This is a genomic window from Bradyrhizobium sp. UFLA05-153 (assembly GCF_054185185.1).
The window spans coordinates 1-57,671 of record NZ_JBBIAM010000010.1; the positions used below are offsets into that span (position 1 = coordinate 1).

Below are 57,671 nucleotides of genomic sequence, written 5' to 3' on the forward strand. Positions count from 1 at the left end.
CCTTCAGTGCCGCGTCGATCTTGCGTCTCGTCTTCTTCGTCATTGCTCACTCCGTCTATCAGACGGAGCGGCCTTTTTCCAACTAAGCCTCCGGTCCCAAAATCGGGGTCCATTTCAAGCATCACCGAGCCAAATGCCACTACGGGCCACGTAAGCCGATTTCGTAAACACAGTAGGCAGGCGAATCCAAGCTGAATGATCAAGAATGCAACCGGCGCTCTGCTCAAGGTTTCCATCCGCCCCAACAGTATAGTCAGCAGCAATAGGAGGGAGGCGAGCAAAAGTGTTTTCGATCTGGACGTCCAACTCTCTAGGATTCCCCAAATGAGAAAAAAAGGAGCGATTGAAGTTAGCACTAGCCGATAAACATAGGTGTTGCTGCCCCCAAAAAGGAGGCGGTACTCGTCCTTTGCTGAAGCAAAATTTGGAGCGCTCAAAAACCCTAAAATAACTCCAAAATGATCCTCACGAAGCGAGATTAGAGCCATGTAGGCAAAAAGCGATAAGTTAGTTGCGACGAGCAGCATCGCGAAATTACTGTTTTTGCTAAGGGGTCGGTGCTCCCAATGTTTCAGTGCGCCGTCGAGTTCATATTGCTTTCCTGACAAGAATTTATCGGCGAGTTCGATTCCACCGATGCATCCCAAAAACATGATCGCAATTGAAAGATTGAGAGAAATGACTCCGTCGGCAAAATAGGGGGAATTGGCCAATTGGCGGTAAACTAAAGAGCTTTCATTGTAATATAGCATGAAAATCAAGTACGCAGGGCCATACAAGGCTAGCAAGAAACCCATCAGCATTGATGTCGTGGAAATATACCCGCGCGTCTTCAGAGTAAAATAAGCTGTGGCGCCCACCATCGATGCGGAGGCTATGAGATAGCTTTCGACCAACATCGTTACAATGCCAATTGGCGCAGAAGGGCCGTTGGAACCTTCGTGTTGATCTCAACCGTCAGCTGTTGTCGCCGCGAGTCAGCGATGGCCCCAAGAAGCAGCCCTAGAAAGAAAACGAAAGGGTATGAATACGCTAAGGCACCAGAAAACATTTCCATAAGAACGAACATCAGGAAACACGAATTGGCTAACCAAGCGTCTTTAGTCTTTGTCGCGTTCATCCCAACAATCATCGGCTTAGCCAAACTGACCGCATATAAAGTCGCTCCGACAACACCCAATTCGTAGAGCGCCTCTAAAATTGAATTGTGAGGGTAAAGCGAAGCTGACGGCGACGCCAACAACCAGTCTGGCGGTCTGTAGCCATAGTCGATGGGAAACATTCCAAATCCCCTACCAAAAATAAAGGATGCAGGGTCCATCCAGATTGCCTTTAGAGCAAACGAGTAGATTGCAATTCGTGTATTCGGGGGAGGATCAGCCTTTGACAATTCATTGATAGTTCGTACCCAGATCGGAAGATGCTCGAGATCGTCCGCGAACACAAAGAGCAGAAGCCCGGCCAAAACCGAGATTATGATTGTCCAACCAAGAATATTTCGGGAATACCACCGAGAACGGATTGAAAGTGCAAAGATCAGTCCGGCCGCAGCACCCCTCGCTTGAACTAAAATTGTCAAAGCGACGGCAGTACATAGTGAGAGACTGATAAGCGCTTTCTTAATGACACTACTCAAATCGGCGCAAAGATAGGCCGCTGAAAGCGCTCCAAGCGCCAGATATATTCCAACGTTCTGATAGAGTTGCGAGGTATCCGCGCCCGATAGAAGTACCATTCGTCCCAAACCGAAAACGTCAGCGAAATAGCCGTCTTGATACACGTCGCCCTGCGTCAGAATAAAAGCCGATAGGAAAAACACGTAGATCGCCGACGCTGATAGCAAAATCCATGCGAGCAGCTTCATTCGCAGTGCCGTGACGAAACCAAGGGCCAAAAACATGGGAAGAAACGTAACGGTCCCTACCAAATACGTACTAGGAACGTCGTCGCCGGATACCACCAAGAAATTAGCAACAACGAGAGCATAGAAAGCGGTTATAAGAAGTAGCTCCGTCTTAACTTCCCAGGCTCGCGTGACGTGCAATCTAGAATTCATTGCCACACTGGCAATGCACAGGAGCAAAGATGCCACAAAGATTTCAGTAGAACCAAAGAACTGAAACGGAACGAAGCTTTTTGCAAACGTCGCAACTGTCGCGGTCGCAACCGTCGCGGAAGCCGCAGAGCTTTCAATGTTGGCAGTATCCGCCGCCCAATTTCCGCTTGTTTGAACGCTCACGTCGGCAGCCTGGTTCGCCTAATCATAATGACAATCAGGTACGCTGCCGCCAACGACGCGATAATTGCTGCGATGACCAAGAACAATCGCCGTGGTCCGATATTTATTGGAATTGTCGACGGTTCAAGCAAGACGCTTGGATCGCAGACGAACAAAAGTTCTTGCTCGCTAGCTGCTTTCAACTTGAGCTGACCCTCTCTGGCCTGCTGCAAGTCGGAAATCTCGCGATTTAGGCGACCCCGCTCCTCGTCGATTCGCCTCTGATCAACCTCGCGGTTCATAACCGCGTCTCTCGCTTCTCTAATGTCTGTTTCTCTGGCAAAAAGAGCTTGCATATCTTTGGAATAGCCAACCGCTTTCAACGCTTCGTCGATTTGCGAACGGGAGGCACTCACCAATTCCTGAAGAGCCTTGGATCTATGATCCAATTCCTTGAGTTCGCGTATCGCGCGGTCGATCCGCTGCGTCAGATTTTCAACAATCCGAATAGCGCTCTGAACGGTTAGGTGTATCGTCGCCCTCGCGTTTTCGGAAAAGCCGACTTGATCGAGAACGATTTGATCCAGAATCAACGTTTTAAACTTTTTGAATCTGTCCTCATCGCCGGCACTCACGATGTTCTGCAAACTGATAGACTGTCCGATAGAGCCAACCTTCAGATCTTGAAACTGCCTCAAACTAGCATCTGATGCGCCTTGGGACGCAAGATTTACCAGGACTTTTGAAAGATACAAATCCGACGTGAGTTTGGAAATCTGATCTATCGGTATCAATGCTTCCCACCGATTCGAACTTAGCGCAGTCGCAACCCTAATCGAAGATTTTACAGCCACTCTGGTTGGATAGATGGAAATAGCGGCCACCGAGGCGATGCTAATTGCCGCTGCTGTAACCAGAAAGATTTTAAGGTTTTCCCTGATGGGTTCGAAAATTCTTCCGGTCATTGGTAGCGCTATTCCCTTAAAAGTGAAGGACTATCTAAGTTTTCTAGGTTGCGTCAGCAATGCAGTCTTTGCACATCGTCGTCACAGCAGCTCAAGAGTTGCGAGGGATCGAGAACTAGAACCCCACTTCCGCTCTTTGGGCTTTTACGTGACGAGGGGGCCATGCAGGAATGCCAATTTGGCGAACGAAGGCGTTTTGAGCAATCGCCGTGGCTGACATCAAGTTTCGCTGCATCGGTCTCAACAAACTGCTGCTTCAATACGCCGATGAAGCTCTCGGCAACCGAGCGTCGCGACGAGCGAGCATCCGGTCTTAGGGGATTGCAGCCAAACTAGTCTTGTTATCATGCGCCAACATATTGGGACTTTGGGCCACACGCGCCCCTTGCGGCCCTAAAGAGCAATCGAAGTATAGTACAGCAACATCTGATCTTGATCAGGCTGCGAAATCAGCGAAACACTCGTGAGAAGAAGAAACGGGTCGGGGACCTCAGTTGGACAACGAAGGCGCAGGGCGAATCCATTGGGACTTCCAGGACCATTCTGGTGATGGTCCCGATACTCAAAAATGCCAGTCATGGCCCAGTTACACCGCGGAAGTAGTTCGCGTATCCGACTCTAAAGAATTAGAATACCGCGTAAAAAGTCAGACTGCATATCTTGCCTTCCACGACATTATTCGATCGGACGGCGAAGATAGAGTTGATGGCTCAATTCGCTCTACTCGCCAAGATTACCGCAACGCGCTTACGTTTTTGCCAGGTGGATGCTCGGCTGAGGGTTGGATAAAGTTTAAAAGACGGCAGTCTTTAGTAGTCGCGGTTCATCTGAGTCCCACTGCTGAAGAGGCAAACGATTTTCGTTTGACTGAACTTCCCCCTGCTTTGTATTTTGAAAATGAGCCATTGAAAGCCACGCTCCTAAAAATTCAAGCTGTCGTAGATCGATCTTCGATTGAAGAATCTTCTTACGCAGAAGCCCTCGGCATGGTCTTATTGCATGAATTGAGAGAAGCGATGGGGGTCTGAGCTATATTGCCTCGGACGCGAGGCGGACCCAAAAGCCATGCATCGTGTTAACGAATATATCGATGCGAATTATTCCCGAAATATTTCTTTGTCCGAGCTGTCAGTTCTCGCTAGGACAGCGCCAGACATAGTGCGAGGAAGACGCCGCCCGGCACCAGCGCCGCGTGAAAAATGTCCTGTGTGTTGACCACGCGGTCGCTGCGGCCGGTGGCTGTCACCGCCATGGTGTGGGCCGACAGCATGGCATCGCTGAGCAAGATTAGCACCAGCGACGGCGGCACCAGCACGCCAAGCGTCGCCGCGACAGCGATCACGGCATGACGTGCCGGCGCCGCGATCCCCTCAGCGGCCAGACGCGGCGAGACCACGCGAGAGAGCGCTAGCACGCTGGCGCCCACCGAGCCGTTCATCGGACCGAGCAACGCGCCGAGCAGCATACCCGAGACCAGCGGCGCCGCGGGACTGCGCGGCAGCACCGCGTTGCCGGCACGATAGAGCGCATCGGCGACCGGAAGGCGGTCGAGCAACAGGCCCATGGTCACGTAGAGCGGCAGCGCCTGGAGCAGGTCGTTTTCGAGCAGGTTGATCAGTCGGACCGGCAGCGCACCCAGCGTCGCCAGATCGAATGCGCCGGACACCACGCCGAGCACAGCGCCACAGCCGGCCATGGCGATCAGGACGACGGCTGCGGGCAGGCCGGTGCAAACGATCGCGACGCCGACCAGCACCAAGAGCGCGAGCCCCAGCCACGCCATCAGTCGCCCGCCTCGCGCGGGCGGAAGATGTCGACGAGCGCCTGGCCGAGCACGAGCGCCGCCATCAGCCAGAGCGCGATCTTGACCAGGAAGTAGCCGGGATTGCCGGAGTCCTGGAACGCCTCGAGTTGCCAAATGCTGGAGGAGATGATCCTGTTGCCCGCGATCAGCACGAACAAGGCCCAGGGCAGCAGGCCGATAGCTGCGCCGAGCCGCGCCAAGATCGCCCGCGCTCGCGGGGAATAGTGCCGCGCAAGCAGGTCGGCCGAAAGATGCGTCCGCGCACGCGTCGCCGCGGTGACGCTCACCGCGACGAACAGCGCAAAGGCGATCTGCCCGAGATCATTGGCCTCGCGCGAATAGCGCTGAACGACGTCGCGCAGCGGCCATTGCAGGAAGAGCAGGACGATCAGCGGCAGCGCCAGCCATTTGGCTGCGGCCACGATCGAGCCGATCATGCGATCAAGGCTGCGGAGGAGGATCATCATGGCGCCACCCAATATCTCGACCAGAGTGGCCTGCCGCCTGAGGCGCGACAAGAGCCAAGGGATCGCCAAGGGGGTGACGGAGAGAGTGTTTGTTTCTTCCCCCTGGCGCAATCGCGGCCCACCGCGCTGGGGTCGTTCCGCTGCCGGTAAGACGGCCGCGGCGCACTGGCAAGGGGTTGGGAGCGCGCGCCGAGGCCCCACAGGCCGAAGGCAGTACCGTTCGATCCATCGGTGAAAGCACTCCTCTTGATCGAGGTAATCTTGATCTGGATCAACCGCGCGTGCGGTGGTCATAGGAACGTTCCGGGCCGCGCGGGAGCGAAAGATGAACTTCAACAAGCGTGCGTTCGGTTTTTCTCTTCTATGGTTTGCGATTTTGGTGGCGCTGATGGTCTGGCTGTACGGCGTAGTCCATCATTGACGCGCTGCCTGGCACGACGAGATCGCCCCGTGGAGCAGCCGTCCACAATAGCCCTGACGCGCCGCGTCACAAAGCTTTGACCACGGCAGTCACTGAGCGAGTTTGCAACGTTTACTTTGGGGCGGCGGCCCCGGTAGCCCCGCTAGCGCCGGTGGTTACGCCACGCCGCTCGTCACGTCGCTCCTGCCGTCCAGCACGACGATCCTCACGTCGGTTCTGGCGACCCTCGCGCCGCTCTTCTCGGCGCTCCATTCCGGCGGTCTGGGCTTCCGCATCGGAAAGCGCCAGGATCGGCATCGCGCCCAGTGCTCCGGCCATCAGCGAAAACACGTTCGGCGCGAAATCAGTCCCGATTGGATTTCTTTAGTCATGTCCAATCTCCGTGGATCTTTCCTGCCCGCAAGAGGGGCAAATGGTTGACCCGCGACGTGCTGACATTGACTTGGATCAAGGGTCCGGCGAACTGGAGGATGCGATGTGATCCGGGCGGCTGCCACAGAGGTACGCAGATGGGCATCTTGAGCCGGATCATACCTGGGCTTATCGCGGCCGCCGCCGATGCCAAGGGCTGCATTAAAGGCGCTATCGCTGGCGGCGTCGCAGGCCGCTATGCCGGTCACGGCGTGGTGGGTGCCGCCGCGGGCTGTGCCTTTTTGGGCCGCAGGCTGCTGCGACCGGTGAGATCATGTCGCCATTCATCATCTGAGAGATCTGGGTCCCGGTGCACGATTGAGTTTTACTCGTTATCTCGATTAAGGGGCGGTTCCGAACCGGTCTGCTCATCAGCGAGCCACGCATAGATGCGAGATGATGGGATCAGTTGCTTAGGCAAATGGGGATTGATCGTACCCGCGAATAATGACTGGCCCTCTCCAAGTTTTAATCGGGCGAAGGCTTTTGCTTCGGCTTCTGTCGCAAAGGTCCTTGTCTCGCGGGGGCTTCGCTGCTTAGGCAAGATGCCCCGTCTGGGAATTTCAAAGGTGACATACCACGTCGGCGTCATCGCATCACCAGCTCGTCACTCCAACTCCGAGAAGCGCCGAACTGTGGGCGCCTGTCTCGACCTAATTTTTGATCCAAGTCAATCACAGTGCGGTTCGAGCGAGAGGTCTAGAACTGCGCCGCTCTCTAGTTGCTTTGAACACAGCGAACGTTTGGGAACTGTTGGCAATCCTGCGGCTGTTCTATGCAGTTTGTGCCAGAAACCCGAAAAATGGCTGCGTCGGAGATGACCTTAATCCATTGATATGGATCAAATGATGTGTTCGCCATCGGGAAGTATCGGCAACAGATCGGCACTGATATCGGCACTGATCAAGAGGAGGCCTATCATGATGCGAACTGCAATGCAGATTTCATTCGTCGCGATCGCCCTGGCGTGCGGATTTGGTGAGATCAATTGGTTCGCGAGAGACGGCCTGTCACTCATTCAAAGCGCAGAAGCCAGAGTGGGACGACCGGCAACACCGATGAGCGTCGCTGGCGTTGCGCGCAGACAGACGCGGCGAGCAGTTGTAGGTGGCGCTGCGGTCGGTGCGGCAGCCGCCGGTACGGCATGTGTTCGCGTATTGGTGAATGGTTCATATGTGTGTCGCTGACGCACCTTCTGGACCGATACCGTGGGTGACGCGTATCGCTGAACGTGTGGTTGCCGCTTTTGGCAACAACGAATTCGTTCGAGAACGTCGCGGGCACGGAAGCGTGCCCGCGTGTCGTCCAGCGACACCGCGACGAGTGGTGTGATTGTAGCTTGAATAGGTCTTACCATCGCCGACTTCGGCGAGAGGTGTAGATCGGCGATTGCGCATGTTGCATCTCGTAGAGATAGCCTTGGCGGGAAACGGGATATGGTCGAAGCAACCACGGGCAACGCGAGGTTCTTTCGCCGAAGTGGGCCGTATTCTCTGGCGGCCGTTGCGGGAGTGGCACGTGGAATTGCTGACGAGCGCGATCTGCTGTTCGAAGGCGTGGCCCCCCTGCAAACAGCTGGCCCCAATGAAGTGAGCTTTCTGGATAACCGACGTTATGCATCGGCGCTCAATCAGACACTGGCCGGTGCTGTGATCGTGCATCCTGAAATGGCCGCGCGAGTGCCTACTGGAACGGTGGCGATCGTAACGGCCGAGCCTTACGCTGCTTGGGCGCGTGTCGCTGCGCTGTTCTATCCCGTACCGCCGGTTTCTCCTGGTATCCACCGTTCGGCAATCGTGGCGGAGGAGGCTCTCGTCGATCCGTCAGCGGAGGTCGGGCCATTGTCTGTGATTGAGGCCGGAGCAGAAATAGGACCTCGCTCTCTGATCGGTCCTTGCGCGGTTATCGGAAGCGGCGTGATCGTCGGGCGAGATTGTCGCATAGGCGCACATGTGAGCTTGAGTCACGCGATGTTGGGGGCGCGCGTCTACGTCTATTCCGGCGCCCGCATCGGGCAGGAAGGGTTTGGATTCGCCTGCACCAGAGACGGATTTCTTTCGGTCCCCCAGCTGGGCCGGGTAATTCTGGAAGACGATGTTGAGGTCGGTGCCAATACGACGATTGATCGAGGATCATCGCGCGACACGGTGATCGGCGCTGGATCTCGTCTCGATAACTTAGTGCAGATCGGCCACAACGTGGTCCTCGGCCGATGTTGTGTCATTGTCGCTCAGGTCGGCATTTCGGGTTCCACCGTGCTTGAGGATTTTGTCCGCGTCGGGGGACAAGCCGGTATGACTGGCCATGTTCGGATCGGTCAAGGTGCAGAGATTGGAGCGCAAGCAGGCGTAATGTCGGATGTGGCCCCAGGCGCGAAAGTGCTTGGAAGCCCTGCGCAGCCAAAGCGGGACTTCTTCCGACAACTTGCCACCCTCAAAAAGATCGCAAGAATAAAGGGATAGGAATGCTTGTACTGCACGCATGGCTTTAAACATGCAGGCGAATATCCCTTGCGACTTCCATAGTTAGTAACGCCGCAGTACCGGTGTGTCCGCGACGAACGGACCAGACTTAGACGCACCACCCAAGAGCCGTTTAAACGGATCGCCGTGCATCTGTTTCGCGGACACTACAGAATGGACTTGCGGGGACCACGGAGTCTACCACGTGCGTTTGTTGTCCAAACTGCTTCGACGCTTCATACGACAGGGCACTCTGCGGGTCCGTGACGCCGAGGGGACGGTCCATGTCTTCGGCGAATGCCTGCCCGGACCCGAGGTCGCCATCCGCCTTCACGATCGCAAGCTTTACTACAAGCTGTTCATCAACCCGGAACTATACGCCGCCGAAGCCTATATGGACGGCAAACTGACGCTGGAGGACGGTAACGAAATCCAAGATTTTCTGCTTCTCTTCTCGGTCAACCGCGCCGGGCTTTATTCGTACGGCTCACAGAAGCTGATGCGACGGGTGTGGCGTGGTCTACGCCGCTGGCATCAGGCCAATCCGATCGGGCTTGCGGCCATCCACGCCCGCCACCACTACGACATCTCGACCGAACTTTATCGCCTGTTCCTCGACGATCAGATGCAATATTCCTGCGCTTATTTTCGAGACCCCGAGCATGAGACGCTCGAACAGGCGCAGCGCAACAAGTTGATTCACGCCACCAGCAAACTCCGATTGAAGCCCGGAATGACTGTCGCTGAGATCGGCTCCGGCTGGGGCGGCTTCGCCATCCATCTGGCGCGAGAGACCGGCGCCCATGTCACGGCGGTCAATGTTTCACCCGAGCAGATCAAGGCAGCACGTGTTTATGCCGAGGCTGCCGGCGTGTCCGACCGAGTCGTGTTTCGCGAATTGGACTATCGTCAACTAAACGGCCAATTTGACCGGGTGGTGTCTGTCGGCATGATGGAGCATGTCGGCATCGGACATTTTGACGAGTATTTCCTCAAAATCCGCGAACTCCTGGCCCCTGATGGCTATGCCTTTGTCCATTGCATCGGCCGGATGTCGCAGCCCGGCACCACCGGTCCTTTCATCCGCAAATACATTTTTCCCGGCGCCTACGTGCCAGCACTATCCGAGACCTTCGCTGCCACGGAGCGCTGCGGTCTGTGGTGCGACGACATGGAAGTGCTTCGGCTGCATTATCGCTACACCGTCAAACACTGGCGCGAGCGCTTCGCCAAAAATAGAGTCCAAGCTGCTGCAATCTACGACGAACGGTTCTGCCGAATGTGGGAATTCTACCTAGCCGCTGTCGAACTCGAATTCCTGCATGGCTCTCACATGGTGTTTCAATTGCTGCTGTCGATCAAACGCGATGCGGTGCCGATCACGCGCGATTTTATAGCCGACACCGAGCGGGCGGCCTGGGCTAGAACGACTGGTTGAGCGCCGGCGACCCGACGTTTCGGCTGCAGAGGTCCGAGGATTGTTCGGGTGTCTGGCGTGTCCGCAGTCGCGTCGCTCGGCACAGCAGCGTTGGGCGGCACTACTTTAACGTATTTTTGCCACCGCTCGATCTTCCTTCTCAGAAGCGATAGTGTGGGCGCGTAGATTATTCGAGCGATTTGGCGCTGCGCTGGACGCGGACCGGGTTTCAGCCCTGCGCTCGGCACAGCAATGGCGGAGAGAGTGTCTGTCAACCCCTCTTGAAATCGCACGAATTTTTCGCCTGCGCCGAGAGCAATCTACGGTCCTAACTACGGTGCTCGGGAGCGTCGCTCCTCGACAGTAGTTTGCAGCAAGCTCGCGCAACGCGCCGGCCTCGCGAGGCACCCTGCTCTCCTCCGCCAGTGCCAGGCAAAGCCGTTCGAACTTCCTGGCGGAATCGGCGTACCTACAGGCATACTGTCTTTACGTCTCGTCGCTGCTTTACCGCTGTTCACGCCCCATTACGCGCACAACCCACAATGTTCTGGCAAGCCACCCGGCCGAGAGGGATGAGGAGTTCTTACTACCCTGCTTTGTGCATTACCCGCCAGTCGATCTCTGCTTGAGCCTGGATTCCCGAGGGACAGTTATCGAGGGCCGGACGGGTTCGGGAAAGACCGCGATCCTGAAGTACATCGAGTCCCGGGCCGAGCACTGCTCTGAAATCGACCCTTTCGACATGTCCATGAGCTACGTGTCGAACTCGGACGTTCTTGCCTTTCTCCATGCCATCGGGGCCGACCTCGACCTCATGTTCCAGGTGCTTTGGAAACACGTCCTCTGCATCGAATTCATACGCCTGAGGTTCTCGGTATCGGATGAAACCTCTTCTCGCGGTGTGTTTAGCTGGATCGCCGAGAAGTTCTATCACGATGGCCGCCGAGCGAAGGCGATTTCCTATCTCCGCGCATGGGAGGGCAAGTACTGGATCACGATGGATCAAAACATCAAGGAACTCACCGAGAAGATTGAGAACGCGGTGAAGGCTGAGCTTGGTGTCGAGATTGAGAAGTTCAAGGCCGGCGGTCAGTACGACAAACGCCTGAGCGTGGATAAGAAGACCGAATTCATTTCGCGCGTAAAGAAGATCATCAGCAACGAGCAACTTAGCGAGCTTGGCGCAGTCATCGACCTGCTTTCCGGCCTGGACGACGAGAACAGCCTCAAGCACTACTACATCATCATCGACCGTCTGGATGAGGGGTGGGTCGATATCTCTGTCCGGTTCAAACTCATCCGAGGGCTTATCGAGTCCCTTAAGGCCTTTCGAAAGATTCGCGACCTGAAGATACTGGTTGCCGCGCGTTCCGACGTGCTGGAGCGCGTCGTTCAGGAGACCAAGGATCTTACTTTTCAGCGGGAAAAGCTGGAGGACTACTTTGTCCAACTGAAGTGGTCGAAAACCCTGCTCAAGCAGCTTATCGACCTGCGCATAACGAAGCTTTTCAAGAAGCAGTACTCGGGCGATGACATCGTGTTCGATGACATCTTTAAGCATCGGGTTTCCGGGCTGCTCCCGTTCGATTATATGGTTGAGCGCACACTGATGCGCCCGCGCGACATCATCGCCTTCGTCAACGAGTGCCTCAACGAGGCTCAGGGCAATTACGAGGTCTCGGCCACAATGGTTAAGCGCGCGGAGGCGAACTACTCGGCAAAACGCCTGACGAACCTAGAGCAAGAATGGCAGAGCGCATATCCGACAATATCGAAACTTACGGCCTTCCTGGGCTCGAAGCGCAAACCGCTCCTCTCCTTTGAGGACTTCTGCCCGCCGAAGGAAATGGACGAACTCGCCTTGGCAATCTTTGGTGAGCCGAAGCGTCATTTCGATCCTCTTCATGACGCGGCGAAGGAGCATTGCGAAACTCCAAGCTCCAACTTCGCCAGGATGATCGTCAGCATTCTGTACCGCATTGGAGCCATTGGCGTGAAACTGGAGAAAAACGCCCCACATCAGTATGCGTATGCCAATCACCCACTATTGCGCGTGTCGCAGATTCCCGACGCGGACGTTTCCGTAAGAATTCACCCGATGCTTCAGGGCGCTTTTCGCGTCTCCGACGCTGCTACCGTGTGAGACACCCAACCTCGTCCCATCGGACAACCTCGTCAAACCGGCTGCCCAGTACACGGCCATCATCAAGCAGCAAGAACGCGTGAACGAAGAGTCGAGCCGCTAAGTATTGGCGATGGGCTCAGGGAACACACCAGCCGGTCGAGCAAGGCGGCAGCCGCTTATTTCCCGAGGCTGACGCTGGGCCAGCGTCCGATGTTGCTTTGGCCCAGCGCCCCGACCCTCCAGTTTCGATAATTGGACGTTATTGAACGCGTTTAGTCAGTTGGCGACGATTTGGCGAATTGCGAAGTGCCCCCCTTTGCGTTGGAAGTAGTCCCAAGTTCGGGCGGTCTATTTGTAGCTTGACACCGTAGCTACTCACGCGAGGCTCAGGCGGACTGTCCGAAATTGCTGACCGTCCAATGTCTTGGCTATTCCGGTTTGGAGGAGCGGTGATCCGCCGATCGGCAGCCCTTCTTTGTCCGCTTTGCGCCGATTTTGTTGCAAAAGTCGGCTGTATCGACGGATGTCTTTCAGCCATTCGGTAAGGCCGACCGGCTTTGATCCGCCGACCCTGACGCTCTCAACGCAACTCCTACGCTACGCAATGCACGTGGCATGAGCGGGTGGTGGTCGCGCAACGAACGACGCGAGGCGCCTCAGATTTTGAGCGATGGCAGCCAGAACAAACTCGTCCTGGGCACCTCGCGGACCACGCAGTCGGAGCCGACCGAGCTTCAGGATGCGCTTCAAGTGTGCGAACCGCATCTCGATCTTCTTGCGCTGACGCCGAGACAGCTCGAAGCCCTCGGTGCCAGCGAACGCCCGGGCAACGTCTCGAGCATGCTCATGGATATCGCGCGGGATCTTGCGTGATGGTTCTTTTGGGCAGCATTGCGGTTTGAGCGGGCATCCATCGCAGTCGAGCTTTCTTGCACGATACAGAAGGGTCTTGCCCTCGTGCACTGTACCGCTCGTCCCAAGCCGCTTGCCACCCGGGCAGTGGTAGACGTCGCCGGTCGGGTCGTATCGAAAGTCGCTCCGCGAGAAGGCGCCATCATCCCGCTTCGACTTGTCGAACACAGGGATATGTGGCGCGATGCCCTTCTCCTCGACCAGCCAGTTCAGCATCGGAGCCGCTCCGTAGGCGTATCCCCGACAAGCCGCTCTGGCTTGAGACCGAAGCGCTCCTCGGTCCGTTCGATCATGGTCTTTGCTGCGCCGACCTCGGCCTGGCGAATGGCGCGGGAGGCCTCGACATCAACGATGACGCCGAACTTCACGTCGATGAGATAGTTGTCGGAGTACGCGAAGAATGCTGGTCCCTTGTGAGCTCCGGTCCACTGAGCCGCGGGATCGGACAGCGAGATGAACTTCGGGACAACGTCGCTGGCCGCGCCCCAGGCCGTATCGTCGAGGGTTGCCAGATACTCCTTCACCGCGCGGCTTGACCTCGCCGGATCGCGATCCCTGCGCCAATCCTGACCCGCGATCGAGCGCTGCTTGTTGGCATCTGCCTGGATCAGGCTCGCGTCTACCGCAAAACCTTCGCCACCAACCAGACCGGCCACAATGCACGCCTCAACGATATGTTCGAATACGCGACGAACGACATCTCCCTCGCGGAAGCGCTCATTGCGGGCCCGCGAGAAGGCCGAATGATCCGGGATAGCATCCTCGATACCGAGCTTGCAGAACCATCGATAGGCGAGGTTCACCTGCACTTCACGGCAGAGCAGCCGCTCCGAGCGGATCGCGAAGACATACCCCACGATCAGCATCCGGATCAGCAGCTCCGGATCGATCGACGGGCGACCCATGGACGAATAATGAAGAGCAAGTTCGCTGCGAAGCCACGACAGATCGAGAGCAGTGTCGATCTTCCGCACTAGATGATCTTCGGGAACCGCGTCGCTGAGATGAAACTCGTAGAACAGTTGACCTTGGTCACTCTTCAGACGGCCCATCATGGGTCGACCTCGTCGCGATTCGCGTCAACACAACGGAATCACGCTTGCAGGCTCGCCTCAACCGACTTTTGCAACAAAATCGGCCAGAAGCGGCCCTCCCCGCCAAGTCGCAGTTTGACCCAACTCAGACATGGGTTCCTTCTAGTGGCGGGCTGTGTCGGGCAAAATCTTCAGGACAGACTCGCGAAGATCTCGAACGAAGGGCGCAAAAGTGTGCTTGCTCGGCCGACGGGCGGATGCGCAGACAGTCGATCGGTCGATTCCGTGGCTCGTCGCAGATCAAACGTCGTACGTATCAGGTCCGGTCGGCGGCCAGTTCACTAAAGCGAGGCACAGGCCGGCGTCAAAAGGAGCACTTGATTTCCTGCTGCGACCGGCGACAATGACGTCGCGCCAGTATTCCGGCACCAAATAATTGTAAGACGGGGAAAATTCGCTCAGCGACGGCAATACGACTGCGGCGCGAGGGAGGATACCGGTATGACGGTATGGTCCAAGCGCTGGCTGCACTGCCCGCTCTGCGAAGAATTCACCCTGCTTCGCGCTAAGATCGCCACCGACACCGGGCGCGTCGAAACACCAACAAATGATTGTCGAGACAACGCTTGCGCACGCGATAACGCGCGCAAGGGTTGAGCCACGGAGGCGTGATGGACTGAAAGGACTCCAAGCTGGCGTCAGACCGGCCGGATCACCAGAGGAGGAATGCATGACGACGGTAACCCGACGACAGGTTCTCAAGAGCGGTGCCGCGGTTGCAGGCGGCATGGCCGGCATCCTCGCCACCGGCCGCGCGCCCGCCTTCGCTCAGGGCACGACGGTACACTGGCTGCGTTGGAACGATTTCGTGCCGGCTTCCGATCAGCTGCTGCGCAAGGAACTGCTGCCCGCCGCCGAGAAAGCGCTAGGAATCAGGATCAACCTCGAGACGGTGAACGGCAACGACCTGCAACCGCGTATCACCTCAGCAATTCAGTCGGGTTCAGGTCCCGACATCATCATGCTCTTCAACAACCACCCGCAGATTTATTCGGAGAGCGTCGTCGATCTGTCCGACATCGCAGGTCGTGTAAGCGAGGCCGAAGACGGCTATTACGATCTGTGCAAGTCCAACTCCGCCGACGGCAAAAAGTGGATCTCTTTACCGTGGACCATCGTCGGCGCCATGATCGCCTACCGAAAATCCTGGTTCGATGAGATCGGCTCCTCGACCTTTCCCGACACCTGGGAGAAGTACCGCGAGGTTGGCAAGAAGCTCAAAGCCCAGGGCCGGCCGATCGGTCAGACGCTCGGTCACACGTTCGGCGACGCGCCGACGTTTAGTTATCCGTACATGTGGTCGTGGGGCGGCACCGAAGTCGAGAAGGACGGCAAGACTGTCAACATCAACAAGAAAGAGGTCATCGAGTCCGTCAAGTTCATGACGGCCTTCTGGAAGGAGGCCCATGACGAGGGCGGGCTTGCCTGGGATGATACCAACAACAACCGCGCATTCCTTTCGCAAACGATCTGCGCCACCCTCAACGGCGCTTCGATCTACATCGAATCGCTACGCAACCCCGAGAAGTACATCAGCGAGAAAGGCGCGCAGCTGAAGACAGATATCCAGCACTCGCCGTTGCCCAAAGGCCCGGCCGGCCAATTCGCCATGCACACCTACTTCTCTCACGTCATTCCGAACTATTCGAAGAATCAGGACGGTGCGAAGGCGTTGTTGAAGTGGATCCATACCAAGGCAAACTACGAGCCGTGGTTCGTCTCCCAGAAAGGTTTCGCGACACCGCCAACCCACGAATGGGAGAAACACAAGTTGTGGGAAGAGGACAAGGTCATGGCGCCCTTCAAGATCGCCGGCCTCCTGGGTCAGGCGCCCGGGTATCCTCTGCCCTCATCAGGCAAGAAGGCTGCGGAAGTGCTCACCAAATACATCATCACAGATATGTACGCCAAAGCGATCCAGGGCGCTACGGCGGAGGATTCCGTGAAATGGGCGGAAGTCGAACTCAAGAGGATCTATACTTGAAAGTACGCGCGCTGCACGTCGCACGGCTGCGAAGTGCCTGCCGCGCGCCCCGCGTCTCGGACTTGTACGGTGCGCCGTCTCCCGGTGAGGCGACGCGATCAAAGTTTCGCATGACTCGCCCGTTGGCGCGCGCTTAGAGGTGACGCGAGATGGCGATCGCCGAGACCCAAGTCTACATGCCGCAGGCGCCGCGGCCCAGAATACGGCTGCTCGAGGACGAGCGTTGGCTCGCATTCGTGCTGCTGGTGCCGACCGTGGCGCTGCTCGGTACGTTCATCGCCTATCCGTTCTTGCGCGGCATCTTGTTGTCGGTGACTGACGCGCGCGTGGGTGTGCCCGGCGATTTTGTCGGCCTCGCAAATTTCTACAAAATCTTCAATGACGGGATCTTTCGGACCTCTGTCTACAACACTTTCCTCTACACGGGCGTGACCACCATCTTCAAGCTGGCGCTCGGGCTGTGGCTGGCCATGCTGCTCAACCGCAATTTTCGCGGCAAGGCTTTCACGCGTGCCTTCATCCTGCTGCCTTTCATCATCCCGACCGTGCTTTCAACTTTCGCCTGGAAGTGGATGTTCGATCCAACATTCAGCGTTCTTAACTGGCTTCTCTACCATCTCGGCTTGATCACCGGCCGGATCAATTGGCTCGGCGATCCTGAGTTGGCTATGATCTCGATCATTATCGTCAACATCTGGCGCGGCGTGCCTTTCTTCGCTATCAGCCTGCTCGCCGGCTTGCAGACCATCAGTCCCGAACTCAGCGAGGCCGCCGCCATCGATGGCGCCAGGCCGTGGCAGCGGTTCTGGTATGTCACCTGGCCGCTGCTCTTGCCCGTGACCATGGTCGTGGTGCTGTTCTCGGTGATTCAGACGTTCGCCGACTTCCAGATCGTCTATGTGATGACCGGCGGCGGACCTGCCAACGCGACGCACCTGTTCGCCACCTACGCCTACCAGATCGGCATCGGCACGGGCCTTTTAAGCGAGGGCGCTGCCATCTCGCTTGCGATGTTTCCGGTGCTGTTTCTGGTTGTCATCATCCAACTTCTCTACATCCGCCGCGTAGAGGTCCGCTGAGTCATGATCGAAGGTGCATGGTGGCGAAAGTGGGTGTTCTTCTACGTCCCGATGGCGGTGTTCCTGCTTTTCCTGCTGTTCCCGTTCTATTGGATGGTGATCACTTCGGTGCGGCCGGATGGCGAGCTCTACCGACCCTGGAATTCGGTCAATTACAATCCGTTCTGGACCTGGAACCCGACCTGGGACCACGTCAGATACCTGTTCGAGGAGACACTGTTTGCATCGTGGCTGTGGAACACCACGTTCATCGCACTCGCGTCAACCGCTATCTCGCTCGTGTGCGGAGTGTTCGCCGGCTACGCTCTCTCACGGCTGAACTTTCCATTTGCCGGCAGCCTGGGCACCGGCATCTTCATTACCTATCTGGTGCCGCAAACGCTGCTGTTCATTCCGCTCGCCGAGATCATCCGCAACTATCGGCTGGGTGATACGCCCTGGTCATTGATTCTGACCTACCCGACCTTCCTTATTCCGTTCTGCACCTGGCTCATGATGGGCTACTTCAAGGCAGTGCCCAAGGAGCTCGAGGAATGCGCGCGCATTGACGGCGCCTCGCGCTGGCAGGCCATGCTCTACATCGTCATCCCGGTGGCGATCCCGGGTATCCTTTCGGCCGGCATCTTCGCTTTCACGCTGTCGTGGAATGAGTTCATCTATGCGCTCGTCTTTCTGTCCTCGCCCGGGCAGAAGACAGTGCCGGTGGGCGTCACATCCGAGTTGATCCGTGGCGATGTCTTCTTCTGGGGACCACTGATGGCTGGCGCCCTGCTAGGATCGATCCCGGTCGCTATCGCCTATTCGTTTTTCGTCGAGCACTACGTCGCAGGATTGACCGGATCGGTGAAGGGCTGACAGCACCACCGGTGGGAGTTGGAAAACGGGCAGGCAGAATTCCGCATGGGCGGATCGGAGGCAGGTGAGACCAATGGGACAGGTCGTCCTCAAGGGGGTCAACAAGTTCTACGACAGCGTCCATGCTGTCAAAGACGTCAATCTGCAGATCCGCGACAAGGAGTTCGTGGTATTCGTCGGACCGTCCGGCTGCGGCAAGACGACCACGCTCAGAATGATCGCCGGGCTTGAACCGATCAGCTCCGGCGATATCTCAATCGACGGCAACGTGATCAATGAACTGGCGCCCATGGACCGCGACATCGCCATGGTGTTCCAGAACTATGCGCTCTACCCGCACATGAGCGTGTACGATAATATGGCGTTCGGCCTGAAGATGCGCAAATTCGGAAGGCCCGAGATTGACAAGCGGGTGCGGGAGGCGGCCAACATCCTCGGCATCGGCGAATTGCTAGTGCGCAAGCCGCGCCAGCTTTCCGGCGGCCAGCGCCAGCGCGTAGCGTTAGGCCGTGCCATCGTGCGCCACCCGCGCGTGTTCCTGTTTGACGAGCCGCTATCGAACCTTGATGCCAAGCTGCGGGTGCAGATGCGCGTTGAGCTCAAGAAGCTGCATCTACGTCTCGGCACTACCGCCATTTACGTCACCCACGATCAGGTCGAGGCCATGACGCTGGGTGACCGGGTCGTCGTCATGAAGGACGGCGTCGTGCAGCAGGTGGGGGAGCCGCTCGCGCTGTACAACCAGCCCGCCAACAAGTTCGTCGCCGGTTTCATCGGCTCCCCGGCCATGAACTTCGCCGCCGTCACAGTGACCGAGGCGAACGGATCGCTGATAGCTGAGAACTCCGGCTTGCGCATCAAGCTGCCGGACGAGACTGCGCAACGCCTGCGCGGCTATATCGGCCACGAGGTCACGCTCGGTGTGCGCCCGGAGGACCTCACCGTGGCGGGCACAGCCGATCTCGATCACCCGTGCTTTGATGCTGTGATCGAGATGGTCGAGCAACTCGGTTCGGAAATTCTGCTCGACATGAAGGTCGGCGAGGGTGTCATGGTGGCATGCGTCGAGCCGACCGCGCGGGTGAAGGTGCGCGACAAGCTGCGCGTTGCCATGCGCCCTTCGAGGCTTCACGTTTTCGACGCGAAGACCGAGGCGGCAATCTAATGCCGACACAATCGGCGCCTGGGCGTTCTTCTTGGTGCGCGCCGACGAGGTGATCGAATGACGATGCTCTTGCTGCGGCGCATGAGTCCGTTGTTGGCCCATCGCGCCATTTCTTGCCGCGCAGTAATTAGGTCGCTTGCGGGGACAAGATGGGATAATCGGCCGACCCAGCTTGTGGATAGCTGAAGATTTTAGGTGCTGCGCTTCAGGCTGATGGTGAAACGAGGTCCGTGGTGACGGCCTCAAGCATCAGAAGGAGAAGCGCAGCATGGACCATTTTGCCGGACTGGTCGTATCGGTCAAGGAGACGAGTGTCTGCATTTTGGATGACGCGGGCAAGATCGTGAAGGAAGTGAAGGTGGCGAGCGAGCCTCAAGCACTTTTGAAGGTTCTGGGAAATCCCGGCTACCGCTTCAAGCAGATCGGGCTGGAAGCCGGGCCGTTATCGCAATGACTATTCAGCGCTCTCGCTGAAGCCGAGTTGCCAGTGATCTGTGTCGAGACGCGGCACATGCAGGCGATGCTGAAGGCGCAGATCAACAAGACCGACCGCAATGACGCGCGCGGCTTCGCTCAGATGATGCGTGCGGGAGTGTATCGCCCGGTGCATGTAAAGACGCTACGCAGCCAGAAACTGCGTATGCTGCTAACCCATCGCAAGCTTTTGCAGTCGAAGGCCATTGCCATCGAGAACGATTTGCGAGGGACTTTGCGTAACTTCGGCCTCAAGGTGGGCATGGTCGGAACGGTGAGGTTCGAGGCTCGCATCCAGGAGCTTGTCGAGACTATCCCCGACTTGGCGGTACTGGTGGAACCGATGCTCGTCGTGCGGCGGGCGCTACGCGAGCAGATCGTCATTCTGCACCGCCGCTTGCTGGCCATTGTGCGAGACGACGAGGTGTGCCGGCGCCTGATGACGATCCCCGGTGTCGGCCCGGTGGTGGCGCTGACCTATCGCGCTACCGTCGATGTGCCAGCCCGCTTCCGAAAATCTAAGTCGGTTGGGGCGGTGTTCGTTCGGGCTGACCTGCTCCAGGTATCAATCCGGCGAGATCGACTGGAGCGGCAGGATATCGCGCTGCGGGGATGAGATGATGCGGGTGATGCTCTACGAAGCAGCGCAGAGCATGTTGCATTCGAAGAAATGGTCCTGGCTTAAAGCCTGGGCCATGCAGATCGCCAGGCGCCGCGGAATGAAGAAGGCGATCGTGGCCCTGGCTCGCCGGCTGGCTGTCATCATGCACCGCATATGGGTTGATGGCACCGAGTTCCGATGGACCCGGGAGCCAACCACGGCAGCAGGTCGGGATCAAACCCGATAGGAGAAAACTCGAGATCCACCCAGCAGTGGAAGGATGTCCCTCGCGGGACGATGGATGAGGTGAGTTCGCATGTCTGCTTGAACCTGCCGTTCAAACTGACGACAAGGCCGTGGATAAGGCCGTGGATAAGATTGTTCTACCTCGTCCTCGAATCCCATGATGGAAGGGCCCTGGTGCCGATTCCGAAGAGAAGCGCGAGCCCGCGAGCGACATCGACACTGCAGTGGCGGATAGTCTGAAAGTGCTTGACCTCAAATGGCCGATTAGAGAAGCAGACATCGAACGGCACGCGAAACCGGCAGCGTCGGTCGAAAATGACCCAACTCGGACATCAGCCCTCAGGCACCCCGGCCATTCGCATGCCCTCAATCGTCCGGTCACGCCAAGCAAGGAAGGTCGGATTGTCGCTCCGTGCATTACTGGCATCACGAAAGCGGCGAATGGTGAAGCTTGGATCGAGCGCAAGTCCCGCTTGCACCGCGGCCCGCGCTTCGTCCAGCTCCCCGAGCCGCGCCAGTGCAGCCGCGAGATTGAAATGCCCGATGGAAAAATTCCGGTTTACGTCGAGGCCCCGGCGCATCCAGGGGACTGCTTCGGCATCGGCACCGAGCTGCGCCTTGGCAAGGCTAACCCATACCATCCATCGATGGGCCATGGTGTCGCGAGGAGAAAGGCGGAATGCCTCGTTAACGTGAGGTTCGGTTTCTGCGCCTCGACCAAGAAGAAACCTGGCGTACCCGATGAGAGCATGAGCGCCGGCCAAATTGCGATCCAGCGCCAGTGCCTGCTCGCATTCAGCGATGCCCTGTGCCATGCGTTTCGTAGATATTTGCACACCGCCCAGAGCCAAGTGGGCCTGCGCGTCGTTTGGTGCAAGGGACAATACTTTGGTTAGGGTCGTCTCGGCTGCCGTAAGCCGCGCTAACCAGTCGTCGGTCATAAAGGCAGCTCCAAGTACGGCATCGACCCGCGCCAAACCGACCATTGCCTCGATATTTCCAGGATCGAGCGCCATGGCCTTCTCAAAAAAACTGCGCGCGTGTGCCATGTGATCGGGCGTCCACCCTTTGTTGAACCAAGCTCTACCTTGGAATACCAAGTCCATCGCGTCTGGATGTGGTGAACGCTCCGCTCGCCGGGCCTCGGCGGCAATGAGTTCGGCATCTAATGAGTTGGCGAGCCTCGATACGATTTCGTCCTGCATGTCAAAGAGGTCGGCAACGGGCTTGTCAAAACGCTCCGCCCAGAGGTGGTTGCCGGTTTCGGCATCGACCAGTTGCACGTTGACCCGAAGGAGGTTGCCACCACGTTGCACCGACCCTTCGAGCACGTAGCGGACGTTCAACTCACGTCCGAGCCTCACTACGTCGACCGCCTTACCTTTGAAGGTGAACGCGGTGTTGCGCGCAATCACGAACGCGCCATTGATCCGCGACAAGTCGGTGGTCAGGCTCTCGGTCACGCCATCGACGAAGTAGTCTTGCTCGGGATTGCCTCCGATGTTTGCGAACGGCAAAACAACGATGGACAACCGGGGAGTTGATGATGGCAGCGAAGCAGCTCGGTCGGTTTTCGCGTTCGGGCCAACGGCATAGGCCCGCACCGGGTCGTCGATGTTCTTGAGGTTCTGCTCACCCAGATCGGCAAACTCAACGCCGACCTTGCCTCGGACTTGATCGTAGGCAGCAGACGAGATGCAGATGCCGCCCGGTTCTGCGATGCTTTCAAGCCGCGCAGCAATGTTAACTCCGTCGCCGAAGATGTCGTGGGGTTCAACGATTACGTCACCGATATTGACGCCCACGCGGAATACAATGCGTCTCTCTTCCACGTCACCGGTTGTAAGCTCGCTAACGCGCGCTTGGAACTGCACCGCAGCTCGGATGGCTTCGACCGCGCTCGGAAACTCCGCCAAGAACCCGTCGCCGGTGTTCTTCACGACACGGCCGCCGTGTTCGGCAATTGCCGGGGCGACGGCGTCGGTTAGGAGCGCGGCCAGTTTGGCATGGGTCGCCTCTTCGTCATTGTGCATCAACCGCGAGTAGCCAGCTACGTCGGCGGCCAATATCGCCGACAACCTCCGCTCGACCCGGACTGACCGCTCCTGCACCATGGCCCACGATCCAACCTGGATGCGATTGTACGACAGATCAGATGGGATGCCCACTAAGGCTGATGTCGCATATTGGCCCTTCGCGTCATTTCGTTGCCACGCAGTAAGGAGGTCGCTTTCGGGGAAGAGCAGACATCGAACGGGCAGCCGAGACCCGCAGAGGCGGTCGAAGATGACCCAACTGCGACATCGCCGGGCGGAATTTGCGGTGATGCATAAGATGCGGTGTGATAGGGTGCTTCGTTGGGGAATACCAAGTAACAATTCGCTCGGGAGCTAGCAGGGGCATAGCGTCATGCTGGTCGTGTGCTGGATTCCGCTAATCGGCTTTATCGCGCCTATGGGGCTGTGGCTAATACCATTGCCGGCGATGGGGCGCGACCTCGACGGGCGTTATGCGAACTCTCCACTCAAGCTGTGGTTTGACCAACTGAAAAGCCGCAACGGTTCCTGCTGTTCGAATGCCGACGGCTACGTCGTCGAAGATGCCGACTGGGAAGCGAAGAACGGTCACTATCGCGTGCGAGTGTCTAAGAACCCCGCCTCCAAAATCATGGTGTGGGTCGATGTGCCAGACAATTCCGTCATCACCGAGCCTAATAAGGCCGGGCGGACCATGGTCTGGCCTGTATATGTCGAGGGCGAACCAGACGATGAGGGCTATCCACACATATGGATCCGCTGCTTTATGCCAGGGAGCATGACTTAGATCGGCGGCTCTAATGCCGAGGGGATGATCGGGTGAGGCGAAGAGAGTCTGCTTCTGGCCCACCGCGACCTATTGGACCGCCGCACGACCTCGATCGCTAACGGGGCATAGCGGAAGCGACAGGCCGACGTCTATCGCAGAGGACGACGCTCGTGACCCACAACGGACTCCGGCCACCTGCGCGAGAAACTAGGCGGGTATGGGCGCTCTGCGGTTCGGAGCAGTCTAGGGCAGTCTAGGGCGCGCCTAAATAGAGGGCCGTACCGGCGTTTTCATGTATCGTCCGATTTAACCGGCGGAGATAAGAACGTGCGATATGCTTTGGTCATCGCGATGTTGCTTGGGTCGACGCTTCTTGCTCAGGCGGAGCCTATCGATCGTAACAAGTGGATTGCGCAGACTGGAAGAGCGAGCAAATCCTGCCTCGCTAAATTTCGGCACAAATTCGGGGAAGACAACGGACACCAATACTCAAACTGTATGACAGATCAAACTAACAAAGCGATCGATGACTGCGTTGGCAGTGGTGAGTTTTCTAACTGTGTTTTGGAGAAATCATTGAGGGTATTGGAAGTCTGCGATCTATTGAGCTGCTGAAAGTACACGTTTCAGGTTGCCTTACCTAATACCGTGAGGGGGGCTCGAGAGGCGATTGAATAACATCGGGCTGTCGCCTATTGGCCCATCGCGGCACTTCGGTGCGAGGCCGAATTTGGTCGCGACCGGGGCATAGCGGACATCGATGGATGGACCCTCCTGCTGTTACCACAGCGGCGGCCGCTCGTTTAAGCCGAGCAGTTTGAAGTCAAGGGTGGGGACGGATCCCGGCCCCCGTAAGCGATTGAGTGCAGTCAGGTACCGTTACCAGCCGCGTCCTTGATGGCGCTAGCCTTGAGCCCGTTGCGAATGGCGGGCTCTCTTCGATAGCGCCTCAGTTGGCGGTCTGGGCCTGTAGGAGCCGGACATAGGTCCCGCTCTCGTGTGGCTCGAGCCAGCCGCGCTCGACCGCCATCTTTGATGCCGGCGTGGTAGTGTAGTCCGCCATGTCCTCATTACGACAGCACCGGATTTTGCATTAGCGCGACTGAGGTGTTGGTAGTTTGGGGGTGAAGCCAGCAGGTTAACGTTGGTGTCCTAGACCAACTCCAAGGCTACGCGCCTTCTGCCTCAACGAGCCCTCGGACCGCTTCATCAGCTTCGAAAGCTTTGCCACTGGGGTGCGGGCTTTGGAATGTGCCTTAAGCAGCTTGACGTCGTCTTTGGTGTACTCTTTGCGCTTGCTCTTCGTCTTCTTTGCCACTTGATTTTCTCCAACGTGATTACGCGCGGGGTTAAAGTGATGATGCGAATGCGTCAAGCACAGGTGGGCATGGCGCGCTGGTTCAGGTAGGTTCTGGCTGCAGCCGGAGGGGCCGCGGATTGGTCAATGGACGCCGACGAGAGTTTTTATTAACGGCACAGGCATCGCCAGATTATCAGGGAGGCTGCCGCCGCCGGGCTTAGAGTGGGAGTTGAGCTGATGGGAGATCCTGGCCTATTGTACTGCGTTGCTGTGGACCGTGGCCTGATGGAGGGTGGTTCAGATGAAGATGCTTTTCACATCTCTGGTCGGCGTTTCGCTCCTCGGATCCGCGATGACCGCTCAGGCGGACACGATTTACCCGACGAAGCGATGTCGTGTGTACGATGACACTTCATTCATTCAAATTCCCGGCCAGTGCGGAACCATACTGCCGTATTACCCCCGAAAACTATTTGTCCGTCCCTGGAGGCCGCCCCGCTGTTGAGCGCTGGTATTGAGCACGACAACCCAGAAGGCCCGTGAACAGCTACGCGAAGGCGGCCCGCGGTCATGACAGAAGCCCGCCACCTTGCCGAATACCTACGGGGTTGCCAGAGTATTTCGTGAGGAACGTTGTGACGGCAGGCTTTCAAATCGAAAGCTGTCTTGTTGCGCTCGCTAATCGTTCGTGAATTGCCCACACCTGACGCCGTAGAAATACTGATCCAGCTATGGTGGTGGGTTTGTTGATTACGGGTTGCATCGGCGTCTTGGCTGTAGGTGCCACATTCGCGGGGCGATCGAGCGTCGCCGGCGCGCTGATTGGCGTAAGCGCAAGCTGTCGGCCTCGCATTTTGACCCATTTGAGACATGGCTTGCATCTTGTCTTTGGCGCTAGGCGAAGGCTTGATGGGCAGAATGAACTGGATGCCTGAAACAACGAGTGCTGCTGCGTGGCTGATCTTTCTTGCAACCTACGCCGTCGTGGCCCTCGGCAAGATACCCGTATACCGGATTGACCGGGCTGGGGCGGCCCTGCTTGGTGGCAGTTTGATGGTCGCCACCGGCGTATTGTCGCTCGAAGAAGCGTATCAAGCGGTCGATTTCAATACGATCGTGCTGCTGCTTGGCATGATGATCGTCGTCGCCAATCTCCGGCTTTCAGGATTTTTTCGCGTCATCACCCGCTGGATCGCAGCTTACGTTAGACGGCCGATCACGTTGCTTGGAATGATAATTTTTTCCTCCGGGGTTCTCTCAGCGTTCCTGGTCAACGACACGATCTGCCTGGTGATGACCCCGCTCGTGCTCGAACTTATGACACGGCTAAAGCGAAACCCGATTCCCTACCTCTTGGCGGTCGCGACCGCGTCTAACATCGGCAGCGTCGCGACCATCACCGGAAATCCCCAAAACATCATGATTGGAAGTCTCTCCGGTATTCCTTACGGCGATTTCGCCGCGGCGCTTGTGCCGGTCGCAGTCATCGGGCTCATGATCACTTCTGTTCTCATCGCATTATCCTACCGGAGCGAATTCTTTACGCGTGATCAGTTCGATACAATCGACATATCAGCGCGCTACCATGGACCGCTGTTGGCGAAGTCCATTGTTGTTTTGGCGGTTATGGTCGTGCTGTTCTTCTTCGGCCAACCAGTCGCCAAGGTGGCCATTGTGGGCGGTGCTTTTCTGCTGCTCACGCGGCGCGTAAGACCTGAAAAGGTTTATATCGAGATCGACTGGCCGCTTCTTGTGATGTTCGTCGGGTTGTTTGTCGTCATCGGTGGGCTCGAGAAAGCAGTGATCACGGCCGATGTCAGCGCTGCGATCGCCCACCAGCACCTCAATAACCCAACAATCCTGGCCGGCGTCACGGCCGTGCTGTCCAACCTCGTTAGCAACGTTCCGGCCGTGCTTCTTCTCAAGTCATTTGTTCCGAATTTGCCGGATCCGCAACACGCTTGGCTCGTAGTCGCGATGGCGGCGACGCTGGCTGGAAATTTTACTCTGGTCGGTTCTGTTGCCAATCTTATTGTCGCGCAGCGTGCGAAGGCGCGAGGCGTTGAGTTAAATTTCGGGGCCTACTTCAAGGTGGGTGCGCCACTCACGGTCCTGACTATTGCTTTTGGGCTTTTGTGGCTCTGAGGCAGCTCGATCGAATTTAAGCTGACACCTAAGGCGGCAAGACCAGCCTAATGTCCGTTGCTGGCCCAGAGCGTCGGTCTTGCCTTGTCCGCTTTTCCGCCGCTTCTGAGAGTAAAGCGGACGTAGCTTGGACGGACCGCGACTTCCGAGCCTGACCCGAAGGCGACTAGGGTGTGTACCGCAGATGTGCGCGATTCAGCTCAAGCGTAGGTCGTGCAGAAATGTGCAGGTTGCTGCCGATGACCTAGGCAGCCTTGCTTGATCTACATCAAATCTTGGTCCGCACCGCCATAATTAATTCTCCGGGTATATCGCTTAGCTTTGATGTAAAAAATAGTCGAGCAAATTTGCGTGTGAGGAGCGGAAGTGGCGTGGAGTAGAGTTTGTAGCTTTACCGATCCGCTGGCTTGCCAAGCAGCCTTCCCGTATTCTGACATTGAGATACTTCCCACGACGAAAGATTTTCGGGTCGAGATGACCCAGGTCGCCATGAGCCGGCTCTGGTTGCAACGTACTCACTTATCGTCGCCAACAGTCAGCATCGCCACAATCAAGCCCGGTCGGCGATCGATCGGCTTTCTTACCGAGTCCAATTTGTCACCGTATCATCACTGTGGAATCGAGGTCATGCCCGGCGAAATCATTGACAACACGCTTGAAGCTGAGCATCGACGATGCGGCCCTGGTCTTGACTACGGCGCTATGTCCATCCCAACCGACGAGCTTGATACTGCAGTCGAAGCGATAATTGGCTGCGAGTTGATGGAAAAATCAGAACGGCACATTTTTCATCCGCACCCTCAATTGATGTCACGGCTGCTGAAGTTACACCGGGCGATCGGACAGCTCGCGCACGACACTCCCGATATTTTGCAACTGCCGGAGGTGCTTCGCGCGCTGGAGAATGAATTCATACACGGCATGATCAGATGCCTCGCCGATGCGGTCGACGAAAAGACCAGCACTCGTGGCCGACGCCATGATGCGATCATCGCGCGGTTCGAAGAGTTTCTGGAGGCAAATCCCGACCGGCCGCTCTATCTCACCGAAATCTGTGCAGCTATCGGTGTCGCGGAGCGAACGCTTCGCGCCTCCTGCGAAGCGCATCTGGGCATGGGACCGATCCGATTTCTCACTCTCCGTCGAATGCACCTCGTGCATCGGGCGTTGCTGAGCGCGGTTCCATGGACGTCAACCCTCACTCGGATAGCTACCGACCATGGCTTTTGGGAGCTCGGCCGCTTTTCGGTCGCCTATCGCGCACTGTTCGGGGAGTCGCCCTCGGAGACATTGCGGCGCCCCGCGGAGCAATTGGACGTCCATCCGAGTCGCCCATCATCGCTCGCAGCGGCAGGTTTGTGGGTCGCTTGAACCGGCACAGGTGGGGCGGTTATCCTAGGTAAATGTCGTGCCTCCCGGTTTGGAGCAACATCCGGCTTGCGATGACAACAACCGATGCACCCGCCTTTGAGGTATTAGCGGAGTACTACCGCAGCGAGGCCGAGGTGTGCCGCCAAATGGCGGCGGCAACCGGCGGCTCTCAGAAAGAGGAATGGCTGCAGCTTTCCGCAGAATGGATCGGGTTAGCGAAAGAAGCCGACGCAATGTGGTGGCTTACCTGAACGCCGGGCATGTCCCAAAAGCCCCTCCAGAACGATCCCGAACGGCCGGGAGTTGACTGTTTTACGAGGCGCCAAGCCGTCAGAATTGGCAATTGAACAGCCCACCAGATTCGAGCTTATTGTCAACCTCAAGATGCGAAGGCGCTCGGTCTCACGATCTCGCCCACACTGCTTGCGCGCACCCATGACGTGATCGAACGGTCACCAAGTGCTGCGGCGCACGAGTCCGGAATTGGCCCCAAGCGGCTGACCCGGCACGTCCGCCAGATGTCCGCTCTTTGAGGGTGAAGCGCACAGCGGTGGGCCGCCAGATTTGCACGGTCCATCCTTGGCCCAGCTTCAAGAGAGGACCACGAGCCACCGGACGAACGTTAGAAAGCGAACAGACGGCTCCCGGTATTTCAGTATCGATCACTCAAAACCGGCGAATCCCCTGGCCTAGTGAGCATCGAATGGAAAATTGTGTGACTGTGAGCGCCTATGGAAGGCAACTTGATCAGCTGCGCGAAGAGGCTTCCCGCATTTCACGAGGACATAAGGTGGACTGGTGGGTCGAGCGTGGTCACAAAGGGACGCGCCGAAGCGAAAAAAGCCTTCGCTTCGATCTGCGAAAACTTCGCCGTTCAGTGCATTGAAACCTAACGGGAGAGGCCCGCCAGCGTGAACCGGCGGGCTCGTTTCCCACACCCCACGACCGGCTGTAGCCCGCAGCCGCTCCGAGCCGTATCCGTTGCATGGTCTTCCCGGAAGCCCCATTTCCTAGGCGTCGCCCTGGGGGTGATCGAACATGCCGGAATACAGGGCCTACATCTTTGACGCAGACGGCCACGTTGAGCTTAGCATCGACCTAAACGTTGCGACCGAGCAGGAGGCCAGAAAACGAGCTAAACAGCTCGTTGACGAATGCGTTGTCGAGCTTTGGGACGGCCCTGTTCGAATAGCTAGGTTTGAACCGGAAGAGCCGGAAGAGTAAGGCCGAGAGCCATGCGACCCCACCCTCGGCGAAATGCGCGACATGGGCGTCCTAACATGGCGGTTGCGGCTCGTCGGTCCCGCCGGCCAGTGCAATACGGCGTCAGGTTCGTTGCATCGAAAAGGGCGCGAAGAGAAGGACGGGAACGGGACTACTTCATGTCGATGCGCACCCACCCCCAATTGGCGTACACCTCCACGCCAATTTTCGGACCGCGAAGCACCAGCACGACGCCGTTCTCATTTCGCAATCTCACCCAGCCAGCGCCAGCCCCGAGGGCAGCGCCAACGCCCAATCCAGTGTAGCTCCCCGCGAGATCGCTTGGAGTGCGAAGGTTGAAGGCACGACCTCCAAATTCGCTCGCCGAAACGCCGAGTGTGGTACCAACGGTCGCGCCAGACGCTTCAAAGGGATACTGTTTACCGTGAAATGTCAGAATGCCTCGGCCAGCTCCAGCAGCGGTGATGAGCCCTCCTTTGCCGAAGATTACCCGCAGCGTACCGGTATCTGCTTGCGACGGAGCAGCGGCTGCGCTCCAAAGGACTAGGGTCACTATGGTGCAAAGGATTGAAGTACGAACGTAGGTCGTCATGCAGCATCCGCCCAACGCCAGCGCATTCGAAATCCCATTTCAAGCCTAGCAACCTCATCTTTGATTTGGATCAATGCTCGTTCCTGTCGCTCTGATTCTGATTCGTCCTTTCGTCTCGGCCGTTGCCTGGGGGCGAGCGTTGCGGGCCGCAAACGTGATCGTCCACCAATGAGAAGCGGGGGCCAGTCGCGTGCCCTGGACCTTAGCTGCCGCCTGCGGCAAGCGCCGAATATGTCCGATTATTGGGGTAGATCGGACCTGATCCAGAGGCTGCCAAACCGACGCAACTGACCCAGAGCGGTCATCCGGTTCGTGATTTTTCTGTGACGCACAACACCGGCTTATTGTGATAGCCTCAACTTGCTCCATGTCGTCGGCGCGGGAGGCTTCCCATGAGGCGACGCGAATTCATTACTCTGCTCGGCGGCACGGCCGCAGCATGGCCGCTTACTACGCACGCGCAGCAGCCCAAGAATATCCCGCGGCTTTGCTTCCTTACGTTTGATCCAGGTACGTTCAGTCGACGCGAAGCGTTCTTCCAGGCCCTGCGTGACCTCGGTTACGTGAACGGACAGACAATTACTATCGACTACCTTTCCGCAGACGGCCATGGAGAGAGGTTTTCAGCCCTCGCCGCAGAATGTCTGCGCTTGAAGGCGGATATCATTGCCGTAAGCACCACCCCGGCCGCTCAGGCCGCGAAGAACGCAACCCGCACGATCCCGATCGTCATGATTGCACTTGGCGACCCTGTCGGAACGGGGCTCGTAGGCAGCCTCGCCCGACCAGGGGGAAATGTCACCGGGATGTCGATGATGGTCCCCGAGCTTGCGGTCAAGCGTCTTGAGCTGTTGAAGGAGGCCGTGCCCGGAATCTCGCGGTTGCTCGTGCTGACTTACCTCGCAGACCCGATTGCGCCGCTACAGGTGAAAGCACTGAACAAGGCGGCCCCATCAATGGGTGTGGCGCTACAAATCCAGGATATCAAGAGTGCTGATGACCTTTCGGCCGCGTTCGACGCTGGAGCCGCGGAGCATGCTGAAGGACTCCTCACGACGGCCGAGAGCATATTCGTTGCTCTACGCGCACGAGTGAACGAACTCGCGATCCGCCGCAGATTGCCGTCGATGTATCCTTATTCGATCCAAGTCACTGATGCCGGTGGCCTGATGGCCTATGACGTGAATTATCCTGATCTCGAAAGGCGTGCCGCGAGCTACGTGGACAAGATCTTGAAGGGTGCCAAGCCGTCCGATCTTGCTATCCAGCAGCCGACCAAATTCGCGCTGGTGATAAATCTCAAGACCGCCAGGGCGATCGGCCTGACGATCTCAGAGTCCTTCCTCCAGCGCGCCGACCAACTGATCGAATAAAGGCGCCACTTCCGGTCATGGCCCTTCGGCGACATCCTGATCGCCACAAAGAATGTCCGCGTTCGAGGGCAAAGCGGAAAACATTTGCTCGGGCTGAGTTCTTCTCAGTTTGACCGATTCTGTTGAAAAAGGCGGTTGTTGCGACTCAGAGATACCAGTGATTCAGTCTGCTTAGTTGGCAGGACTGAAGATCATGATGGGGCATCGGCAAGTCGAACAGGCTGCGTTGTTCTATGAGTTCTCGCTCGATAAGCATATTCCCGCCGACCATCTGCTACGGTCGATCGACAGGTTTGTCGACCTCGAAGAGGTCCGGCGGGGCCTAGCGCCTTTCTACAGTAGCATCGGTCGGCCTTCGATCGATCCGGAGCTCATGATCCGGATGCTCCTGATCGGTTACTGCTGCGGCATCAGATCGGAGCGGCGCCTGTGCGATGAGGTCCACCTCAATTTGGCCTACCGGTGGTTCTACCGGCTCGGTCTGGACGGTTCGGTGCCGGATCACTCGACTTTTTCCAAGAACAGGCATGGTCGCTTCCGGGAGAGCGATCTCTTCCGTCGAGTGTTAGAGAGCGTCTTGCGCCGCTGCATCGAGGAGCGACTTGTCGGTGGTGAAGGATTTGCAGTCGATGCGAGCTTGATCAAGGCCGATGCCAATCGGCAGAAGGGGATCGAAGGCGACAAGGGTCTTCCACCGGAGGCCGCCGGCCGAGCGATCGATGAGTATCTGGCCGTCCTCGACGATGCCGCTTTCGGAGCAGCGACCGAGGTCACGCCGAAGTTCGTGTCGCCCTCCGACCCAGCGGCGCGCTGGACGGGAGCGCACGGCGGCCAAGCCTTCTTCGCCTACTCGACGAATTACCTGGTCGACGTCGAGAACGCGATCATCGTCGATGTCGAGGCAACCACGGCAATCCGACAGGCGGAGGTGTTGGCCGCCAAGCGCATGATTGAGCGCTCGCTCGACCGGTTCGATCTCTATCCGAGCCGGCTCCTCGGCGACAGCGGCTATGGCTCGGCCGAGATGCTCGGATGGTTGGTCTACGAGCACGGCATCGAGCCACACGTCACAGTGTTCGACAAGTCGGTCCGCACAGACGGGATATTCTCGCGCGAGGACTTCACCTATGACCACGCAGGTGACGTGTATCGCTGTCCTGGCGGCAAGGTACTCACCACGACCGGAGCGCTGGTGAACGATGGCGCCACGATGCTTTACATGGCCAGCAAGCGCGATTGCGATCGGTGCGCACTGAAGTCCCGGTGTTGCCCCAAGCAGCCCTCACGGAGGGTGCCGCGCTCAATCTATGAGGGCGCTCGCGACATGGCCCGCCAGATCGCAAGGTCGTGGGAAGGAGGCACCTCGCGTCGGCTCCGCAAAAAGATCGAGATGCTGTTCGCGCACCTCAAGCGCATTCTCAAGCTCGACCGTCTACGTTTACGAGGTCCAAACGGTGCTCGTGATGAGTTCACCCTCGCAGCCACCGCCCAGAACCTTCGCAAGATGGCCAAGCTGATCCCGATGCAATCCCTCAAACCCGCATAACGGCCGTTTGGCCCCATCGGCGCTGGCGCCAATACATCGGGACTACTGCCGCCTTTTTCAACGGAATCGACCCAAATGATACATAGATGGCGTAGGTCCAACATCATGGCGGATCCCTCGGTATGCGGGTGGCCTTTTTGCCGGCCGTGCAAATTGGCGAGCTGCCAATCGCTGCCGAACATCAGCCTAGCTTCGGGCACGATCGAGAGATTGCGAAGAGGATTACGGTGACGCCGACTTTGTTCGTTCGGCCTCAATCGCTCTGCCCTTTGCGTTTTCGACGCGCACGACATCGAGGGCTTCGTGAAGCGTCTCGAAAATGCGCCCATCGCCGAGCGCCGCGCTTACGCCGTGTCTCTTGAGATCTGAGTGCAGGGCTGGGGCGACGCGCCCGAACGCCACGCGAAGGTTTTTTGCTGCCAGTTCGCTGACGAGATCTCGCACGGTCCGGGCGGCCGAATAATCGACGTTGGTCACTGCCCCAGCATCGACGACAAACCACCGCACAGGTGCGGGAGCGCAGTCGATAAGGGTGCGGACGTCGTCGGCGAACCGATCGGCGTTGGCGTAGAACAGGTCGGCGCCGAATCGGTAGACGATGAGACCCGGCTCGGTGTCAATTCCGGGCCGAGCCGGCATCGGGGTCCAGCGGCCTGCCGCGTTCGGCACCAGCACCATCCTGTGAGGGCGGTAGCTGTGCCGAACGTGCCGGACGAGCGAGAGTGCGATGGCTAGGAGGATGCCCTGTTCGACGCCGATTCCCGGCACGGCCGCCGCGGTGCACAAGGCGAGAAGGAATTCGCCGCGGCTTTCGCGCCAGATAGTGCTAAGGCTTTGCACATCGATCATACCGGCCGCGATCGTGAACACAATGCTCGCCAGCACGCAGTGGGGCAAGTATTGCAGAGGTCCAGTCAGGAACAGCAGCACGATGACGACGATGGCTGCGAACACGACTTGTGCCACTTGGCTTCGCGCACCCGCCCTGTCTGCCATGGCTGTCTGGGTCGGACTGCCGTTGACGACGAAGGCACCGCTGAGTGCCGCGCCTGCATTTGCGGCCGCCAGTCCCAGGATGTCTGCGTCCTCGTCGACGCGCTCTTTGTGCAAAAGCCCGTAAACGCGCGATGTTGCTGCGCTCTGCGCGATGATCATCACGAAGCACGAGATCGCAACCGGAAGAATATCAAGAGTTTCGCGCCAGCTCACGTCCGGCCATCTGAGCGACGGCAGGCCGCCCGGAACTGGGCCGATGACCGTGACACCTCGTTCGGCGAGACGAAACCATGCGCTCGCGGCAATCATTCCGATCACCACGATGAGTGGGATCGGTAAGTGGGGGGACAACTGGCGTCCCACCAGGATCGCCGTTACAACCAAGACCGACAAGCCTAGCGTAAGCCCATTGAGATTCTGCAATCCGAGCGCGATCTCCTCGAGTTGGAGAAGAGTGCGGTGGGAATGGACCGCGAGGCCAAGCATGTCGCCGAGCATCGCAATACCGACCTGAATGCCGACGCCAGTCAGGAACCCGACGAGCGCCGTACGCGATAGAAAATCGGCAAGAAAACCCAGCTTGAAGACGCGCGCGAGCAGCAGCAAACCCGCGGTGAGAAGTGTCAGCATGCCGACCAGCGCCATGTATTTTTCGCTAGCAAGCGGCGCCATGCGCGAAAGTGAACTCGAAAATATCGCCGCGGTGGCGGAGTCGGCCGCCACGACGAGATGACGCGAGGAGCCGAAGATGGCAAAGGCGGCCAGCGGCAGCAGAACTGTATAGAGACCGGTGACCACCGGCGTTCCTGCGATGCGGGTGTAGCCGAGAACCTGAGGGATGTTCATTGAGGCGAGCGTCAAGCCCGCCATCGCGTCCCGCGCAGCCGCGCGCAGTCCGATCGGCAGCAGGCCTGCGAGGATAGCAAAACGCATCGCCTCGGCGAGTCCTTCTTCTGTCCCACTCGCGCTCGCGTCGTCAGCGGGTGCTTTCGAGTTTTTGTGTAACGCGCGTGATCACCCGATCATCCGTGCTCAACCCAGTACCGTAATGGCTGCCGTCAATGTAATGTGAGAAGGATTCCCTGGCAATCAAATCCCTGAGCGATCGTATTCGCCGCCTGGGTGCGGGCGATCAAAACTCTACATCGGTTCGCCCGGCGACCGCACAAAGTTCGAAATACAAAAAGCCCGCTTGTCCGGTGTTGGTGCTGGACCCGACCTCGTGTCTCACGAGGAACGGGAGGACATGGATCAGATGATTTCGTGATAAGGGTGGATAAGGACAACGAGACGCCCGATGCCCATACTGTCGAAACCGAAGCACGAAATTATCGCCAACGCGCTTGCTTCAGGGAGGAGCCAAGCGGAGGCCTACCAGGCGGCCGGTTACGTCTATAAACCAGCGAATGCGAGTAGGCTCTGCAGGAATCCATCCATCGAAGCACGAGTTCGAGAGATCATAAGCGAGCGCGCCAACAGCGAGGCCAAGGCACGAGAAATCGGAATAACGCGAGCTGCTCTTACGGACGAGTGGATCATTGTCCGGCTGAAGCATGTAATTGATTTGTCGATCCGCGGGCTCCCCGTATGTGACCGGAGTGGCGATCCGACCGGGACCTTTAAGCCCAATTTGGATGCTGCCATAAGTGGGTTGAAGCTGGCCGCGAAGATTGCGGGACTTCTTGTACACCGACATGAGATTGACCAGTCCGGAGAATTCGCGCGAATGACGGATGCAGAGCTGAATCAAGCGTTGTCCGAACAGTTCAAAGCGCTCGGTCTGTCCGAGCGTTCATTGGTGGAGATTCGGGCATCTGTTTTTGCTGAATGATCGGCACCATCTAAGGGCGTGCGGCGGTTTAGTTGGAGTGTGACGCACGTCCGTCGCCTACCATTGAAAGCAGAAGTGCTGGGCGACGGACCCGCGACATTATGGCAGCCTCATAGAGCATTTTGTGGTGGTGCTCCGCTAGTGTGGGCCGGCCGCATTGGAATGAGCGACGTGCGAGGCTGCCATAGGCCCTAGAACCTGGATCGGGACGAAGCGATCGGCAGGGCCTGAGGAAACAGCCAGTGTTATGAGAGGAAACAGCTAGGCTAGTTGGGCTCCAGCATCACGGATTGCGCGTTGCTCGGCGAGCATCGAGCAGCGTCGTTATGTGTGCCGCTCTATTCGATGTCGTGTAGTGTGGATGTTCGACGCGGTCACCGTCAGCAGCGCAGCCGCAACCAACGTCAGCGCCAGCAGGAGGCGGCGGCGGTTCATGGGCGCTCGCTTGTTGGCCCGCCTCCGTTGAGCGGGCAGGCGTTCAAGCGGCGCTTGCCGCTCCTCGGATCGGCGGTGCGGGCTGTCGGCTATGGCGGCTCCGGCCATGAAGACGGTGGATCGCTTGCCGGGAATGTCTGTTCAAGGGCGAGATCGAGGTCTTCGCGCATGGGGGCGCCTCGCGGTGGCCTTGGCTGCGCAAAAAACGCAAAAAAAGCGGCAATGGATGGAAGGTTTCCGATCCACGGGATCAAATACTGCGTTGGCGCCGGGTTTCCTTTCCTTACCCAACGCGCAGCGTGGATTTAGGTCCGCGCAATACACTTAACCCCCTTGAAACCAAATCCGATCTTTCTAATTCATCTCTCGCCACGGTGACGTGGTGTCGGATGCCATACGGGTCCGGCCAACGCCAACGGGAACTTCCCGATGGTACTTGTATCCATGTTGCTCAAAGGAGGATGTGGCTATGAGAAGCTATGATCTAAATCCGCTCTGGCGCTCGACCGTCGGGTTCGACCGCCGTTTCGACCTGGTCAACGGCGCGATGAACGACAGCGATAGCTATCCGCTGTATGACATCAAGGGCACCGGCGAGGACAGTTACGAAATCTCGCTGGCACTGGCCGGCTTCGCTCCTGATGAGATCACCGTCACCGCCGAGCGGAACATGCTCACGGTGGAAGGCCGCAAGGCCGACAAGGTTGATCACGACTATCTTTATCAGGGCATCTCGCTGCGGCCGTTCCGCCGCGTGTTCAACCTGGCCGAATTCGTCCAGGTGAAGGATGCGCATTTCGAGAACGGCATGCTCAGGATCGTCCTGGTGCGGGAGCTGCCGGAAGCGATGAAACCGCGTCGCATCGCGATCGACGTTGCCGGCAACGACAACCGGAAGATCGAGAAGAGCGCGGCCTGACGACTGGCTCGTCAAGCTGCGGCAGCGCAGCCGTCGGCCGATGCCGCGCGCGGCTTGGCGTGCCTTGGGAATGGAACAGTCAAGAAGAAATGAAAGGAGTATGACAATGGCACTTCGCGATCTCATGCCGTGGAACAACGGCTCTCGTGAGTTGGGCTCCTACCGCGGTGAGGGCAACCCTTTCCTGTCACTGCACCGCGAAATGAACCGGCTCTTCGATGACGCATTTCGGTCCTTCGATGTCGCCCCGTTCGGATCGGCTCACGCAATGGGCTGGCCGAATGTCGAGGTGAGCGAGACCGACAAGGAAGTCAAGGTGACGGCCGAGCTTCCCGGTCTCGAGCAGAAGGACGTCGTGGTCGAACTCGCCAACGGCATGCTGACCATCAGCGGCGAGAAGAAGAGCGAGACCGAAGACAAGGAGCGTCGCTTCAGCGAACGCTATTACGGGCGTTTCGAGCGGCGCATCCCTGTCGACGAAATCGAGACTGACAAGGTTGACGCGTCGTTCCACAACGGCGTTCTGACGGTCAAGCTTCCGAAGTCGCCGACAGCAAAGGAAAAAGTGAAGAAGATTGCGATCAAGAGCAACTAAGGCTGGTTGGGCGGGAGCAGCCCGCTGCTCCCGCCCGCCGCCTTTTACCCGACGGAGGCTCCGATGAACGTGCTTCATTCAGCCTTTCTGAACTCAACCTCGCTGTCGCATGACGCGGCCCGGCCCGTCACCCGATCGATTTTTCCCCGCGACGCGCACGCGCTGATCTACCGACCGGCTCGTTCGCCGATGACCTCGGCCCCTTTGCGCCGGCAGGAGTGGAAGCTGCGATTCGAGCGCCGCTCGCCGCTGCGGATCGAACCCCTGATGGGCTGGACCGAGGATGACGATCCCCTGGCGCAGGTCGAACTCTCGTTTCCGTCGGCGAAATCGGCGATCGCCTACGCCCGCCGGCAGGGCCTGTCCTATACCGTGCTGGGATCACCCGGGCGGAATCCAGAACTTCGGGCGATCCCACACGATCCTGCCAAGCGCCCCATCGACACAGCCGCGCATCGCGAGGCAACCACGCCGCCTCGATCGCGAGAGGCGGCGTGAATGTTGGCCGGAGTGTTTTGAGATGACCAGCAAAACCCGCTTCAACATCGGCTACACGATCGCCGCCCTGCTCGGCATTCTCCTGATCCAGTACATCGTCGCCACGGCAAGCCAGGTGGCGCCGATCCCCTACAGCCAGTTCAAGCAGCTGCTGCGCGAGAGCAAGATTGAAAGCGTCGGCGTCTCCGATCGCTTCCTGCAAGGCACGCTGAAGGAGCCGCTACCAGGCGGTCAGAAGCAATTCGTCACCACGCGGGTCGACCCAGAATTCGCCGGCGAACTCGAAAAGTACGGCGTCCGATTCACCGGCCAGCTCGAGAGCACGTTCCTGCGCGATTTGCTGTCCTGGGTGATGCCCGTGCTCCTGTTCTTCGGGCTGTGGTGGTACATCGGCACGCGCGTCGCCGAGGGTCAGGGGCTTGGCGGCGGGTTGATGGCGATCGGCAAGAGCAAGGCCAAGATCTATGTCGAGTCAGATACGGGCGTGACCTTCGCCGACGTTGCCGGCGTCGATGAGGCGAAGGACGAACTGCGCGAAATCGTCGACTTCCTCAAGAGTCCAAAGGAGTATGGCCGGCTTGGCGGACGGATGCCGAAGGGCGTGCTGCTGGTGGGACCGCCAGGAACCGGCAAGACCCTGCTGGCCAAGGCCGTCGCCGGCCAGGCCAAGGTTCCGTTCTTCTCGATCTCCGGGTCGGAATTCGTCGAGATGTTCGTGGGCGTAGGCGCGGCAAGGGTGCGCGACCTGTTTCAGCAGGCACGCGAAAAAGCCCCCGCCATCATCTTCATCGACGAACTCGACGCGCTTGGCCGCGCGCGCGGCATAGGCCCCTTCGCCGGCGGACACGACGAGAAGGAGCAGACGCTCAATCAACTGCTAGTCGAACTCGACGGCTTCGACTCGCGCTCCGGCCTCGTCATTCTCGCGGCCACGAACCGGCCGGAAATCCTGGATCCCGCGCTGTTGCGCGCCGGCCGCTTCGACCGTCAGGTGCTGGTCGACCGACCCGACAAGAAGGGGCGCATCGAAATCCTCAAGGTGCACATGAAGAAGGTGCAGCTGGCCCCGGACGTCGATGCCGAAGCGGTCGCATCTCTGACGCCCGGGTTTACCGGAGCCGACCTTGCCAACCTCGTCAACGAAGCGGCGCTGCTGGCGACCCGACGCGGCGCCGAGGCGGTCGCAATGACCGATTTCAGCAACGCGGTGGAACGCATCGTCGCGGGACTGGAAAAGCGCAACCGCCTGCTCAATGCCAGGGAGCGTGAGATCGTGGCCCATCACGAGATGGGGCATGCGCTGGTGGCGCTGTCACTGCCGGGCGTCGATCCCGTGCACAAGGTGTCGATCATTCCGCGCGGCGTCGGCGCGCTCGGCTACACCATCCAGCGCCCGATCGAGGACCGTTTCCTGATGACCAAAGAGGAGCTGGAGAACAAGATGGCGGTGCTGCTTGGCGGCCGCGCGGCCGAATTGATCGTATTCGGCCATCTCTCGACCGGTGCCGCAGACGACCTCCGCCGCGTCACTGACATCGCGCGCAGCATGGTAACGCGCTACGGCATGTCGGAAAAGCTCGGCAGCGTCGCCTATGATCACGAGCCCGGCAGCTTGCTGGCCAGCGCCGACCGGGCCTATCCCGTGCGCGAGCGCGACTATGCGGAAGCGACCGCGGCAGCCGTCGACCAAGAGGTGCGTGCGATCGTTGAGCGAGTGTTCCAACGCACCCAGGGCATCCTGAACGCGCGGCGCGCGATTCTCGATCGGGCCGCGAAGAAGCTACTCGAGAAGGAGACGCTTGAGCAGAGCGATCTCGATTCGCTGATCCGCGAAACGCCGAAGGAGACCTTGCGGGCAGTGTGAGCCTAGTCCGCGTCGCGCAGCACGGCTTCGACCACCTTGCGCTGCTCTGGCGTCAGCGGCGCCTGCGGCGGCACGGGATCGCCAACGTCATGGCCCTGGATAGAAAGGTCCGTCTTGATGCAGGCGGCCAGGTTGAATCGCGCGAAGGCTTCATTGAAGGGCGTCGCCTTCTGGCAAAGGCCCATAAGTCAGAGCTCTTGCTTCCGCATCAACCGCTCGGCGCGGATCACCCCGTCACGACGACAACGCTAGCCAGGATGGCAAGCGCACGCCCCTACCCGGCTCCCGCATCTGCCGGACCGAACTCTAACAACAATGGACAAGGTCGCCCTTCTCCCTCCGATCTTGATGGACGTGCCCCTCTGGGCTTCGCCCAACACGGGATAATCTCATCTCGATCGTGACGCAAACGGCGGGCGTCGGAGAGGCTGGGGGTCGTCTTGCAGATGGCTGCCCGATACGACCAAGCTTGTAGCTTCCCTTCGCCCAGATGCTCCTCCATTAGCCTTGCGCGCGTGGAGGCAAAGGGGGATTGCGTTCTCGCTGATAAATATCTTCGCGTCTGTCCTGATCTCGGACAAGCCAATAGACGCCACCGAGTGCCAGAATCGATACAGCAAGAGCAAAGAGCTGCGTCGCATCAGTGCTCGCGAGATCGATAATAATCATTTTTCGGACGATGGCCAGAAGAGCAATGAGAATGACGGTGCGGACTTGCACAACACCCTCGCGTCGTTCCGCCACGACCAATAGCGATCGCTTGAATTCCAGGGCAATGATGACCGTGAGGATCGTTCCGAATATCGCCTGGAAAATCGCATAGTCGGTCGGATCGAACGAACTCGCCAACAGGATGCTGGTCAGAATCTTCAGCGTCAAATTCCACACCGCAAACACGACGACAATGGCGATCAGCCCCGTCAGCACGAGGATCACGAGGTGCTCAAACCTCTGATAAAATGTCATCAATGTCCATTCCGCACGCGCGGCAGCGAACACCTCTCTCAGCGACATTGGGTGCCTCCTCTCCCTTCATGCTCCAAGACGACGAGTGACGACTCGGCGCCGGCCCATCATCTTGAGCATCTCCCTTGGCATCTTCCTATCGACGGGGAGCCAGGGTCCTTGGCCATCTTCGGAACCCGTGCGGCTTGCTTCACTTGCGCGGTCGCTTTGCGTCCGAGATCAGCCAGAATCGGTGTCCGGTCGTCGATCTCCGCGATCGGCTCTTGCTTAACAACCTTGAAGCGAGACTGCGAGACTGAGGGTACTCGCACGGGGATCGGCATGTGGCTGCGCTGCCGCGCAAGAGCGGGCTGACCTCCGCCCTTCAGCGAACGATCACGCCGGTCCAGGCCGGAGGATCGCTCGCCGGAAGGGATTCGATGCTCGCCTCTTCGACCGAATCAAGCGTCGGGATCTCTTTCTGTTCCGTCCGCCGATCGTCCCCTCGCCTGGTCTCGTCATCCTCGCGAGCGGGTTGGTCGGTGCGTTCGAGATCGGCTCGTCTCCGAGATCCCAACTGAACGTCCATAGGTCGTTCCCTTCCAAGCTCTGGGCACGCTGTCGCTCAAGCGGCCGCCTTGCCCCGCTCCGACGTCGCACGTCGCTCCAGCACAACCGCCTGCCGAATACCGTCCCACCGTGCCAGGACCGTGTCACCCTCGTGCACATCGTTGGCGAGCAGCGCACGGGCCAGCTCGGTTTCCAGTTCGGAGCGGATTAGCCGACGCAATTCGCGGGCGCCATACTCCGGTCGGAAGCCCGCGGCGGCAACGTGCTCGATCAGCGAGTCATCGATCTCAAGCGTGACGCCCTGCCCGTGCGCGGTCCGCTTCACGCGCTCAAGCTGCAGATCGACGATGCTGCGGATCTGTTCGCGATCGAGCGCATGGAAGACAATGATCTCGTCGATGCGGTTGAGGAACTCCGGCCGGAAATGCCCGCGCAAGATATCCATCAGCTCGCGCCGCAGCTTCGCCTGGTCGTCCGCGTCCCTCTCTCCCATGCGCAGCTGCCGCTGGATGATCTCGGCACCGAGATTGCTCGTCGCGATGATGATCGTATTGGTGAAGTCGACGACGCGGCCTTTGCCATCGGTCAGCCGGCCATCATCGAATACCTGCAAGAGAGCATTGTAGACATCCGGATGGGCCTTCTCGATTTCGTCGAGAAGCACCACGCTGTAGGGCCGCCGGCGCACGCGTTCGGTGAGCTGCCCGCCTTCCTCATAGCCCACATAGCCCGGCGGAGCGCCAATCAGCCGGGCGACGGTGTGCCGCTCCATGTATTCCGACATGTCGAGCCGCACGATGGCATCCTCGTCGCCATACACCGCCTCCGCCAGTGCCTTGGCGAGTTCGGTCTTGCCGACACCCGTCGGACCCAGGAACAGGAAGGTGGCGATCGGCCGGCGACCCTCGCGCAAGCCTGCGCGGGCGAGCCGCACGGCGTCGCTCACGGCTTTGACCGCCTCGTCCTGGCCGATCACACGCTGGTGCAGCCGCTCCTCGAGCTTGACCAGTCGCTCGCGTTCCTCGGTTGTCAGCTCGCTGACAGGAATGCCGGTGAGCTTGGAGACCACCTGCGCGATATGCTCGCTGCGCACCTCGGCGGTTCCGGAGCCCCGGCTGCGGCGCCAACGCTCGTTCGCCTGCTGCAATTCATTGCTCTTGGCCTCGTGCTGTCTCTGAATCTCGGCGGCGCGGTCGAACTGCTTGCGCGAGGTGGCGTAGTCCTGCTCACGCTTGAGCTGCCGCGTTTCCGCCTCCAGTTCCTGTACGTCGACCGGCCGCGCGGTCGCGGAGATCTTCACCCGTGCGGCGGACTGGTCGATCAGATCGATCGCCTTGTCGGGCAAGAAACGGCCGGTGACGTAGCGATCCGAGAGTTCCGCGGCCGCGATGATCGCTTCGTCCGTGATAGTCACCTTGTGATGCGCCTCCAGCGTGTCGCGCAGGCCGCGCAGGATCATGATGGTCTGCGCAACACTTGGTTCCGGGACAAAGATGGGCTGGAACCGGCGTTCCAGTGCGGCATCCTTCTCAACATGCTTCTGATATTCGTTCAACGTGGTGGCGCCAATGAGATTGAGCTCGCCCCGCGCAAGCGCCGGCTTGAACACATTGGCGACATCGAGCCCGCCTTCGCCGCCACCCTGGCCGGCCCCGACTATGGTGTGAATCTCGTCGATGAACAGGATCTGCTGGTCCTGACGCTCCGTCACCTCCTTGAGCACCTGCTGAACGCGTTCCTCGAATTCGCCGCGGTATTTCGAGCCCGCCACCAGGGAATTGATGCTCAGTTCCACAAGACGCTTGTCTCGCAGCGACTCCGGCACTTCTCCCGCAACGATGCGCTGTGCCAGCCCCTCGACGATTGCCGTTTTCCCGACGCCGGGCTCGCCGATCAGCACGGGGTTGTTCTTCTTGCGCCGCGCGAGCACCTCGATTGTGGTCTCGATCTCGTGGGCGCGCCCGATCACGGGGTCGAGCTTTCCTTCACGCGCGAGCTTCGTCAGATCGCGGGAGTATTTGTCGAGGGTCGGCGTATTGGTGGGCGTTTCGACCTGACCTGTCTCGGCTCCACGCCCGACTACCTTGACGATTTGCTGCCTGATCGCCTGCGGCGTGAGCCCGTAGCGGCGCAGCACTTCGCCGGCAATGCCTTCCTCCTCCTCGGCGAGGCCGATCAGGAAGTGCTCGGGGCCGACATAGGAATGGCCGAGATCGTGGGAGGCGTTGAAAGCGTGACCGAGAACGCTCTTCAGGCGCGGCGTGACACCGATTTCGGCGCTTTCGTCTGGCTTGGTGTCGCCGCGCGGCGCGTCCAGTTCGACCTGTCGGCGCAGTTCGTCGACGGAGATATTGAATTGGCCGAGCACCGTGCGGACGACGTCGCTCTCGCTGAGTGCCAAAAGCAGATGTTCAGTGTCAACCTCCCGCCGTCCGAAGTCGACGGCGCGGCGCGCCGCCACCTGCAACAGCTCCTTGGCGTGTTCGCTCAGGCGCTCCTCTGCATCGCCGGTCCGACGCCCGCGGCTCGATCCGATCGGGATGGACTGGCCGGTCGGCCCCGCTCGATCGCCGAACGGGGTCCCGCCAAAGAAGTCATCGCCGAAGAAGTCGTCGAGCAGGCTCCCGCGTCCCCCGAACAACGACTCCAAGCGAGAGCTCGGACGCTGCTGCCGCGCCAAGCGGCGATAGTCGATCTCGCACAGGTCGAGTGTCTGGCTTTGCCCGTCGCCGGTCGTTACCCGGGCGCGCACACTTGCCGGACGGACACCGCAGATATCACACAGCTTAGCCATGGTGCGCTTCCTTTGAATAGTGCGGGTCTATTCGGAACGAGGACAACATAGGCAGGTGCGAAATGTACCGCCAAGCTACCTTTGCGAGTCCTGGTCGGTTAACCCCGTTTCTCTTAGTTCAAAGAAAAAAGACGCTCGTTTGGGTCTTAAGCCTCAGCAGGATTGAAATGATCCGCTGGTCCCGCTGCGCGGAGGGCCTTAGCCGTTGCCGAATGTTAAAGCCGGACTTTTGCACGCAACGCGCAGCACAGGCAGAGGTTCCAAGGCTGAGATTTCGTTAACCGCTGTCTCGCATCCCGTCGCAGCAATCCAATTCACGCCAGCGGGCTCCGGCCGCTAGCCTTCTGCCGTACAGCTTGCTGAAGTGGCTGACAATTCGCCCGCAGCCTGGAAGCGTTCCCTCGCGTAAAAGAGGCGTTCCCGCCTCTCCAAGGGCCATTTCCGCCGACGGCTCATGTCTGCCGAGCTTGCCGGGGCACTGTCGCGATGTCTCGCGACGTCGCCCGCCGGCGAAAAATTCAGGCGGATAGCATCCGCGCAGTAGCAGTTGCTGACGGCCCAGGGCCATCCGGTTGTTTCACCGGTAATGCGATATCGTGTACGCGAAGTCATCATGTAGCCCACTCCTCCTATCCATCGCATCGGGATCGTTCATCCGAGAACGACTCAACACGACAGCGATAGGAGAATGATATGTCCAAACGACTTGGTCTCAGCGTCGTCGCCGCCTCGTTTCTGTTCGGCTCAGCGCCCGGCGTCGCCGGCGGAAGTACGACGATCGCCGTCCATAGCCTCGCAACCAGCTCGTCCGGCCATGATGACGTTTCGGCAAGATTGGCCAGCGTGGGCCGGGCTCCCGTCGGTCACCGGCAGCCGCGGCCAAGCGACGTTCCCGAGACCACGGATTTGTCCCCTCTTGATCTGGATCTGCGCCGGTTGGACGAAGAGATCGATCGCAAGCTGATCATCTGCCGCGGCTGTTGAGCCGCAAGAATTGCCAATCGTTGTCGGGGGGCGAGCGGTGGTTCGTCGTTCGCCCCGATCCTGACACAAGGAGACCTAGGACGAACATTCGCATATCAAGACGCACTGTCTCTCCCTCTCAACATTGGCGACCAGCGCCATCGCGCTTGCCGTCCAGCCCGCCGCCACATTCGCCAAGCCCTCGATTGTCGCCCGGAAGAGCATGAGCTGGTCTGATGCACGAGCGCAGGGTGATGGCTACGCCTTCGATCCAGCGCCGCGCCACGGGTCAGCCGCCGCCGTGCCATGGAGCGAAGATCAAGGCAATTGCGAGGCGGCAAGGGTATGCTGAAGGCGCCGCTCTGCCGGTGCTACCGAGTGTTTGGGGCCATCGACGAAATCTCATGGCTCCCGCGTGAAGAAGCGACTTCGGTTCAATGTTGGTTGCCGGCAACTCCCTGACCCTGTCCGATTTGCTCGTATCAGGCATTTCCCATCGCGGATCTCTCGCTGCTGATACGGGAAGCTGCCAACTAGGTGGAGGTAAGTTGACGGGTGTGGCGGAGGCGCGCGGATTCAATGATCGAGGGCGTAAACCATATTTCGCACAAGGCTTCGATAGTGAAACCGACCACGACCGGCTGGGATCCCGAGCACATCGCGCGCGCCTGGGTCGTGCTGATGAAGCGGCTCGGCTACCGGAAGTTCGTGGCGCGTCGCGTGCCGAAACAACACAAACGCAGAAGGCCAGCGAAGCCGAGCTCTGGTGGTCCTTCGGAGGCAAGAAATCCGCGGAGCCGCACGACACAATGCCCGCGCATCAACGATCTGTGCGTATCTGCGTTGCCGGATCTATCTCGAACGCCTGCTTTCCCTTTGCGGCCCAGAGCGTGCGGGCCTGTTCGCGCTGATCGCCCTTGAGTTTCTCGGCGATCCAGATTAGCGCGCCGAGGATCGTGGTGCGATCATCGCCAGTAAGGTTGACGAGTCCGGCTTTCACGACAAGGCCGCCGAGTTCGATCAGGCGCCGCGTCCGCTTGCGGCGCTCGACCTGCCATGTGCGCATGTCATGTCGCGCCCTTGCGGCCCGATGGCGGTTGCGCGCCGCCCGGTTGCGCCGGAGCGCCGTCCGTGTCGCGGTCAGTTGCCGGTGCAGATCGCCGCGGCCGACTTTGAAAGAACGCGGCCCCGCGCCTGGCCCATGCCTCCCTCTTTCCGGCCTCTTTTGTCTCGGCCAGCACGATCAGCGCACCCGCCAGTTCATTGGCGCTGAGTGTGTCAGCCCCCGTGGCGATGACCAGTTCGCCGAGCTGCTGCACCTTGCGGGTTTTCAGCCCGCGCGCCTTGTCGTCGAGCGCCTTCAGTTCCGCGTCAAAGTCCCTTGGCTTGCGCATCCTATCCTCCAAAGCTGTCTATGCGCGATGATAGTTGAGGAGCCCGCAGAATGCTGTAAGGCAGCCGGGACGGTCTGGGACGGGATAGTCCCGCCCGAGAATTTTTCGAGGGAGGGCGCGCTTATACGTCGTTCCGACGTGCGCTTTGACGTGCCTATGCTTGGATCGTGATGGCGATCTATCATCTTCACGTCAAGGTCATTGGCCGCAAGTCCGGCTCCAGCGCGTTGGCGTCAGCCGCCTACCGCTCCGCCTCGCGGCTGCGCGACGAGCGGCTCGGCCGAGGCCACGACTTTTCGACCAAACGCGGCGTCATCCATTCCGAGGTGATGCTGCCGGAAAATGCGCCGGAGGCATGGGGTGACCGCGAACGGCTCTGGAACGATGTCGAAGCCTTCGAGATCAGGAAGGACGCGCAGCTTGCCCGCGAGGTCGAATTCGCCATCCCGCGCGAGATGACCCAGGCTCAGGGGATCGAACTCGCCCGCGACTTCGTTCGGGGCGAATTCGTGGATCGGGGCATGATCGCCGATCTCAATGTGCATTGGGACATGGCCGAAGACGGCATGCCCAAACCCCATGCCCATGTCATGCTGACCATGCGCGCAGTGGACGAGAACGGTTTTGGCCGGAAGGTGCGGGAGTGGAACCGCACGGAGATGGTGGAGCGCTGGCGCGAACGCTGGGCCGACGTTGCCAATGAGCGTCTGGCCGAACTCGACATCGACGCGCGCATCGACCATCGGAGCCTCGAAGCACAGGGCATCGCGTTTGAGCCGCAAAGCCAGATCGGCGCGCCGGCGAAGCGTATCGAAGGCGAAGGGATCGAGGCCGCCGACCGCGCCGAGATACACCGCGAGATCGCCCGCGGTAATGGCGCGCGGATCATCGCAGATCCCGATCTGGCATTGGATGCGATCACGCATCAGCAATCGACCTTCACGCGCCGCGACATGGCGAAGTTCGCGCATCGTCACAGTGATGGGCTCGACCAGTTCAACGAGGTGATGGGCGCGATGCGCGGCGCGCCTGATCTGATCGAACTCGGCAAGGACGCTCGCGGCGAGGATCGGTTCACCACCCGCGAGATGATCGAGGCGGAACAGCGCCTGCATCGTGCCACGGAACTGATGGCGGAACGGGAGCACCACGAGGTGCGTGACGCGGACCGCGCAGCCGCTTTGGCGCGTGCGGAAGCGCGAGGCCTTGCCCTGTCGGGCGAGCAGGCCGACGCGCTCGCGCATATCACGGATGGGTGCGATCTTGGGACCGTAGTCGGCCATGCCGGGACCGGCAAGAGCGTGATGCTGGGCGTAGCGCGGGAGGCCTGGGAAGCGGCAGGCTACGAGGTCCGAGGCGTGGCGCTTTCCGGCATCGCGGCGGAAAACCTCGAAAGCGGATCCGGCATTGCGTCGCGCACCATTGCCAGCATAGAGCATGGCTGGCAACAGGGCCGCGACCTGCTCACGGCCCGCGATGTTCTTGTCATCGACGAGGCGGGCATGGTCGGCACGCGCCAGTTGGAGCGGGTGCTGTCCCATGCGGCAGAGGCGGGAGCCAAGGTGGTGCTGGTCGGCGATATCAAGCAGTTCCAATCCATCGAGGCAGGCGCGGCCTTCCGTTCGATCCACGAACGACACGGCGGTGCGAAAATCGGCGAGGTGCGCCGTCAGCGGGAAGACTGGCAGCGCGACGCCACGCGGAATCTCGCCAATGGCAAAACCGGCAATGCGCTGGAAGCCTATCGCTCCCACGGCATGGTGCATGAGGCCCAAGCACGCGAGCAGGCGCGCGGCGATCTGATCGAGCGCTGGGATCGCGACCGGCGGGCATCACCGGATAAGAGCCGCATCATCCTCACCCACACCAATGACGAAGTCCGCGCACTCAACGAGGCAGCGCGCGAGCGGATGCGGGCCGCAGGCGATCTGGGGGATGACGTGCGCCTGACCGTTGAACGTGGCGCGAGAAATTTTGCCTGCGGGGACCGCGTCATGTTCCTGCAGAACGAACGGGGCCGTGGCGTGAAGAACGGCACGCTCGGGACTATCGAGCACGTCAGCGCGCAATCCATGACCGTGCAGATCGACGATGGTCGCTCCGTGCGCTTCGACCTCGAGGATTACAACCGGATCGACCATGGCTATGCAGCGACGATCCACAAGGCGCAGGGCATGACGGTGGACCACACTCATGTGCTGGCGACGCCCGGCATGGACGCCCATGGCAGCTATGTCGCCCTGTCGCGGCATCGTGACGGCGTGGACCTGCATTATGGCCGCGACGATTTCGTCAGTCAGGACCGGCTTGTCCGCACCCTGTCGCGCGATCGCGCCAAGGACATGGCCTCGGACTACGAACGCGCCGATCCCGCTCAGAGCTATGCCGAACGACGTGGGATCACCTTCCGCGAGCGCGTGGCCGAGATCGTGCGCAGGGTCGTGCCCGAGAAGGTGCGCAACATGTTCGATGGCCTGCGCCCGTCTGCCGAAGCTGTGCCGGGCACGGAAAGCGCGCCGAGGCCGCAACGCGAAGCGCCGGAAAGGAAGGTGGTGGAAGACCCGGAAGGGGCGTTGCGTAAGGCCCGCACGAAGGCTCTCATCCGTCATGCCCGAGCCGTGAATGCGATCTTCGATATGCAAGAGCGGGGCGGCAAGGCCAGCCCGGATCAGGTGAAGGAATTGCAGGAGGCCCGCAAGGTCTTCGAGGAGGTGCGGCCCTATGGCTCGCACGACGCCGAAGCTGCCTACACGAAGAACCCGGAACTTGTCCACGAGGCGGCTGGCGGCCAGGTCAACCGCGCCATCCGCGCTCTCCAGCTCGAAACCGAACTGCGCACCGATCCGAGCCGCCGCGCCGACCGCTTCGTGGAACGCTGGCAGAAGCTGGATCACACCAGCCAGCGCCAGTATCAGGCCGGCGACATGTCCGGCTACAAGGCGACGCGCTCGGCGATGGGCGACATGGCGCAAAGCCTCGAACGCGATCCGCAACTGGAATCCATCCTCGCCAACCGCAAGAAAGATCTCGGTATCGCGTTCGAATCAGTTCGCCGACTCGGCCAGGAACTGGCTTTCACTCACGGCCTCGACATCGGCAGAGGCCGGGGCATCGGAATTTGATCCATCCATCTGGTGCCGTCCCTACGCCACGCTACGACGGGTCGAACAACCCTCTTGCCCGCCTGCAACTGTTTGTCCCGTCTGGTCGCAGAAGCCGTCAGAAACAGGCAGCAGGAGGCAGCGCGGCTATGCGCGAACCAGAACGTATCATCCGCCTCAGAACCGTTCTTGCCCGGACCGGGCTGTCCCGGTCCACCATCTACCGCAAGATCGCTGAGGGCACGTTCCCGCCGCAGATCAGGATCAGCGTCAACGGGAGCGGCTGGCATGAGTCCGACATCAACCGCTGGATTGCTGATCCCGTCGCATGGCGACCGAAGCGCGAGTTCGATGCGGTCCGATAAGGCAGGCGGTCGCTTGCTGCCGACGACAGTGAACCGGACCGGCGTCAGGCCGTAAAGGCTGGCGCTATCGCGCCCCCGCTTCGCGGCTTCGGCCTTGACAGCCCGACGCCGCCCCGGTTTGGGCTCTCCAAGCAGACAAAGGCGGATTGGGAGCGGTCACGCTTCCAATCCGGAATGGCGAAAAATTTCCCCAGACCAAACCGCAGACTAAACGCAAATTTTAGTCTGGGGGCGGTCTTGGACCGTTCTGAAAAAACGATTAAATGTGAAGAAGATAGATGGCGCGCCCGGAACGATTCGAACGTTCGACCCTCAGATTCGTAGTCTAACTGGGGCAGCGGCTGCTCGTCTGCAGCTGCGCTCATCGTGAACCGTCAGGGGTCGCCCCATCCGATACGCTGGCCGAACGGCTCGCAGCCGCCGAGCCAAGCGTCGCGCTCAGGACATTATTGCTTGTTTCGACGGGATGCAGCTCGGCCGCGCCGAACCGCTTCTGCTGCCAATCGGCGCTCGATATAGTCGTTTATCGATTTGACCGTGATGCGTCGCGACTTGCCTTCGGTATAACTCTCCAACTCGCCCGTGTTGATAAGTTCGTACAGCTTTTTACGCGAGACCTGGATTGCCCTCATCGCCTGATTCGGCGACGCTACGAGCGGGGATTCCAGCGCGATGAGCATGGCGCGAGACATACGAAGCATCCTGTTATTCCCTGATGTTTCGCAACATGCCAGACCGGGTTTTCGGCGCAAAGCACTCAGGGGACCATGCGCATTTTCGGATGTCCGGTCGTGCGATTTCGTATTTTGCCCGGTTTAGAGAGTGTATCAACGCCCGAGAATTGGTTCCGTTTGAACTAACGTTGAGAGCTGTCCAAGATCGATCAACCCACTTCGCCAAAGTGGATGACGTTTGATCCTGCGAGGAACTGCGCCCAATCCTTCACGAGGACCCGTCGCTTCTCGAGCTTTTGCCCGCGCTGATAGGCTGCTGTAGTCTCGGACTTGTACTTGTGCGCAAGCGCTGCCTCGCGGACGCCGTCGGGATAGTCCGTGCACTCCTCTGCCCATGTTGCAAACGTCGAGCGGAAGCCGTGCACCGTGACGTGACTGTAGCCGAGGCGATCCAGTACGGCGAGCATCGCATTCTCTGAGAACGTTCCACCGTCAGGGTTCGCGAAGATCAGTTCGCCCTGGCTACCATCGCGCATCTTGTCGAGGGTCGCGAGTGCAGGTTCCGAAAGTGGTACGACATGGTCCTGGTTCATCTTCATGCGATCGCCGGGGATCTTCCAAATCGATGATGGTCGGTCGATCTCGGACCAGCGGGCGTCTACCACTTCGTTGGTACGGCAGGCCGTGAGGATCAGAAAGCGGAGCATCAAAGCCGCGATGCCGCTTGCTGCGGACAGGTCAATCATGAACTGCGGTGCTTCGGCGTGGGGCAGCGCGGGATGATGCTGAACGACGCGTTTCGGCCGCCTTGGAAGCTTCTCGCGCAGTTGTTTGGTGAGTTCAGCAGGATTCCGAAAATCGCTGTCGTCAACATCGACATTCTTCGCAATGATCGTTTCGATCCGTCCGCGCACACGATTAGCTGTCTCTCGCTTCTCAACCCAGATTGGCCGGAGCAATTCATAGATGTGGCTGGGCTTGATCTCCGGGATGGTGAGTTTTCCAATCGTCGGGTAAGCGTAGCGTTTGAGCGACGACGGCCATTGAGCACGATGCTTCTTGCTCCAGTTTGGCCAGCGCTCCCGAATGTAGATTTCGGCGCACTGCTCGAAGGTAGGCAGAGTGACCTTGATCTCTACGGCTTTCGCTTCCTCGCGCGCCGCTCGCTTCTCTTGCACGATGTCGACACCGGCTGTGCCGCGATCCCCCCTCACTCGGAGCCGCGCCGCATCCCGAGCTAGGCGCGCACCTTTCAGTGATACGTCCTTGACCGACCCCAGGCCGAGCCAGCGTTGCTTGCCGTCCTTCCAGTACCGATAGTTCCAATTCTTCGACGTGGCGCTCGCGACGATCAGGTAGAGACCGTCACCGTCAGGGTATTTGCCGGGCCGAATTTCGCGTTCGACGTCGAGCGACTTGAGCTTGCCAGGCATGTGTTCTCCGTCGCCAAATCCGTCCTCCGAACCCACGGCCAAAACCTACGGTTCGCGCGGTGACTACGGGTAACATCGCGGGACTAGCCGCAACACCGGTTATCGCGCTACTCGTTGTTTTTGCTGTCGATTCGAACAATCGGATACTGAGGAGAACAGTGTAGTGGCGGAGAGAGTGGGATTCGAACCCACGGTACGGTTTCCCGCACACACGCTTTCCAAGCGTGCGCCTTAAGCCACTCGGCCATCTCTCCGGAGCGCCTTCTCTTGAAGGGGCGCCGCTGATTTTGCAAGGGACTGTGAGCCGATCGACTGAAAAATCCCTAAGATATTGTATTTAAAAAGGAATATTTGCGGCCCTTGGGCGCATCATGAGGACCCCGGGGCTGAACCGGAGGGGGCTCTGGCGCGACGATTCACGGAAGCCTGCTTCAGACACATCAGAAGGGACACCATGACCTGCTTCCGAGCCATCGCCGCCCTTGGTTTTATATCCGCTCTCTCGATGATCTCAGCCCCGGCGCTAGCACAGATGTGCACGCGCCAGGGCGTCGACGTCACCTGCGATGACGGCCGGCGCGGGGTACTGGCGGGCGATGCCATCATCTGGCCGGACGGCACGCGCTCGAGCGCCTCGCCGCATCCGAGCGTGATCATCGGCAACAAATCATCTGTCCATGTCGGCCAGGGCGTGTTCGTCGGCCAGGGCAAAGGCATGGTACCGATGGACGATCCCAACGCGCCCAACAAGCGACAGTGTGCGATCCTGGACGGCGTGTCGTATTGTTATTGAGGTGCGTCTTCCCTTGGCGCGAAGCGCCGGATGAGGGTTGCATCCGCAAGCTCGAGCGACAATGGATTCGCGGAGAGAGACCCCTCACCCGGCTTCGCTTCGCGAAGCCACCCTCTCTCCCGCAAGGGGAGAGGGTGATCGAGATCGCGGCGCTGATATCAAGACAACTTGGAGCGCTAGCTACATCAACCGCACACCTGAAATCGCCGACCTCAGCCAGCGCAGCGCCTGCGGGGATTGGGCGGTCAATGGCGCAACAGTGGACTTCTCGGTCCGGCTCCGCTCCAGCTCCGCGACGAAGTCGGCGGACCATTGCTGGATGGTGTGCCCGCGCAGCTTCTTCATCATCGCCTCCCAGCGCATCTTGCGCTCGGTGAGCGGCATCGAGGCCGCGATCGAGATCGCGCGCGCCATGCCGTCGATGTCGTGCGGATTGACCAGCAGCGCGGTGTCGAGCTCGTTGGCGGCGCCTGCGAATTTCGACAGCACCAGCACGCCGGGATCGGCCGGATTTTGCGCGGCGACATATTCCTTGGCAACCAGGTTCATGCCGTCATGCAGCGGCGTCACCACGCCGACCTGCGCGGTACGATAGAGGCCCGCGAGCACCGCCTGGCTAAACCCCTTGTTGAGATAGCGGATCGGTGTCCAGTCGACCTCGCCATGGCGGCCGTTGACGTCGGTCACGAGACGCGCGACCTCGTTCTGGAGATTGCCATAGGCCTCGATGCCACCGCGCGAGGGGTTTGCGATCTGAAGCAGCGAGATGCTGCGCGAAAATTGCGGCTGCTCGGTCCACAGCCGATCGAACGCGCTGATGCGATTGACCAGGCCCTTGGAATAGTCGAGCCGGTCGACACCGATGGCGAGCTTCTCGCCGTTGAGGCTGCGGCGCAGCCGCGACACGTCGGGATGCGAGATCGACTTCGCGGCATATTGCGCGAATTTTTCTGCATCGATGCCGATCGGAAACACCTGGCACCGCGTGCGGCCATGCTTGGAGCTGACGATGCCGTCGTCGACCGTCAGTCCGAGTTCGTGACCGACATAGGTGAGAAAATTCCGGCAATCCTCCCCGGTCTGGAAGCCGATGAGATCATAGGCGAGCATCGCCTCGATCAGCTCGCGATGATGCGGCACGCCCTGCATCACCGCGGGCACCGGCCACGGCGTGTGCAGGAAGAAGCCGACGGGATCCTCGACGCCGAGCTCGCGCAGCTCCGCACCGAGCGCGAGGAAATGATAATCCTGCACCCAGAATGCGGTGCGCTCTTTGCGGAAACGCAGCAGCGCGCGCGCCATGAAGGCGTTGACCTCGCGATAGCTGAGATAGTCGCCTTGCGAGACGCGAATGAGATCGCTGCGCGAATGCAGCGCCGGCCACAACGCCGAATTGGCAAAGCCCTCGTAATAGCCGCCGTAATGCGCCGCCGGCAGATCCAGCGTCGCCAGCGCACCGGTGCCGAGCGCCTCGACCTCGGCGAAGGGTTCCTTCTGATGACCATCGCGCACCCGGCCTGAGGAACCCACCCAGATCGCTCCCGAATGTTCCACCACGGGAAGCAGAGCGGCAGCGAGGCCGCCCGTCATGGGTTCGTTGGCTTTACCGCGCGCGACGCGATTCGATACGACGACGAGATTCACAGGGTCGTCCCCTCCTGTTATTCCGCCTCGTTTAACTGGCGTTCATCAATATGGTTCCTGTTCATGGTTTCAACCAATTGAAACCAAAATCAGGCGCGCGCGTCGGAACTGTCTTTTGTCCTCCGAAACGAAAATCCGACGCAAAGACAGTTTTCTGCGTTCCCTTTCCGCAGCAAAAATCGCGGGTGCGCAACGCGGTTCCGAGGCCTTTATGGCTCTGGCGTGGCGCTGCCTTGCTTTTACCTTGGATCGCCGTCGAGCAGATGCGCGAGGAACTCGCGCACATCACTGGGTGAGTCGAAGTGACCATTCACGCCACGCGCGCGACGCCCCACCGAGAATGCGAGCCCGTTCATATCGGGCATGATCGCGAATACCGTTTCATCGGTGACATCGTCGCCGATGAACAGCGGACGGCGGCCCCTGAACGGCTCATGCGTCATCAATTCACGCACGCCGCTCGCCTTGGTGAAGCCGGAATGCTTGATCTCGCAAACGAACTTGCCTGGCAAAACCTCGATCGGTGCATTGGGCAGGTCGGCGCGGATCAGCGACACCGCCGCATAGATCGCCTTCTCCGCATGCGGGGCGAGACGATAATGCAGCGCGAGCGAATACCCCTTGTCCTCGAGCAGAATGCCGGGCGAGAGCTTTGCGATTGCGGCGAGCCGTCGCTTCAACTCCTTGTCCATCGGGGGAGCGTGGCTTGCCACCGCCTCGCTGTCCGGCTCCAGCCGCATTTCGGCGCCATGGCCGCCGACGGCGGGAAATTGATCCGGCGCGAAAATCAGATCGATGTCGTTGAGCGAGCGTCCGCTGACGAGCGCGAGCGCGCCGGAGGTCCGCTCGACAAGGCCATTGAGCGTCTTCGAGAGGCCGGGCGGCACCCAGACCTCCCGCGGCGTCGGCATCAGTTCGAGCAGCGTGCCATCGATGTCGAGCAGTATCGCCGTCTCGCTGAGATGCGGCACCAGGGCGTGCGGCACCGGCACCGTCTCCGGCGTCTCGTCATCGTCCATGGTTCGTATGTCCATCACTTCCGAAGTCATAGCCTACTCCATAAAGGCAAGCGGCCGCGCGATTTGTTCGAGCGATTTACGTTCCGCGGCGACGGCGTAGCGCCACGCCACGATTGCGGCCGCGATCATCAGTGCCGACCCCAAAAGATAGCCTGCGAATACGCTGGTGCGGGACCCGGTGTCGATCAACGCGCCGAACAACGCAGGACCCACGACGCCGCCAATGCCGGTGCCGATCGCATAGAACACCGCGATCGCAAGCGCGCGCACTTCCAGCGGAAAGGTTTCGCTGACGGTGAGATAGGCGGCGCTCGCGGCCGGCGACGCAAAGAAGAAGATCACCATCCAGGCGATCGTCTGTCCCCGCGCGCTCAGCGCGCCGATCGCGAACAGATAGCCCGAGATTGCAAGCAACAGGCCTGACAAGCCATAGGTCAGCACGATCATCGTGCGGCGGCCGAGCGTATCGAAGAAGCGGCCGAGCAACAGCGGGCCCAGAAAATTGCCGGCGGCGAACGGCAAAATGTACCAGCCGACGCCATCGGCGCTGATGCCGTAGAAATCGGTCAGGACCAGCGCGAAGGTGAAGAAGATCGCGTTGTAGAAGAAGGCCTGTGCGCTCATCAGCACCAGTCCCACCAGCGCGCGCTGGCGATAGACCGTGAACAGCGTGTGCACGACCTCGCCGAGCGGCGTATGGTGGCGCATCTTGAGGCGGATCTTCGCGAAAGCGGTCCCGCCCTGCTGGTGGCCGATCACGGAGCGCTCGATGTCGTCGACGATCGCGTGGGCTTCATCCGGGCGGCCGTGGATCATCAGCCAGCGCGGGCTCTCCGGGATCCACATCCGCATGAACAGCACGACCAGACCGATCGTCGCACCGATCAGATAAGCGAGGCGCCAGCCGAGATCGGGACCGATCACGGCGGGATCGAGCAGGATGATGGCGCTCACCGCGCCCATGGCGGCGCCGATCCAGAAGCTGCCGTTGATGACGAGATCGGTCCAGCCGCGATAGCGCGCCGGCACCAATTCCTGGATGGTCGAGTTTATCGCAGTGTATTCGCCGCCAATGCCGGCGCCGGTGAGGAAACGAAACAGCGCATAGCTCGCGATGTTCCACGACAGCGCGGTCGCTGCGGTCGCGGACAGATAGACGGCCAGCGTGATGAAAAATAGTTTCTTGCGCCCGATGCGATCGGTCAGCCAGCCGAAGCCGAGCGCGCCCAGCACCGCGCCGGCAAGATAAGCGGAGTTGGCGATGCCGAGATCGAGATTGGAGAAGTTCAGCGTTGTGCTTTGCTTCAAGGCGCCGGAGAGCGCACCGGCCAGCGTCACCTCCAGCCCGTCGAGAATCCAGGTAATGCCGAGCGCCAGCACGACACGGGTGTGAAAGCCGCTCCAGGGCAGCGCGTCGAGGCGCGAAGGGATGCTGGTCTCGACGACGCGGTCATGCGCCGCCGCCGAGGCCGCAGAATCAAAGTTCAGCGCTGGGGTTTGCTGCAAGTCCATCGCGCTATTGCTGGAGGTGCGGCCTGATTCAATCCGCGACTATCGACAACGTTTGCGGCGAAGTCAGGTTCCATCCGGAACCGCTTCACAGCGCAGCAGTTTTCACAGGAGCTGCAAGGAGTTAACGCATGGCTCAGGTCAGAAAGTCGACACATTCGCGCAAAACCGCAAAGCGCAAGGCGACGCATCGCACATCAAGCCGCGCACGGCGCCAACCCGCCTCGCGCAAGACGTCGAAAACGACATCGAAACGCGCAGCGCCCAAGCGCT

At 59.6% G+C, this 57,671-nt stretch carries 44 protein-coding genes, 1 tRNA gene and 3 pseudogenes (1 of these 48 running past the window's edge); 27 read left to right on the top strand and 21 right to left on the bottom strand.

The genetic code is table 11. The features are described from left to right. The 3 genes from Q2941_RS08475 to Q2941_RS08485 form a co-directional block, all read right to left on the bottom strand. Positions 1-899 (bottom strand): hypothetical protein (locus Q2941_RS08475; RefSeq protein ID WP_458192177.1); only part of this gene is annotated, 899 nt, incomplete at its 3' end. A 2-nt stretch (positions 900-901) separates the two neighbouring features. Then, entirely contained in the window at positions 902-2,239 is a 1,338-nt protein-coding gene (locus tag Q2941_RS08480; protein ID WP_458192178.1) for an O-antigen ligase family protein, read from the bottom strand. After that, positions 2,236-3,183 (bottom strand): hypothetical protein, encoded by a 948-nt coding sequence (locus tag Q2941_RS08485; protein WP_458192179.1) that lies wholly within the window; start codon positions 3,181-3,183, stop codon positions 2,236-2,238. Before Q2941_RS08485 ends, Q2941_RS08480 begins: the two co-directional genes overlap by 4 nt. A 494-nt stretch (positions 3,184-3,677) precedes the next feature. On the opposite strand from Q2941_RS08485, the gene Q2941_RS08490 reads away from it, so the two are divergent. Continuing rightward, on the top strand, positions 3,678-4,211 hold the full coding sequence (locus Q2941_RS08490; protein ID WP_458192180.1) for a hypothetical protein: 534 nt from the start codon (positions 3,678-3,680) through the stop codon (positions 4,209-4,211). Between the two features lie 110 nt (positions 4,212-4,321). On the opposite strand, the gene Q2941_RS08495 is transcribed toward Q2941_RS08490, so the two are convergent. Together Q2941_RS08495 and Q2941_RS08500 are read right to left on the bottom strand one after the other, a co-directional pair. After that, a complete protein-coding gene (locus Q2941_RS08495) occupies positions 4,322-4,966 on the bottom strand; it encodes a TRAP transporter large permease subunit (protein WP_458192181.1) in 645 nt (214 codons plus the stop codon). Continuing rightward, positions 4,966-5,454, bottom strand: coding sequence for a TRAP transporter small permease subunit (locus Q2941_RS08500; RefSeq protein WP_035664501.1), 489 nt, complete (start codon positions 5,452-5,454; stop codon positions 4,966-4,968). The genes Q2941_RS08495 and Q2941_RS08500 overlap by 1 nt, the downstream gene beginning before the upstream one ends. A 930-nt stretch (positions 5,455-6,384) precedes the next feature. Between Q2941_RS08500 and Q2941_RS08505 the strand changes: the two genes are divergently transcribed. The 5 genes from Q2941_RS08505 (at position 6,385) to Q2941_RS08525 (ending at position 12,308) form a co-directional block, all read left to right on the top strand. Next, positions 6,385-6,675, top strand: a complete 291-nt coding sequence (locus Q2941_RS08505; RefSeq protein WP_458192182.1) for a hypothetical protein — start codon at positions 6,385-6,387, stop codon at positions 6,673-6,675. 531 nt (positions 6,676-7,206) lie between these two features. Further along, on the top strand, positions 7,207-7,473 hold the full coding sequence (locus Q2941_RS08510) for a hypothetical protein (RefSeq protein WP_156944738.1): 267 nt from the start codon (positions 7,207-7,209) through the stop codon (positions 7,471-7,473). Positions 7,474-7,722: 249 nt separating this feature from the next. Further along, positions 7,723-8,748, top strand: a complete 1,026-nt coding sequence (lpxD, locus tag Q2941_RS08515; RefSeq protein WP_027527012.1) for a UDP-3-O-(3-hydroxymyristoyl)glucosamine N-acyltransferase — start codon at positions 7,723-7,725, stop codon at positions 8,746-8,748. 205 nt (positions 8,749-8,953) lie between these two features. Continuing rightward, on the top strand, positions 8,954-10,186 hold the full coding sequence (locus Q2941_RS08520) for a class I SAM-dependent methyltransferase (RefSeq protein WP_254113520.1): 1,233 nt from the start codon (positions 8,954-8,956) through the stop codon (positions 10,184-10,186). Positions 10,187-10,712: 526 nt separating this feature from the next. After that, a complete protein-coding gene (locus tag Q2941_RS08525) occupies positions 10,713-12,308 on the top strand; it encodes a P-loop ATPase, Sll1717 family (protein ID WP_458192242.1) in 1,596 nt (531 codons plus the stop codon). A gap of 579 nt (positions 12,309-12,887) precedes the next feature. On the opposite strand, the pseudogene Q2941_RS08530 reads toward Q2941_RS08525, so the two are convergent. Further along, positions 12,888-14,257: pseudogene (locus tag Q2941_RS08530) on the bottom strand (transposase). A 709-nt stretch (positions 14,258-14,966) separates the two neighbouring features. On the opposite strand from Q2941_RS08530, the gene Q2941_RS08535 reads away from it, so the two are divergent. The 5 genes and pseudogenes from Q2941_RS08535 (at position 14,967) to Q2941_RS08555 (ending at position 20,701) form a co-directional block, all read left to right on the top strand. Further along, positions 14,967-16,280 (top strand): ABC transporter substrate-binding protein, encoded by a 1,314-nt coding sequence (locus tag Q2941_RS08535; RefSeq protein WP_458192183.1) that lies wholly within the window; start codon positions 14,967-14,969, stop codon positions 16,278-16,280. 149 nt (positions 16,281-16,429) lie between these two features. Continuing rightward, positions 16,430-17,359 carry a carbohydrate ABC transporter permease gene (locus tag Q2941_RS08540; RefSeq protein ID WP_458192184.1) on the top strand — a complete coding sequence of 310 codons (930 nt, stop codon included), beginning with the start codon at positions 16,430-16,432 and terminating at the stop codon, positions 17,357-17,359. 3 nt (positions 17,360-17,362) lie between these two features. Continuing rightward, on the top strand, positions 17,363-18,214 hold the full coding sequence (locus Q2941_RS08545; RefSeq protein ID WP_458192185.1) for a carbohydrate ABC transporter permease: 852 nt from the start codon (positions 17,363-17,365) through the stop codon (positions 18,212-18,214). Between the two features lie 73 nt (positions 18,215-18,287). Next, on the top strand, positions 18,288-19,379 hold the full coding sequence (locus Q2941_RS08550; protein ID WP_458192186.1) for an ABC transporter ATP-binding protein: 1,092 nt from the start codon (positions 18,288-18,290) through the stop codon (positions 19,377-19,379). 268 nt (positions 19,380-19,647) lie between these two features. Next, positions 19,648-20,701, top strand: a pseudogene (locus Q2941_RS08555) (IS110 family RNA-guided transposase). A 331-nt stretch (positions 20,702-21,032) separates the two neighbouring features. Here Q2941_RS08555 and Q2941_RS08560 read toward each other — a convergent pair. Next, a complete protein-coding gene (locus Q2941_RS08560) occupies positions 21,033-22,814 on the bottom strand; it encodes an adenylate/guanylate cyclase domain-containing protein (RefSeq protein ID WP_458192187.1) in 1,782 nt (593 codons plus the stop codon). A gap of 295 nt (positions 22,815-23,109) precedes the next feature. Here Q2941_RS08560 and Q2941_RS08565 point away from each other — a divergent pair, with 295 nt between their 5' ends. Further along, positions 23,110-23,523 carry a hypothetical protein gene (locus tag Q2941_RS08565; RefSeq protein WP_458192188.1) on the top strand — a complete coding sequence of 138 codons (414 nt, stop codon included), beginning with the start codon at positions 23,110-23,112 and terminating at the stop codon, positions 23,521-23,523. 1,120 nt (positions 23,524-24,643) lie between these two features. On the opposite strand, the gene Q2941_RS08570 is transcribed toward Q2941_RS08565, so the two are convergent. Further along, on the bottom strand, positions 24,644-24,823 hold the full coding sequence (locus Q2941_RS08570) for a hypothetical protein (RefSeq protein ID WP_458144993.1): 180 nt from the start codon (positions 24,821-24,823) through the stop codon (positions 24,644-24,646). Positions 24,824-25,723: 900 nt separating this feature from the next. On the opposite strand from Q2941_RS08570, the gene Q2941_RS08575 reads away from it, so the two are divergent. From Q2941_RS08575 to Q2941_RS08585, 3 genes are all read left to right on the top strand, one after another. Continuing rightward, positions 25,724-26,950 (top strand): ArsB/NhaD family transporter, encoded by a 1,227-nt coding sequence (locus tag Q2941_RS08575; protein WP_458192189.1) that lies wholly within the window; start codon positions 25,724-25,726, stop codon positions 26,948-26,950. A gap of 474 nt (positions 26,951-27,424) precedes the next feature. After that, the gene (locus Q2941_RS08580; RefSeq protein ID WP_458192190.1) at positions 27,425-28,321 is read left to right on the top strand and encodes an AraC family transcriptional regulator; all 897 of its coding nucleotides are present in this window, start codon (positions 27,425-27,427) and stop codon (positions 28,319-28,321) included. A gap of 71 nt (positions 28,322-28,392) precedes the next feature. Next, on the top strand, positions 28,393-28,572 hold the full coding sequence (locus Q2941_RS08585; RefSeq protein WP_458192191.1) for a hypothetical protein: 180 nt from the start codon (positions 28,393-28,395) through the stop codon (positions 28,570-28,572). Between the two features lie 1,124 nt (positions 28,573-29,696). Here Q2941_RS08585 and Q2941_RS08590 read toward each other — a convergent pair. Beyond that, positions 29,697-30,137, bottom strand: coding sequence for a hypothetical protein (locus Q2941_RS08590; protein WP_458192192.1), 441 nt, complete (start codon positions 30,135-30,137; stop codon positions 29,697-29,699). A gap of 392 nt (positions 30,138-30,529) precedes the next feature. Between Q2941_RS08590 and Q2941_RS08595 the strand changes: the two genes are divergently transcribed. Further along, a complete protein-coding gene (locus Q2941_RS08595) occupies positions 30,530-31,510 on the top strand; it encodes an ABC transporter substrate-binding protein (RefSeq protein WP_458192193.1) in 981 nt (326 codons plus the stop codon). A 193-nt stretch (positions 31,511-31,703) separates the two neighbouring features. Continuing rightward, a complete protein-coding gene (locus Q2941_RS08600; protein ID WP_458192194.1) occupies positions 31,704-33,056 on the top strand; it encodes a transposase in 1,353 nt (450 codons plus the stop codon). A 222-nt stretch (positions 33,057-33,278) separates the two neighbouring features. Here Q2941_RS08600 and Q2941_RS08605 read toward each other — a convergent pair whose 3' ends face one another. After that, positions 33,279-34,985, bottom strand: a complete 1,707-nt coding sequence (locus Q2941_RS08605; RefSeq protein WP_458192195.1) for a SulP family inorganic anion transporter — start codon at positions 34,983-34,985, stop codon at positions 33,279-33,281. 364 nt (positions 34,986-35,349) lie between these two features. Here Q2941_RS08605 and Q2941_RS08610 point away from each other — a divergent pair, with 364 nt between their 5' ends. The 5 genes from Q2941_RS08610 (at position 35,350) to ftsH (ending at position 40,194) form a co-directional block, all read left to right on the top strand. Next, on the top strand, positions 35,350-35,883 hold the full coding sequence (locus Q2941_RS08610; protein ID WP_458192196.1) for a terminase small subunit: 534 nt from the start codon (positions 35,350-35,352) through the stop codon (positions 35,881-35,883). A gap of 904 nt (positions 35,884-36,787) precedes the next feature. Beyond that, the gene (locus Q2941_RS08615; RefSeq protein WP_458192197.1) at positions 36,788-37,237 is read left to right on the top strand and encodes an Hsp20 family protein; all 450 of its coding nucleotides are present in this window, start codon (positions 36,788-36,790) and stop codon (positions 37,235-37,237) included. A 106-nt stretch (positions 37,238-37,343) separates the two neighbouring features. Then, positions 37,344-37,832 carry an Hsp20/alpha crystallin family protein gene (locus Q2941_RS08620; protein WP_458192198.1) on the top strand — a complete coding sequence of 163 codons (489 nt, stop codon included), beginning with the start codon at positions 37,344-37,346 and terminating at the stop codon, positions 37,830-37,832. 63 nt (positions 37,833-37,895) lie between these two features. Continuing rightward, on the top strand, positions 37,896-38,330 hold the full coding sequence (locus Q2941_RS08625; RefSeq protein ID WP_458192199.1) for an NADH dehydrogenase ubiquinone Fe-S protein 4: 435 nt from the start codon (positions 37,896-37,898) through the stop codon (positions 38,328-38,330). Positions 38,331-38,352: 22 nt separating this feature from the next. Continuing rightward, positions 38,353-40,194, top strand: coding sequence for an ATP-dependent zinc metalloprotease FtsH (ftsH, locus tag Q2941_RS08630; RefSeq protein WP_458192200.1), 1,842 nt, complete (start codon positions 38,353-38,355; stop codon positions 40,192-40,194). Positions 40,195-40,196: 2 nt separating this feature from the next. Here the strand turns inward: ftsH and Q2941_RS08635 are convergent. The 3 genes and pseudogenes from Q2941_RS08635 to Q2941_RS08645 form a co-directional block, all read right to left on the bottom strand. Further along, positions 40,197-40,352: pseudogene (locus Q2941_RS08635) on the bottom strand (dihydrodipicolinate synthase family protein); the annotation flags it as partial. Between the two features lie 343 nt (positions 40,353-40,695). Continuing rightward, positions 40,696-41,208, bottom strand: a complete 513-nt coding sequence (locus Q2941_RS08640; RefSeq protein ID WP_458192201.1) for a phosphate-starvation-inducible PsiE family protein — start codon at positions 41,206-41,208, stop codon at positions 40,696-40,698. Between the two features lie 556 nt (positions 41,209-41,764). After that, entirely contained in the window at positions 41,765-44,503 is a 2,739-nt protein-coding gene (locus tag Q2941_RS08645) for an ATP-dependent Clp protease ATP-binding subunit (RefSeq protein ID WP_458192202.1), read from the bottom strand. A 693-nt stretch (positions 44,504-45,196) separates the two neighbouring features. On the opposite strand from Q2941_RS08645, the gene Q2941_RS08650 reads away from it, so the two are divergent. Continuing rightward, entirely contained in the window at positions 45,197-45,487 is a 291-nt protein-coding gene (locus tag Q2941_RS08650) for a hypothetical protein (protein ID WP_458192203.1), read from the top strand. A 799-nt stretch (positions 45,488-46,286) separates the two neighbouring features. On the opposite strand, the gene Q2941_RS08655 is transcribed toward Q2941_RS08650, so the two are convergent. Both Q2941_RS08655 and Q2941_RS08660 read right to left on the bottom strand, forming a co-directional pair. Then, positions 46,287-46,532 carry a conjugal transfer protein TraD gene (locus Q2941_RS08655; RefSeq protein ID WP_458192204.1) on the bottom strand — a complete coding sequence of 82 codons (246 nt, stop codon included), beginning with the start codon at positions 46,530-46,532 and terminating at the stop codon, positions 46,287-46,289. Position 46,533: 1 nt separating this feature from the next. Then, entirely contained in the window at positions 46,534-46,860 is a 327-nt protein-coding gene (locus tag Q2941_RS08660; RefSeq protein WP_458192205.1) for a conjugal transfer protein TraD, read from the bottom strand. Between the two features lie 170 nt (positions 46,861-47,030). Between Q2941_RS08660 and traA the strand changes: the two genes are divergently transcribed. Both traA and Q2941_RS08670 read left to right on the top strand, forming a co-directional pair. Continuing rightward, a complete protein-coding gene (gene traA / locus Q2941_RS08665; RefSeq protein WP_458192206.1) occupies positions 47,031-49,982 on the top strand; it encodes a Ti-type conjugative transfer relaxase TraA in 2,952 nt (983 codons plus the stop codon). A gap of 128 nt (positions 49,983-50,110) precedes the next feature. Beyond that, positions 50,111-50,326: a helix-turn-helix transcriptional regulator gene (locus Q2941_RS08670; protein ID WP_458192207.1), complete on the top strand. Its 216-nt coding sequence runs from the start codon at positions 50,111-50,113 to the stop codon at positions 50,324-50,326. 446 nt (positions 50,327-50,772) lie between these two features. Here the strand turns inward: Q2941_RS08670 and Q2941_RS08675 are convergent, their stop codons facing one another. The 3 genes from Q2941_RS08675 to Q2941_RS08685 all read right to left on the bottom strand — a co-directional run bounded on the left by Q2941_RS08675 (position 50,773) and on the right by Q2941_RS08685 (position 52,687). Then, entirely contained in the window at positions 50,773-51,018 is a 246-nt protein-coding gene (locus Q2941_RS08675; RefSeq protein WP_458192208.1) for a helix-turn-helix domain-containing protein, read from the bottom strand. Positions 51,019-51,209: 191 nt separating this feature from the next. Further along, positions 51,210-52,433 (bottom strand): tyrosine-type recombinase/integrase, encoded by a 1,224-nt coding sequence (locus tag Q2941_RS08680; protein ID WP_458192209.1) that lies wholly within the window; start codon positions 52,431-52,433, stop codon positions 51,210-51,212. Positions 52,434-52,597: 164 nt separating this feature from the next. Further along, positions 52,598-52,687: transfer RNA gene (locus tag Q2941_RS08685), tRNA-Ser, on the bottom strand. A gap of 200 nt (positions 52,688-52,887) precedes the next feature. Between Q2941_RS08685 and Q2941_RS08690 the strand changes: the two genes are divergently transcribed. Then, positions 52,888-53,226, top strand: coding sequence for a hypothetical protein (locus Q2941_RS08690; RefSeq protein WP_458192210.1), 339 nt, complete (start codon positions 52,888-52,890; stop codon positions 53,224-53,226). Between the two features lie 180 nt (positions 53,227-53,406). Here the strand turns inward: Q2941_RS08690 and Q2941_RS08695 are convergent, their stop codons facing one another. The 3 genes from Q2941_RS08695 to Q2941_RS08705 all read right to left on the bottom strand — a co-directional run bounded on the left by Q2941_RS08695 (position 53,407) and on the right by Q2941_RS08705 (position 57,401). Then, a complete protein-coding gene (locus Q2941_RS08695) occupies positions 53,407-54,870 on the bottom strand; it encodes a trehalose-6-phosphate synthase (RefSeq protein WP_458192211.1) in 1,464 nt (487 codons plus the stop codon). Between the two features lie 239 nt (positions 54,871-55,109). Beyond that, positions 55,110-55,919 (bottom strand): trehalose-phosphatase, encoded by an 810-nt coding sequence (gene otsB, locus Q2941_RS08700; RefSeq protein ID WP_027528062.1) that lies wholly within the window; start codon positions 55,917-55,919, stop codon positions 55,110-55,112. 3 nt (positions 55,920-55,922) lie between these two features. Continuing rightward, positions 55,923-57,401 carry an MFS transporter gene (locus tag Q2941_RS08705; RefSeq protein ID WP_458192212.1) on the bottom strand — a complete coding sequence of 493 codons (1,479 nt, stop codon included), beginning with the start codon at positions 57,399-57,401 and terminating at the stop codon, positions 55,923-55,925. 128 nt (positions 57,402-57,529) lie between these two features. On the opposite strand from Q2941_RS08705, the gene Q2941_RS08710 reads away from it, so the two are divergent. Then, positions 57,530-57,671, top strand: partial view of a DUF3175 domain-containing protein gene (locus tag Q2941_RS08710; protein WP_458192213.1) — the 5' end (the start) only. It continues 260 nt past the right edge of the window; the window shows 142 of its 402 coding nt (coding positions 1-142); it begins with the start codon at positions 57,530-57,532; the stop codon falls past the right edge of the window.

What these genes read in the sequence shown, in the direction of transcription:
- Q2941_RS08485 (WP_458192179.1), bottom strand. Translation starts at nt 3,183, where the DNA reads ATGACCGGAAGAATTTTCGAACCCATCAGGGAAAACCTTAAAATCTTT.
- Q2941_RS08495 (WP_458192181.1), bottom strand. Translation starts at nt 4,966, where the DNA reads ATGGCGTGGCTGGGGCTCGCGCTCTTGGTGCTGGTCGGCGTCGCGATC.
- Q2941_RS08500 (WP_035664501.1), bottom strand. Translation starts at nt 5,454, where the DNA reads ATGATGATCCTCCTCCGCAGCCTTGATCGCATGATCGGCTCGATCGTG.
- Q2941_RS08505 (WP_458192182.1), top strand. Translation starts at nt 6,385, where the DNA reads ATGGGCATCTTGAGCCGGATCATACCTGGGCTTATCGCGGCCGCCGCC.
- Q2941_RS08510 (WP_156944738.1), top strand. Translation starts at nt 7,207, where the DNA reads ATGATGCGAACTGCAATGCAGATTTCATTCGTCGCGATCGCCCTGGCG.
- lpxD (WP_027527012.1), top strand. Translation starts at nt 7,723, where the DNA reads ATGGTCGAAGCAACCACGGGCAACGCGAGGTTCTTTCGCCGAAGTGGG.
- Q2941_RS08535 (WP_458192183.1), top strand. Translation starts at nt 14,967, where the DNA reads ATGACGACGGTAACCCGACGACAGGTTCTCAAGAGCGGTGCCGCGGTT.
- Q2941_RS08540 (WP_458192184.1), top strand. Translation starts at nt 16,430, where the DNA reads ATGGCGATCGCCGAGACCCAAGTCTACATGCCGCAGGCGCCGCGGCCC.
- Q2941_RS08545 (WP_458192185.1), top strand. Translation starts at nt 17,363, where the DNA reads ATGATCGAAGGTGCATGGTGGCGAAAGTGGGTGTTCTTCTACGTCCCG.
- Q2941_RS08550 (WP_458192186.1), top strand. Translation starts at nt 18,288, where the DNA reads ATGGGACAGGTCGTCCTCAAGGGGGTCAACAAGTTCTACGACAGCGTC.
- Q2941_RS08560 (WP_458192187.1), bottom strand. Translation starts at nt 22,814, where the DNA reads ATGGTGCAGGAGCGGTCAGTCCGGGTCGAGCGGAGGTTGTCGGCGATA.
- Q2941_RS08565 (WP_458192188.1), top strand. Translation starts at nt 23,110, where the DNA reads ATGCTGGTCGTGTGCTGGATTCCGCTAATCGGCTTTATCGCGCCTATG.
- Q2941_RS08575 (WP_458192189.1), top strand. Translation starts at nt 25,724, where the DNA reads ATGAACTGGATGCCTGAAACAACGAGTGCTGCTGCGTGGCTGATCTTT.
- Q2941_RS08580 (WP_458192190.1), top strand. Translation starts at nt 27,425, where the DNA reads ATGACCCAGGTCGCCATGAGCCGGCTCTGGTTGCAACGTACTCACTTA.
- Q2941_RS08585 (WP_458192191.1), top strand. Translation starts at nt 28,393, where the DNA reads ATGACAACAACCGATGCACCCGCCTTTGAGGTATTAGCGGAGTACTAC.
- Q2941_RS08590 (WP_458192192.1), bottom strand. Translation starts at nt 30,137, where the DNA reads ATGACGACCTACGTTCGTACTTCAATCCTTTGCACCATAGTGACCCTA.
- Q2941_RS08595 (WP_458192193.1), top strand. Translation starts at nt 30,530, where the DNA reads ATGAGGCGACGCGAATTCATTACTCTGCTCGGCGGCACGGCCGCAGCA.
- Q2941_RS08600 (WP_458192194.1), top strand. Translation starts at nt 31,704, where the DNA reads ATGATGGGGCATCGGCAAGTCGAACAGGCTGCGTTGTTCTATGAGTTC.
- Q2941_RS08605 (WP_458192195.1), bottom strand. Translation starts at nt 34,985, where the DNA reads ATGCGTTTTGCTATCCTCGCAGGCCTGCTGCCGATCGGACTGCGCGCG.
- Q2941_RS08610 (WP_458192196.1), top strand. Translation starts at nt 35,350, where the DNA reads ATGCCCATACTGTCGAAACCGAAGCACGAAATTATCGCCAACGCGCTT.
- Q2941_RS08615 (WP_458192197.1), top strand. Translation starts at nt 36,788, where the DNA reads ATGAGAAGCTATGATCTAAATCCGCTCTGGCGCTCGACCGTCGGGTTC.
- Q2941_RS08620 (WP_458192198.1), top strand. Translation starts at nt 37,344, where the DNA reads ATGGCACTTCGCGATCTCATGCCGTGGAACAACGGCTCTCGTGAGTTG.
- Q2941_RS08625 (WP_458192199.1), top strand. Translation starts at nt 37,896, where the DNA reads ATGAACGTGCTTCATTCAGCCTTTCTGAACTCAACCTCGCTGTCGCAT.
- ftsH (WP_458192200.1), top strand. Translation starts at nt 38,353, where the DNA reads ATGACCAGCAAAACCCGCTTCAACATCGGCTACACGATCGCCGCCCTG.
- Q2941_RS08640 (WP_458192201.1), bottom strand. Translation starts at nt 41,208, where the DNA reads ATGTCGCTGAGAGAGGTGTTCGCTGCCGCGCGTGCGGAATGGACATTG.
- Q2941_RS08645 (WP_458192202.1), bottom strand. Translation starts at nt 44,503, where the DNA reads ATGGCTAAGCTGTGTGATATCTGCGGTGTCCGTCCGGCAAGTGTGCGC.
- Q2941_RS08650 (WP_458192203.1), top strand. Translation starts at nt 45,197, where the DNA reads ATGTCCAAACGACTTGGTCTCAGCGTCGTCGCCGCCTCGTTTCTGTTC.
- Q2941_RS08655 (WP_458192204.1), bottom strand. Translation starts at nt 46,532, where the DNA reads ATGCGCACATGGCAGGTCGAGCGCCGCAAGCGGACGCGGCGCCTGATC.
- Q2941_RS08660 (WP_458192205.1), bottom strand. Translation starts at nt 46,860, where the DNA reads ATGCGCAAGCCAAGGGACTTTGACGCGGAACTGAAGGCGCTCGACGAC.
- traA (WP_458192206.1), top strand. Translation starts at nt 47,031, where the DNA reads ATGGCGATCTATCATCTTCACGTCAAGGTCATTGGCCGCAAGTCCGGC.
- Q2941_RS08670 (WP_458192207.1), top strand. Translation starts at nt 50,111, where the DNA reads ATGCGCGAACCAGAACGTATCATCCGCCTCAGAACCGTTCTTGCCCGG.
- Q2941_RS08675 (WP_458192208.1), bottom strand. Translation starts at nt 51,018, where the DNA reads ATGTCTCGCGCCATGCTCATCGCGCTGGAATCCCCGCTCGTAGCGTCG.
- Q2941_RS08680 (WP_458192209.1), bottom strand. Translation starts at nt 52,433, where the DNA reads ATGCCTGGCAAGCTCAAGTCGCTCGACGTCGAACGCGAAATTCGGCCC.
- Q2941_RS08690 (WP_458192210.1), top strand. Translation starts at nt 52,888, where the DNA reads ATGACCTGCTTCCGAGCCATCGCCGCCCTTGGTTTTATATCCGCTCTC.
- otsB (WP_027528062.1), bottom strand. Translation starts at nt 55,919, where the DNA reads ATGACTTCGGAAGTGATGGACATACGAACCATGGACGATGACGAGACG.
- Q2941_RS08705 (WP_458192212.1), bottom strand. Translation starts at nt 57,401, where the DNA reads ATGGACTTGCAGCAAACCCCAGCGCTGAACTTTGATTCTGCGGCCTCG.